General features: G+C 63.9%; 68 protein-coding genes, 3 tRNA genes and 1 riboswitch (1 of these 72 running past the window's edge). Of the genes, 23 read left to right on the top strand and 48 right to left on the bottom strand.

Features of this window, described 5'->3' with window-relative positions; translation table 11 throughout:
- Window positions 1–202, top strand: the 3' end of a protein-coding gene (locus AC0L2L_RS19960) for a hypothetical protein (RefSeq protein WP_473580474.1). It extends 725 nt beyond the left edge of the window; only the last 202 of its 927 coding nucleotides appear in the window; its start codon lies beyond the left edge, outside the window; it ends in the stop codon at window positions 200–202.
- Here the strand turns inward: AC0L2L_RS19960 and AC0L2L_RS19955 are convergent.
- The 7 genes from AC0L2L_RS19955 to AC0L2L_RS19925 all read right to left on the bottom strand — a co-directional run bounded on the left by AC0L2L_RS19955 (window position 160) and on the right by AC0L2L_RS19925 (window position 2511).
- Window positions 160–408 carry an NAD(P)H-binding protein gene (locus tag AC0L2L_RS19955; RefSeq protein WP_473580473.1) on the bottom strand — a complete coding sequence of 83 codons (249 nt, stop codon included), beginning with the start codon at window positions 406–408 and terminating at the stop codon, window positions 160–162. The two genes, AC0L2L_RS19960 and AC0L2L_RS19955, sit on opposite strands and share 43 nt — an antisense overlap.
- Before the next feature lie 193 nt (window positions 409–601).
- Window positions 602–1069, bottom strand: coding sequence for a DUF995 domain-containing protein (locus tag AC0L2L_RS19950; RefSeq protein WP_473580471.1), 468 nt, complete (start codon window positions 1067–1069; stop codon window positions 602–604).
- A gap of 199 nt (window positions 1070–1268) precedes the next feature.
- Window positions 1269–1339, bottom strand: a tRNA-OTHER gene (locus tag AC0L2L_RS19945).
- Window positions 1340–1351: 12 nt separating this feature from the next.
- Entirely contained in the window at window positions 1352–1660 is a 309-nt protein-coding gene (locus AC0L2L_RS19940; protein ID WP_473580470.1) for a HigA family addiction module antitoxin, read from the bottom strand.
- 28 nt (window positions 1661–1688) lie between these two features.
- Window positions 1689–1967, bottom strand: a complete 279-nt coding sequence (locus AC0L2L_RS19935; RefSeq protein ID WP_473580468.1) for a type II toxin-antitoxin system RelE/ParE family toxin — start codon at window positions 1965–1967, stop codon at window positions 1689–1691.
- Window positions 1968–2076: 109 nt separating this feature from the next.
- Window positions 2077–2153, bottom strand: a tRNA-Arg gene (locus AC0L2L_RS19930).
- A 52-nt stretch (window positions 2154–2205) separates the two neighbouring features.
- Window positions 2206–2511, bottom strand: a complete 306-nt coding sequence (locus tag AC0L2L_RS19925; RefSeq protein WP_473580466.1) for an ETC complex I subunit — start codon at window positions 2509–2511, stop codon at window positions 2206–2208.
- A 250-nt stretch (window positions 2512–2761) separates the two neighbouring features.
- Between AC0L2L_RS19925 and AC0L2L_RS19920 the strand changes: the two genes are divergently transcribed.
- The 3 genes from AC0L2L_RS19920 (at window position 2762) to AC0L2L_RS19910 (ending at window position 5190) form a co-directional block, all read left to right on the top strand.
- A complete protein-coding gene (locus AC0L2L_RS19920; RefSeq protein ID WP_473580464.1) occupies window positions 2762–3730 on the top strand; it encodes an NAD(P)H-dependent oxidoreductase in 969 nt (322 codons plus the stop codon).
- Window positions 3731–3864: 134 nt separating this feature from the next.
- Complete coding sequence (locus AC0L2L_RS19915) at window positions 3865–5040, top strand: flavin-containing monooxygenase (protein ID WP_473580724.1); 1176 nt, start codon at window positions 3865–3867, stop codon at window positions 5038–5040.
- Between the two features lie 73 nt (window positions 5041–5113).
- Window positions 5114–5190, top strand: a tRNA-Pro gene (locus AC0L2L_RS19910).
- Window positions 5191–5672: 482 nt separating this feature from the next.
- On the opposite strand, the gene AC0L2L_RS19905 is transcribed toward AC0L2L_RS19910, so the two are convergent.
- From AC0L2L_RS19905 to AC0L2L_RS19890, 4 genes are read right to left on the bottom strand one after another with little or no spacing between them, the layout of a single operon-like run.
- A complete protein-coding gene (locus tag AC0L2L_RS19905; RefSeq protein ID WP_473580462.1) occupies window positions 5673–5852 on the bottom strand; it encodes a PIN domain-containing protein in 180 nt (59 codons plus the stop codon).
- Window position 5853: 1 nt separating this feature from the next.
- A complete protein-coding gene (hdaA, locus tag AC0L2L_RS19900) occupies window positions 5854–6558 on the bottom strand; it encodes a DnaA regulatory inactivator HdaA (RefSeq protein ID WP_473580722.1) in 705 nt (234 codons plus the stop codon).
- A gap of 1 nt (window position 6559) precedes the next feature.
- A complete protein-coding gene (locus AC0L2L_RS19895) occupies window positions 6560–7810 on the bottom strand; it encodes an AI-2E family transporter (protein WP_473580461.1) in 1251 nt (416 codons plus the stop codon).
- Window positions 7722–8339: a CDP-alcohol phosphatidyltransferase family protein gene (locus AC0L2L_RS19890; RefSeq protein ID WP_473580459.1), complete on the bottom strand. Its 618-nt coding sequence runs from the start codon at window positions 8337–8339 to the stop codon at window positions 7722–7724. The genes AC0L2L_RS19895 and AC0L2L_RS19890 overlap by 89 nt, the downstream gene beginning before the upstream one ends.
- A gap of 444 nt (window positions 8340–8783) precedes the next feature.
- On the opposite strand from AC0L2L_RS19890, the gene purM reads away from it, so the two are divergent.
- Genes purM through AC0L2L_RS19875 form a run of 3 tightly spaced genes read left to right on the top strand, consistent with a single transcriptional unit; the run spans window position 8784 to window position 11112 of the window.
- Entirely contained in the window at window positions 8784–9863 is a 1080-nt protein-coding gene (gene purM, locus AC0L2L_RS19885) for a phosphoribosylformylglycinamidine cyclo-ligase (protein WP_473580457.1), read from the top strand.
- On the top strand, window positions 9860–10567 hold the full coding sequence (gene purN, locus AC0L2L_RS19880; RefSeq protein WP_473580455.1) for a phosphoribosylglycinamide formyltransferase: 708 nt from the start codon (window positions 9860–9862) through the stop codon (window positions 10565–10567). The genes purM and purN overlap by 4 nt, the downstream gene beginning before the upstream one ends.
- A gap of 8 nt (window positions 10568–10575) precedes the next feature.
- Window positions 10576–11112: a SixA phosphatase family protein gene (locus tag AC0L2L_RS19875; RefSeq protein ID WP_473580453.1), complete on the top strand. Its 537-nt coding sequence runs from the start codon at window positions 10576–10578 to the stop codon at window positions 11110–11112.
- Window positions 11113–11190: 78 nt separating this feature from the next.
- On the opposite strand, the gene AC0L2L_RS19870 is transcribed toward AC0L2L_RS19875, so the two are convergent.
- The 5 genes from AC0L2L_RS19870 to AC0L2L_RS19850 form a co-directional block, all read right to left on the bottom strand.
- Complete coding sequence (locus AC0L2L_RS19870) at window positions 11191–11439, bottom strand: DUF680 domain-containing protein (RefSeq protein ID WP_473580451.1); 249 nt, start codon at window positions 11437–11439, stop codon at window positions 11191–11193.
- Between the two features lie 267 nt (window positions 11440–11706).
- On the bottom strand, window positions 11707–11913 hold the full coding sequence (locus AC0L2L_RS19865) for a DUF680 domain-containing protein (protein WP_027165619.1): 207 nt from the start codon (window positions 11911–11913) through the stop codon (window positions 11707–11709).
- A 316-nt stretch (window positions 11914–12229) separates the two neighbouring features.
- Window positions 12230–12436 (bottom strand): DUF680 domain-containing protein, encoded by a 207-nt coding sequence (locus AC0L2L_RS19860; RefSeq protein ID WP_473580449.1) that lies wholly within the window; start codon window positions 12434–12436, stop codon window positions 12230–12232.
- Window positions 12437–12490: 54 nt separating this feature from the next.
- The gene (locus AC0L2L_RS19855; protein WP_473580447.1) at window positions 12491–12697 is read right to left on the bottom strand and encodes a DUF680 domain-containing protein; all 207 of its coding nucleotides are present in this window, start codon (window positions 12695–12697) and stop codon (window positions 12491–12493) included.
- 53 nt (window positions 12698–12750) lie between these two features.
- On the bottom strand, window positions 12751–12990 hold the full coding sequence (locus AC0L2L_RS19850) for a DUF680 domain-containing protein (RefSeq protein ID WP_473580445.1): 240 nt from the start codon (window positions 12988–12990) through the stop codon (window positions 12751–12753).
- Between the two features lie 471 nt (window positions 12991–13461).
- On the opposite strand from AC0L2L_RS19850, the gene AC0L2L_RS19845 reads away from it, so the two are divergent.
- Complete coding sequence (locus AC0L2L_RS19845; RefSeq protein ID WP_473580443.1) at window positions 13462–14139, top strand: response regulator; 678 nt, start codon at window positions 13462–13464, stop codon at window positions 14137–14139.
- The gene (locus tag AC0L2L_RS19840) at window positions 14136–15503 is read left to right on the top strand and encodes a sensor histidine kinase (protein WP_473580441.1); all 1368 of its coding nucleotides are present in this window, start codon (window positions 14136–14138) and stop codon (window positions 15501–15503) included. Before AC0L2L_RS19845 ends, AC0L2L_RS19840 begins: the two co-directional genes overlap by 4 nt.
- A gap of 14 nt (window positions 15504–15517) precedes the next feature.
- Here the strand turns inward: AC0L2L_RS19840 and AC0L2L_RS19835 are convergent, their stop codons facing one another.
- The 9 genes from AC0L2L_RS19835 to AC0L2L_RS19795 form a co-directional block, all read right to left on the bottom strand.
- Entirely contained in the window at window positions 15518–15829 is a 312-nt protein-coding gene (locus AC0L2L_RS19835; protein ID WP_473580439.1) for a type II toxin-antitoxin system RelE/ParE family toxin, read from the bottom strand.
- Window positions 15826–16116, bottom strand: coding sequence for a type II toxin-antitoxin system ParD family antitoxin (locus tag AC0L2L_RS19830; RefSeq protein WP_473580437.1), 291 nt, complete (start codon window positions 16114–16116; stop codon window positions 15826–15828). The genes AC0L2L_RS19835 and AC0L2L_RS19830 overlap by 4 nt, the downstream gene beginning before the upstream one ends.
- A gap of 102 nt (window positions 16117–16218) precedes the next feature.
- The gene (locus AC0L2L_RS19825; RefSeq protein WP_473580436.1) at window positions 16219–17094 is read right to left on the bottom strand and encodes an ABC transporter permease; all 876 of its coding nucleotides are present in this window, start codon (window positions 17092–17094) and stop codon (window positions 16219–16221) included.
- Between the two features lie 14 nt (window positions 17095–17108).
- Window positions 17109–17963, bottom strand: coding sequence for an ABC transporter ATP-binding protein (locus AC0L2L_RS19820; protein WP_473580434.1), 855 nt, complete (start codon window positions 17961–17963; stop codon window positions 17109–17111).
- A 282-nt stretch (window positions 17964–18245) separates the two neighbouring features.
- Window positions 18246–19259 carry an ABC transporter substrate-binding protein gene (locus AC0L2L_RS19815; protein ID WP_473580432.1) on the bottom strand — a complete coding sequence of 338 codons (1014 nt, stop codon included), beginning with the start codon at window positions 19257–19259 and terminating at the stop codon, window positions 18246–18248.
- A gap of 136 nt (window positions 19260–19395) precedes the next feature.
- Window positions 19396–20172: a 4-hydroxy-tetrahydrodipicolinate reductase gene (gene dapB / locus AC0L2L_RS19810; protein WP_473580430.1), complete on the bottom strand. Its 777-nt coding sequence runs from the start codon at window positions 20170–20172 to the stop codon at window positions 19396–19398.
- A gap of 61 nt (window positions 20173–20233) precedes the next feature.
- Window positions 20234–21043, bottom strand: coding sequence for an agmatinase (gene speB / locus AC0L2L_RS19805; RefSeq protein WP_473580428.1), 810 nt, complete (start codon window positions 21041–21043; stop codon window positions 20234–20236).
- Between the two features lie 87 nt (window positions 21044–21130).
- A complete protein-coding gene (locus tag AC0L2L_RS19800) occupies window positions 21131–23251 on the bottom strand; it encodes a molybdopterin oxidoreductase family protein (RefSeq protein WP_473580426.1) in 2121 nt (706 codons plus the stop codon).
- Between the two features lie 234 nt (window positions 23252–23485).
- Window positions 23486–25363 (bottom strand): ABC-F family ATP-binding cassette domain-containing protein, encoded by a 1878-nt coding sequence (locus tag AC0L2L_RS19795; RefSeq protein ID WP_473580425.1) that lies wholly within the window; start codon window positions 25361–25363, stop codon window positions 23486–23488.
- A 104-nt stretch (window positions 25364–25467) separates the two neighbouring features.
- Here AC0L2L_RS19795 and AC0L2L_RS19790 point away from each other — a divergent pair, with 104 nt between their 5' ends.
- From AC0L2L_RS19790 to AC0L2L_RS19780, 3 genes are all read left to right on the top strand, one after another.
- Window positions 25468–25755: a hypothetical protein gene (locus AC0L2L_RS19790; protein WP_473580423.1), complete on the top strand. Its 288-nt coding sequence runs from the start codon at window positions 25468–25470 to the stop codon at window positions 25753–25755.
- A gap of 358 nt (window positions 25756–26113) precedes the next feature.
- Window positions 26114–26836 (top strand): lysozyme inhibitor LprI family protein, encoded by a 723-nt coding sequence (locus tag AC0L2L_RS19785; RefSeq protein ID WP_473580421.1) that lies wholly within the window; start codon window positions 26114–26116, stop codon window positions 26834–26836.
- A 296-nt stretch (window positions 26837–27132) separates the two neighbouring features.
- Window positions 27133–27333 carry a hypothetical protein gene (locus AC0L2L_RS19780; RefSeq protein WP_473580419.1) on the top strand — a complete coding sequence of 67 codons (201 nt, stop codon included), beginning with the start codon at window positions 27133–27135 and terminating at the stop codon, window positions 27331–27333.
- Between the two features lie 162 nt (window positions 27334–27495).
- On the opposite strand, the gene AC0L2L_RS19775 is transcribed toward AC0L2L_RS19780, so the two are convergent.
- The 4 genes from AC0L2L_RS19775 to AC0L2L_RS19760 form a co-directional block, all read right to left on the bottom strand.
- Window positions 27496–27936: a Ros/MucR family transcriptional regulator gene (locus AC0L2L_RS19775; protein ID WP_473580417.1), complete on the bottom strand. Its 441-nt coding sequence runs from the start codon at window positions 27934–27936 to the stop codon at window positions 27496–27498.
- A 355-nt stretch (window positions 27937–28291) separates the two neighbouring features.
- A complete protein-coding gene (locus AC0L2L_RS19770) occupies window positions 28292–28504 on the bottom strand; it encodes a hypothetical protein (protein ID WP_473580415.1) in 213 nt (70 codons plus the stop codon).
- The gene (locus AC0L2L_RS19765; RefSeq protein ID WP_473580413.1) at window positions 28494–29591 is read right to left on the bottom strand and encodes a DMT family transporter; all 1098 of its coding nucleotides are present in this window, start codon (window positions 29589–29591) and stop codon (window positions 28494–28496) included. Before AC0L2L_RS19765 ends, AC0L2L_RS19770 begins: the two co-directional genes overlap by 11 nt.
- A complete protein-coding gene (locus AC0L2L_RS19760; protein ID WP_473580412.1) occupies window positions 29591–30424 on the bottom strand; it encodes a hypothetical protein in 834 nt (277 codons plus the stop codon). The genes AC0L2L_RS19765 and AC0L2L_RS19760 overlap by 1 nt, the downstream gene beginning before the upstream one ends.
- A 113-nt stretch (window positions 30425–30537) precedes the next feature.
- Between AC0L2L_RS19760 and AC0L2L_RS19755 the strand changes: the two genes are divergently transcribed.
- Window positions 30538–31506, top strand: a complete 969-nt coding sequence (locus tag AC0L2L_RS19755; protein WP_473580410.1) for a LysR substrate-binding domain-containing protein — start codon at window positions 30538–30540, stop codon at window positions 31504–31506.
- 35 nt (window positions 31507–31541) lie between these two features.
- On the opposite strand, the gene AC0L2L_RS19750 is transcribed toward AC0L2L_RS19755, so the two are convergent.
- A complete protein-coding gene (locus AC0L2L_RS19750; RefSeq protein WP_473580408.1) occupies window positions 31542–31664 on the bottom strand; it encodes a hypothetical protein in 123 nt (40 codons plus the stop codon).
- Window positions 31665–31925: 261 nt separating this feature from the next.
- Complete coding sequence (locus AC0L2L_RS19745; protein WP_473580406.1) at window positions 31926–32102, bottom strand: hypothetical protein; 177 nt, start codon at window positions 32100–32102, stop codon at window positions 31926–31928.
- Window positions 32103–32245: 143 nt separating this feature from the next.
- Between AC0L2L_RS19745 and AC0L2L_RS19740 the strand changes: the two genes are divergently transcribed.
- The 4 genes from AC0L2L_RS19740 to AC0L2L_RS19725 all read left to right on the top strand — a co-directional run bounded on the left by AC0L2L_RS19740 (window position 32246) and on the right by AC0L2L_RS19725 (window position 35521).
- Complete coding sequence (locus AC0L2L_RS19740; protein WP_473580404.1) at window positions 32246–32413, top strand: hypothetical protein; 168 nt, start codon at window positions 32246–32248, stop codon at window positions 32411–32413.
- Window positions 32414–32504: 91 nt separating this feature from the next.
- Window positions 32505–34586 (top strand): ATP-dependent helicase, encoded by a 2082-nt coding sequence (locus AC0L2L_RS19735; RefSeq protein WP_473580402.1) that lies wholly within the window; start codon window positions 32505–32507, stop codon window positions 34584–34586.
- 137 nt (window positions 34587–34723) lie between these two features.
- Window positions 34724–35056 carry a hypothetical protein gene (locus AC0L2L_RS19730; protein WP_473580400.1) on the top strand — a complete coding sequence of 111 codons (333 nt, stop codon included), beginning with the start codon at window positions 34724–34726 and terminating at the stop codon, window positions 35054–35056.
- A gap of 162 nt (window positions 35057–35218) precedes the next feature.
- Entirely contained in the window at window positions 35219–35521 is a 303-nt protein-coding gene (locus AC0L2L_RS19725; protein WP_473580399.1) for a DUF982 domain-containing protein, read from the top strand.
- Between the two features lie 66 nt (window positions 35522–35587).
- Here the strand turns inward: AC0L2L_RS19725 and AC0L2L_RS19720 are convergent, their stop codons facing one another.
- The gene (locus AC0L2L_RS19720) at window positions 35588–36490 is read right to left on the bottom strand and encodes a LysR family transcriptional regulator (protein ID WP_473580397.1); all 903 of its coding nucleotides are present in this window, start codon (window positions 36488–36490) and stop codon (window positions 35588–35590) included.
- A gap of 98 nt (window positions 36491–36588) precedes the next feature.
- Between AC0L2L_RS19720 and AC0L2L_RS19715 the strand changes: the two genes are divergently transcribed.
- Window positions 36589–37437 (top strand): oxidoreductase, encoded by an 849-nt coding sequence (locus tag AC0L2L_RS19715; protein ID WP_473580395.1) that lies wholly within the window; start codon window positions 36589–36591, stop codon window positions 37435–37437.
- Window positions 37438–37708: 271 nt separating this feature from the next.
- Here the strand turns inward: AC0L2L_RS19715 and AC0L2L_RS19710 are convergent, their stop codons facing one another.
- The 4 genes from AC0L2L_RS19710 to AC0L2L_RS19695 all read right to left on the bottom strand — a co-directional run bounded on the left by AC0L2L_RS19710 (window position 37709) and on the right by AC0L2L_RS19695 (window position 40455).
- Window positions 37709–38494, bottom strand: a complete 786-nt coding sequence (locus AC0L2L_RS19710) for a GGDEF domain-containing protein (RefSeq protein WP_473580393.1) — start codon at window positions 38492–38494, stop codon at window positions 37709–37711.
- Between the two features lie 341 nt (window positions 38495–38835).
- Window positions 38836–39672: a hypothetical protein gene (locus AC0L2L_RS19705; protein ID WP_473580392.1), complete on the bottom strand. Its 837-nt coding sequence runs from the start codon at window positions 39670–39672 to the stop codon at window positions 38836–38838.
- Between the two features lie 106 nt (window positions 39673–39778).
- Window positions 39779–39913, bottom strand: a complete 135-nt coding sequence (locus AC0L2L_RS19700) for a hypothetical protein (protein ID WP_473580390.1) — start codon at window positions 39911–39913, stop codon at window positions 39779–39781.
- A 29-nt stretch (window positions 39914–39942) separates the two neighbouring features.
- Window positions 39943–40455 (bottom strand): DinB family protein, encoded by a 513-nt coding sequence (locus AC0L2L_RS19695; protein WP_473580389.1) that lies wholly within the window; start codon window positions 40453–40455, stop codon window positions 39943–39945.
- 61 nt (window positions 40456–40516) lie between these two features.
- On the opposite strand from AC0L2L_RS19695, the gene AC0L2L_RS19690 reads away from it, so the two are divergent.
- Window positions 40517–41209, top strand: a complete 693-nt coding sequence (locus AC0L2L_RS19690) for a glutathione S-transferase family protein (protein WP_473580387.1) — start codon at window positions 40517–40519, stop codon at window positions 41207–41209.
- A gap of 16 nt (window positions 41210–41225) precedes the next feature.
- Window positions 41226–41522 (top strand): DUF1905 domain-containing protein, encoded by a 297-nt coding sequence (locus tag AC0L2L_RS19685; RefSeq protein ID WP_473580385.1) that lies wholly within the window; start codon window positions 41226–41228, stop codon window positions 41520–41522.
- On the opposite strand, the gene AC0L2L_RS19680 is transcribed toward AC0L2L_RS19685, so the two are convergent.
- A complete protein-coding gene (locus AC0L2L_RS19680; RefSeq protein WP_473580383.1) occupies window positions 41519–41863 on the bottom strand; it encodes a hypothetical protein in 345 nt (114 codons plus the stop codon). The genes AC0L2L_RS19685 and AC0L2L_RS19680 overlap by 4 nt on opposite strands.
- A gap of 33 nt (window positions 41864–41896) precedes the next feature.
- Between AC0L2L_RS19680 and ndk the strand changes: the two genes are divergently transcribed.
- Window positions 41897–42319, top strand: a complete 423-nt coding sequence (gene ndk, locus AC0L2L_RS19675) for a nucleoside-diphosphate kinase (RefSeq protein ID WP_473580381.1) — start codon at window positions 41897–41899, stop codon at window positions 42317–42319.
- 161 nt (window positions 42320–42480) lie between these two features.
- On the top strand, window positions 42481–42711 hold the full coding sequence (locus AC0L2L_RS19670; protein WP_473580379.1) for a hypothetical protein: 231 nt from the start codon (window positions 42481–42483) through the stop codon (window positions 42709–42711).
- On the opposite strand, the gene AC0L2L_RS19665 is transcribed toward AC0L2L_RS19670, so the two are convergent.
- The 10 genes from AC0L2L_RS19665 to AC0L2L_RS19620 all read right to left on the bottom strand — a co-directional run bounded on the left by AC0L2L_RS19665 (window position 42686) and on the right by AC0L2L_RS19620 (window position 49863).
- Window positions 42686–43030, bottom strand: a complete 345-nt coding sequence (locus AC0L2L_RS19665) for a DUF190 domain-containing protein (RefSeq protein WP_027165589.1) — start codon at window positions 43028–43030, stop codon at window positions 42686–42688. The genes AC0L2L_RS19670 and AC0L2L_RS19665 overlap by 26 nt on opposite strands.
- Before the next feature lie 28 nt (window positions 43031–43058).
- Window positions 43059–43481: a fluoride efflux transporter CrcB gene (gene crcB / locus AC0L2L_RS19660; RefSeq protein WP_473580377.1), complete on the bottom strand. Its 423-nt coding sequence runs from the start codon at window positions 43479–43481 to the stop codon at window positions 43059–43061.
- An 18-nt stretch (window positions 43482–43499) separates the two neighbouring features.
- Complete coding sequence (gene crcB, locus AC0L2L_RS19655; RefSeq protein WP_473580375.1) at window positions 43500–43913, bottom strand: fluoride efflux transporter CrcB; 414 nt, start codon at window positions 43911–43913, stop codon at window positions 43500–43502.
- 97 nt (window positions 43914–44010) lie between these two features.
- Window positions 44011–44073: riboswitch (Fluoride riboswitch) on the bottom strand.
- Between the two features lie 270 nt (window positions 44074–44343).
- Window positions 44344–44613, bottom strand: a complete 270-nt coding sequence (locus AC0L2L_RS19650; RefSeq protein ID WP_473580373.1) for a hypothetical protein — start codon at window positions 44611–44613, stop codon at window positions 44344–44346.
- A gap of 289 nt (window positions 44614–44902) precedes the next feature.
- Window positions 44903–45316 (bottom strand): YbaY family lipoprotein, encoded by a 414-nt coding sequence (locus AC0L2L_RS19645; RefSeq protein ID WP_473580371.1) that lies wholly within the window; start codon window positions 45314–45316, stop codon window positions 44903–44905.
- Between the two features lie 79 nt (window positions 45317–45395).
- Window positions 45396–45875, bottom strand: coding sequence for a molybdenum cofactor biosynthesis protein MoaE (locus AC0L2L_RS19640; RefSeq protein WP_473580369.1), 480 nt, complete (start codon window positions 45873–45875; stop codon window positions 45396–45398).
- Between the two features lies 1 nt (window position 45876).
- Entirely contained in the window at window positions 45877–46134 is a 258-nt protein-coding gene (moaD, locus tag AC0L2L_RS19635) for a molybdopterin converting factor subunit 1 (RefSeq protein ID WP_473580367.1), read from the bottom strand.
- 1 nt (window position 46135) lies between these two features.
- Window positions 46136–46732 (bottom strand): CDP-diacylglycerol--glycerol-3-phosphate 3-phosphatidyltransferase, encoded by a 597-nt coding sequence (pgsA, locus tag AC0L2L_RS19630; protein ID WP_027165584.1) that lies wholly within the window; start codon window positions 46730–46732, stop codon window positions 46136–46138.
- A gap of 276 nt (window positions 46733–47008) precedes the next feature.
- Entirely contained in the window at window positions 47009–49102 is a 2094-nt protein-coding gene (gene uvrC, locus AC0L2L_RS19625; RefSeq protein WP_473580365.1) for an excinuclease ABC subunit UvrC, read from the bottom strand.
- Entirely contained in the window at window positions 49099–49863 is a 765-nt protein-coding gene (locus AC0L2L_RS19620) for an SDR family oxidoreductase (protein WP_473580363.1), read from the bottom strand. Before AC0L2L_RS19620 ends, uvrC begins: the two co-directional genes overlap by 4 nt.
- Before the next feature lie 410 nt (window positions 49864–50273).
- On the opposite strand from AC0L2L_RS19620, the gene AC0L2L_RS19615 reads away from it, so the two are divergent.
- Window positions 50274–50921 (top strand): outer membrane protein, encoded by a 648-nt coding sequence (locus AC0L2L_RS19615; RefSeq protein WP_473580361.1) that lies wholly within the window; start codon window positions 50274–50276, stop codon window positions 50919–50921.
- Window positions 50922–50993: 72 nt separating this feature from the next.
- Here the strand turns inward: AC0L2L_RS19615 and AC0L2L_RS19610 are convergent, their stop codons facing one another.
- On the bottom strand, window positions 50994–51359 hold the full coding sequence (locus tag AC0L2L_RS19610; RefSeq protein WP_473580360.1) for a TfoX/Sxy family protein: 366 nt from the start codon (window positions 51357–51359) through the stop codon (window positions 50994–50996).
- Window positions 51360–51503: the final 144 nt, after the last annotated feature.

The raw sequence follows: 51503 nt of genomic DNA, 5'->3' as shown, positions 1-51503 counted from the left end.
GGAACAGCGGCCAATGGCGATGGCAGGCGCGGTAGGTCACCACGAGTTCATCGAAGGCGCCTTCTTTCACCTCGCCGGCGTGTCATATCCTGAAAGGCCGGGCTATCACCACCGGACGGCGAAGCATCGGGAAATGCTTCGCGACTATGTGTGGAACACTTATCTGGGCGGTCCGGCCGGACAGGCCGTGAGTGATTTCTGACCAGACCTGCGGTCGTCTGCCTGGCCTGAAAGTGCGGCGGCAAGCGGCCCGGGATCGCCGAGGTCGGTGACGGCGACGTCGCAGCTCCTTTCGAGCCACGGCGTGCCTTTGGCTTCGTCGCGAACGACGGCGCGAACCTTGTGGCCGGAAGCCAGCAACGTCTTGGCAAGGCCGCCGCCAAAGCGGCCGATCGCGTCTCTGTCCAATAGAAGCGTTCGGCAGCTAAGGATCAGCAGAAATCGCCGCGCTGATAGCGGCCGACGAGGCGTTTCTCGCGGCGCATCCGACCACAAAACAGCCAAAGCGCCGGAGGGCTGTCCGATCGCCGCACTGATCGCGGCGGAAAACTTTTCCATGCGTGGCCCGCACGGTGGCGGGCTTATTCCTTGCGTACTCCTGTCACTCACCGCCCGCAGCAGCGTATTTTTTCGATACTAAATCGCCGCTCTTAAATTTTTTCGGCGTGTCGATAGCATATCCATCCTTCAGATTCGGTTTTGAACCGTCATAGTGGATAGACCAAAGATCATAAAGCTTTTTCCCGGAACGCCAATATTTGTTGCAATCAGTGTAGAGTTTCGGGTCACCCTTTGCCTTGCTCTTGGCGCACATCTCATTACCTTCTACGCTCCAAGTGCCCCTGAAGGTTGCTTTTATCTTAGGTTTTCCGAAAATGCCTTTCGTTGTGCCGTCAGGCGCATAATAGACAGTCGAAGTGTCATAAACGCCGGATTTCCCTGAATATATCGCCCTGACCTCGTCTGCGGTTAATTCGACTGCATCCTTCGGCAGTTTGGCCGCCCATGCGGATCCACAAACAAAAATGGTCAGAACGGCCCCTGACAGAAAGATCGGAAATGCACGCATAAAGCCCTCCCTCAATCGTTTATTCTGCATTGCTAAAATAGCAGTTTCTTTACGGGGAATCGAGAGACGCTGCTCATCGCGCAGCCATGGTGGGGGGCGTTTTATTTTTCAATCTGCTGACACCGTGATGACACGGACAAATTGCCCCAGTTCCTGAAATAATTTCAGGCGTTAAATCGCAATGAAATCAGATAGTCATTGGCGATCCCGGCAGGATTCGAGCCTGCGACCATCGGCTTAGAGGCCGGTGCTCTATCCAGCTACAGGACCGCTGGCAACACATTACGCCGCGTGCAGGGTCGGGATGGTGCTTACGTCCACGTCCCGTTCCGCGTGCCAGGCATCATAGGCGGCCTGCATGCGAAGCCAGATGCCGGGGCCATTTCCAACCAGCTTGCCGATCCGGGCGGCGGTGTTCGGACTGACGGGCTTCTTCTCGGAAAGGATGTCGTAAAGCTGCTGCCGGGAGATCCCGAGCAAACGCGCAATCTCCGCCTTGGGCTTGCCAAGGGAGGGAAGAATATCGTCCAGAACAGCTCCAGGATGAGTGGGGCATCGATCGGGAGAGCGCTTGGCTTCGTACTCAACCATGAAACGGACCTCTCAAGCCTCCGCCTTTTCAGTGATATTGCTCGAAGTCGACACGGAAGGCGTCCCTGCCGTCGAATTCGAATGTGATGCACCACGGTCCATTGACGTGGACCGTATAGCGGGTCGGGTTGAACCCATGCAGGGCATGGAAATCGTAGCCCGGTATCTTGAGGTCATCCAGACCGACCGCGTCATTCAACGTATCAAGCCGAGCAAGGATGCGCTTGTGCATCTTGACGTCGATCTTGCCGGTTTTCCCGGTCTCAAAGAGGTCCGCCAGCGCCTTGTTCCTAAATGTCTTGATCACGGCTTATGTAAGCAAATAATGTACACATGTCAAGCTTTTGTAAGCAAATAGCGTACAGGGCCACGCAGTTCGCTGATGCTACGCGGCCGCTTCCAGGCAAGTTGTGAAATGGCGATCCCGGCAGGATTCGAACCTGCGACCATCGGCTTAGAAGGCCGGTGCTCTATCCAGCTGAGCTACGGGACCGTCGGCCGGCCGGGCCGGCTGAGCGCTACGCCAGGCGACGCAAGACCGGAAGTCAGTGTGTCCAGGGCGTCCTGCGGTCATAGCGGAAATTGTCCGAATAGGAAATCTGCCGGCGCTTGGCTTCCTTCGGCTCTTCGACGCGATAGGCGATCTTTTCCTTTTCGGCATAAGCCATCGCCTCTTCCTTCGTGTCGAAGGTGAGCTTCACCTGGCTCAGCATGTCGCCCGAAGTGGTGTAGCCCATCAGCGGATCGATCTTCTTGCGCTGGGCGGGATCGAACTCCAGCACCCAATATCCGGTCTTGGCCTTGCCGGACTGCATCGCGGTTTTGGCTGGACTGAAAATGCGCGCGGACATGACCACCTCGTTGCCGCCCGACAATCCGGGCACCCTGGTTCGGCGCCATCTCCGAGCATCCTATCGGGAGCCTGAAAATCTCGCGCCAACCCGTCATTACTGTGCAATGGCCGCGGCGGCAAGGCCGCAGGCAACCCGTGCCGCCACGGCGCAGGGAACCTCGCCGCGCCGACGACATTATCGAGACGTCGGACGGCCGGCCCGAGCCGGCCTTGCCTGTGAGCCATCCATCAAAACCGGACGCTTCGCCATGACCAATGCAACCGAACACGCCGTCCTGCAGCTCGCCGTGCTTGTCGGCAGCCTGCGCGCCCAATCCTTCAGCCGCAAGATCGCCAAAGCGCTCGCCGCCCGCGCGCCGGATTCGATGCGCTGCCGCTTCATCGAGATCGGCGAGCTCCCGCTTTACAACGAGGATCTGGACGGCGACCGGCCGCCGTCGGCGTGGTCGGCCTTCCGCGCGGCGATCCGCGAATGCGACGCGGCGCTGTTCGTCACCCCGGAATACAACCGCTCGATCCCGGGCTGCCTGAAGAACGCGCTCGATGTCGGCTCGCGTCCGCCGGGCAAGAGCGTGTTCAAAGGCCTGCCCGCCGGGGTGGTCAGCGTCAGCCCGAGCAAGATCGGCGCCTTCGGCTCCAACCATGCGCTCAGGCAGACTTTCGTCTTTATCGACATGCCGGTGATGCAGCAGCCGGAGGCCTATATCGGCAATGTCGCGGAACTGCTGGACGACAAAGGGGCCGTGATCAACAGCGACACCGCCGCCTTCCTCGAAAATTTCATGGCCGGCCTGGAGACGTGGATCAGGACGGTGCATCCCGGCGGCTCGTCCTTCGACGCCTTCATGAAGCAGCGCGAGAAGATCGCCGAGGACTATGTCAATGGCGATGCGACCTCGCTGAAGGCAATCGTCACCCATGCCGGGCCGGCGACGTTCTTTTCGCCGCGCGGCGACCATCTCGAAGGCGCCGAGGCGGTCGCCGGCCGCTACGAACGCGACGCGGCGAGCTTCCACAAAGGCGGCAGCACCGATCTCGAGGTGCTGCAGGCATCGGCAAGCGGCGATCTGGCCTTCTGGACCGGGCTGCAGCACGCCAAGGCGCGCATGGGCAAGAACGGCGAGGCAGCCGAAATGACCTTGCGGGTGACCGAGGTGTTTCGTCTGGAAGATGGCGCGTTCAAGCTGGTGCACCGCCATGCCGACCCGGTTCATTAGCCGACCCTCTATAATCCGCGACACAATGCCGGAGGTCTTTGCAACGCCTACCTATTCCTTTTGGCCCGTGAGCGGCATATGTCAGATACACGGTCGTGCCATTTGAAGGCATGATGACGACGATAAAGACAAGAATGGACGCGGAAGCGAAAGTCTTGCCGTCGGGGGTCGGCGAGCCAGCGATACTGGACGGCGCGATTGTCATCGGCGCGGGCGCCGCGGGGCTTGCTGTCGCGCATGCGCTGGCCAAGGCCGGCGTGACGACGCAAATCCTGGAACGCGAGCAGCGGCTGGCCGAGCCCTGGCACCGCCGCCACGACAATCTGCACCTCAACACGCATCGCGACCTTTCTTCCTTGCCGGGCGTATCCTTTCCGGCAGGAACGCCGGCCTTTCCGCACCGCAGCACCGTCATCCGCCATCTCAACGACTTCGCCGAGACGCACCGGCTGCCGATCACCTTGGGTATCGAGGTCGAGGAGATCGAATTGCGCGGCGACCACTGGCTGCTGCGGACGAGCGAGGGCTTGAAGGCGGCGCGATATGTGGTGATCGCCACCGGGCGCGACCGCCAGCCCTTCATCCCGGCCTGGAAGGGCATGGCGGATTTTTCAGGCAAGATCATCCATTCGGCCGATTTCGGCAGGGCGAACGACTATGCCGGCAAGAAGGTGCTGGTGGTCGGCGCCGGCAATTCCGGCTTCGACGCGCTCAACCATCTTTCGCGCGCCGAGACGGGCCAGATGTGGCTTTCGGCGCGCAACGGACCTTCGCTGCTGCCCAAGCGCATCGGCCAGATCGCGGTGCATCGCTTCTCTCCGGTCATGGCCAACCTGCCGACAAGGCTGGCGGATGCTGTGATGGCGGCAACACAACGCCTGGTGTTCGGGGATCTCACGACATACGGCCTGCCCCCTGCCCCATCGGGCGGCGCCAGCCGGCTCGGCGCCGACTATACGGCGATCGCCGCCGACGACGGCGCGGTCGAGGCCATCAAGGCCGGGCGCATCATCGTCGTGCCGCAGCTGCGCGAATTCAAGCGCGACGGTGTCGTGCTCGACAATGGCCAGGCGATCGCGCCCGACATCGTCATCGCCGCCACCGGCTACCGCACCGGACTGGAGACGATGCTGGGCCGGCTCGGCGTGCTCGACGCCAAGGGCGTGCCGCTGTTCAACGGCGCCGCCAACGACCCGAAGCTGCCCGGGCTGTGGTTCACCGGCATGCGGCCGAGCATTCGCGGCTGCTTTGCCAATGCCAGAATCCAGGGCGCGGCGATCGCCAGGAAGATCGCCGGCCAAAAGCGCTAGGGCGAAAGGTCATTTCCGACGTCGGTTTTTGTGTTGCCTTCCGGGCGTCCGCCCCCTATACGCCGCGGGACGTCGGAGTGTAGCGCAGCCTGGTAGCGCACCTGATTTGGGATCAGGGGGTCGCAGGTTCGAGTCCTGCCACTCCGACCATCACTTCCTTCCCAAAGGACCAGGCCGGTCTCGCGGCCGGGATCCCGGCCAGAGGGGCGCGTATCTTGGCAGCCGGACAATTGGGACGCCAACACCGACTTCATCGTCGTTGCGGATGTTTCCAGGCGGCGATTGACCTGGGTGCCGCGACGTGTGGTCTCCCCTGATAAGCGACCGGGTCAACGCGGCCTTCGCCATCGGCAGCGGCAGGCTGCTTGGAGCAACGGTAAACCCGCCGGGCGAGAACCCCAACGCCTCGAGCCCGGCGAGCCTACAACCCGATCTGGAACGCAACCGGGACCGGGGTTAGCCGGCGTGGTCGGCGTTGCAAGAAAGATGCCTGAAAGACTGTTCCGAAATGGGACGGCTAAGCCGCATGGTCCCACGGATTGATCACGGCAACGCCTGCCGCCTGAAATGGCGCCACATCAGGCGACGCGACCTGAAAACCCTTCGCGGCGGCCACAGCCGCAATGTACCCGTCAGGCAAGGGAAACCCCTTTCCGGCGGCTCTGGCCCTTACGGCGAGACCGGCATAGCGGCGCCGCCTCGGCATCGAAAACCAGGATACGCTGATCGAAGATTGCACATATCCCGGCAAAGGTTTCGGCCAGCACATTTTTGCGGCGGCCTGCTGGCATCGCCTCGATGCCGAACAGCACTTCAGATATCGAACTCGCCCTGCCCTTCGTCCATGGCGCTGACGGTTTCGGCGGCGAGCGCGCGGGTGATCGGCGTCTTGCGCTCCAGCGCCGCGCGGTCGAGGCGTCCGACGACGCGCATGGCGGTGCCGAGCGAACGCTCGATGCGCCGCACCAGATATTGCACCACATGCGGCTCGACCTCGATCTGGCGGTCGGCGAAGAGTTTCGTGATGACGCCAGCAAGCAAGAGGTCGTCGGGCTCGTGGATCTCGACGGTCGCCGCCGCCTTCAGCCGCGAGACGAGATCCGGCAGCGCGACGCGCCAGGCCGAGGGGAAACGCCGCGCCGTCAAAAGCAGCGTCGAGCCCGCGCCGCGCACGGCGTTGATCAGATGGAACAGGCACTGCTCGTCGATCGCCGCCTTGTCGATGTCGTCGATCAGCGCCGGCCTGATGCCGAGCCCAGCAATGTGCTCGCCGATACGGCCGGGCTCGATGGCGATGGCGTGCGCCCGATCCTGCCAGATCTGGGCGAGATGCGTCTTGCCGGAGCCGGGCGGCCCGGCCAGCACCACCACCGGCGACGGCCAGTCCGGCCAACGGTCGATCAGCGATGCCGCTTGCGCGTTGGTGCCCGAGACGACGAGCTCGTCGCGCGAATAGCCGGTGCCGTGGCCGAGATCGAGCGGCAATTGGCGCGGCGTGTCGGTTCGCTCACCGGCCACTTCAGCCACGCGATTTCGAGCGATGGCCGCCGCCGCGATCGGCCGGCAACGGCGGCACGGGCTCGGTGGCGTGGCCCTTGTAAAGCGGCGATTGCAGGTAGCGGCCGATGGCAAAGCGCACCAGCACGGCGATCGCCGCCGAGGCCGGCACGGCAATCAAAAGGCCGACGAAGCCGAATAGCGCGCCGAAGGCAAACAGCGCGAACATCAGCCAGACCGGATGCAGGCCAACGCTCTTTCCGACCAGCCGCGGCTGCAGGATGTTGCCCTCGATGAACTGACCGACGAAGAACACGCAGGCCACCGCAACCACCATGGTCCAGTCCGGCCAGAACTGGACGAAGGCGACGCCGACGGCGAGCACCAGCCCGGTCAAGGAGCCGACATAGGGGATGAAGGAGATCAGCCCGGCGAAGAAGCCGATCAGGATGGCGAAGTTCAAGCCGGTCAGCGAGAGCCCGGTGGCGTACATGGCGCCGAGCACCAGGCAGAGCGTGCCCTGCCCGCGCACGAAGCCGGCGGTGGCGGTGTTGATGTCGCGGGCGAGCGCGCGCACCGTCTCGACATAGTCGCGCGGCACCCAGCCGTCGACCTTGGCGACCATGCGGTCCCAGTCGAGTAACATGTAGAAGGCGACCACCGGGGTGACGACGAACAGGCTCACCACCGAGACCAGCGCCACGCCGGAACTCCAGATCGAAGTGAAGACGGTGGTGAGCAGGCTGAAGCCGGAGGTGAGCAGGGAATTCAGCCCGTCGCGCAGGCCGGCGGCGTTGACGCCAAAACGCTGCTCCAGCCATTGCGGGTCGAAGCTGGTGATCAGTGATTGCAGGCGGGTCAAATATTCCGGCAGCTTGCGCGCGAAATCGGCCATCTGGGTGGCCAGCACCGGCACCAGGATGACGAAGGCCAGCACCACGACGACGATGAAGGCAATGAGGATCACCACCGTCGCCATCAGGCGCGACAGGCCGAGCCGCTGCAGCCGGTCGGCGACCGGATCGAGGAAATAGGCGAGCACCATGCCCGCGACGAACGGCAGGAGGATGCCCGAGAAGATGTAGAGGAACAGCGCCAGCAGGACGGCCGTTGCCAGCCAGAAGAAGACCTGGCGGCGGAGCGCGCCCGAGCCGTCGTCGGCCGCGATCGCCGCGGCATCATTGTCAGACGCCCGTGCTGGAGCCGCCCGACTTGACGTTGCCCGACTTGGTGTCGCCGGTCTGGGAGTTGCTCGTCTGGGAGCCTTCGCCATAGCCGCTCATATGCCTTAGCCAAGCCACGAGATAGGCCGCGGCCGAAGCCACGGTCAAGACCCCGGTCAGCAATATGAGCGCGGTCCGCAACGGGCCCAGATGCAGGGCGAAGGCCAGTTCGCCCAGCACAAGCGCGGCCAGCACGATCTGCGCGGCGGTGTTGGCCTTCGACACGAAGAGCGGCTTCACCTCGACCGGATGGCTCATCACGCTCGACAAAAGCACGGCGCAGACGATCAGCCCGTCACGCGAGACCATCGTCACCACCAGCCAGAGCGGCAGTTCGCCGGCAAAGCCCATGACGACGAAGACCGAGACCAGCAACAGCTTGTCGGCGATCGGATCGAGATAGGCGCCAAGGCGGGACGACTGGTTCCAGCGGCGCGCGATGAAGCCGTCGACGCCATCGGAGATGCCGGCGACGAGGAACCCGGCGAAGGCCCAGTCCCAACGCGATTGCAGCATGGCCAGCACCACAGCGGGCACCAAAAGCAAGCGCAGGATGGTGATCAGGTTGGGGATGTTCACGTGATGTGCCGTCGTCGGTTGGTCGGGAGATAGATGATGGAGATGGCAGGGGCGCGCAAGGACCACGTGCCTATTCTCCGACGTCGACGATTGGCGAAAGCGCCTATGACGGCCAATCTCCCCCTTGCGGGTCCCTCAAGGGGGAGATGCCTGGCAAGCAAAGCAGAGGGGGCTGTCCCGCCAGCCTCGGGGCATTGCTCAACGGGCATCAAGCTGACCACTCGAAGGTCGCGATCCTTCACACCCCTCTCTGTCCTGCCCGTCCTTCGCAGCAGCTGCGCTGCCGCTACGGAGGGACCGGACATCTCCTCCGCAAGGAGGGAGACTGGCAGCTTCGCCGCCTCGTTCACTTTCCACGGTTTTGTCCGTCGCAACCACCGTCATCCTTGCTCCCCGAAACCATTCATGCGAATAGCCCGCAATGGAAACAGGGACGAGCCGGAGATGAGCAAGGGCGACAAGGCCAAGCGCAAGAACGGGCTCACCTATGCCGAGGCTGGCGTCGATATCGATGCCGGCAATTTGATGGTCGAGAAGATCAAGCCGCTGGTGCGCGCGACGCGCCGGCCGGGCGCCGATGGCGAGATCGGCGGTTTCGGCGGCCTGTTCGACCTGAAGGCCGCCGGCTTCACCGATCCGGTGCTGGTCGCGGCCAATGACGGCGTCGGCACCAAGCTCAAGATCGCCATCGATTCCGGCAAGCATGACACGATCGGCATCGATCTCGTCGCCATGTGCGTCAACGACATCGTCGTCCAGGGCGCCGAGCCGCTGTTCTTCCTCGATTATTTCGCCACCGGCAAGCTCGACCCGGACCAGGGCGCCTCGATCGTCGGCGGCATCGCGCAAGGCTGCCGCCAGGCCGGCTGCGCGCTGATCGGCGGCGAGACCGCCGAGATGCCCGGCATGTATCACGACAAGGATTACGACCTTGCCGGCTTCGCCGTGGGCGCCGCCGAGCGCGGCCAGCTCTTGCCGACCGACGACATCGTCGAGGGCGACGTGCTGCTTGGCCTTGCCTCCTCCGGCCTGCACTCCAACGGCTTTTCTTTGGTGCGCCGCATCGTCGCCACGAGCGGGCTTGGCTGGAGCGATCCGGCGCCGTTCAACGACGAGCTGAGCCTCGCCGAAGCGCTGCTCGAGCCGACGCGCATCTATGTGAAGTCGATCCTCAAAGCCATCCGCAACACGCATGGCATCAAGGCGCTCGCCCACATCACCGGCGGCGGTTTCCCGGAAAACATCCCGCGCGTGCTGCCCAAGGATTTTTCTGCCGAGCTCGACCTCGAGGCGATCGACGTGCCGCCGGTGTTCTCCTGGCTCGCCAAGACCGGCGGCGTCGCGCCGGAGGAAATGATGCGCACCTTCAACTGCGGCATCGGCATGATCCTGGCCGTCGCTTCCGGCCAGGCGGCGCAGGTCGCGGCGGTGCTGCAGGAAGCCGGCGAGACGGTGACGCCGATCGGCCGCATCGTGCCGCGCCGCGACGCCGGCGTCATCTATCGGGGCTCGATCGGCCTATGAGCAGGAAACGCACGGTCGTCCTGATCTCGGGGCGCGGCTCCAACATGACGGCGCTGATCGCGGCGGCCAGCGACCCGACCTATCCTGCCGAGATCGTCGGCGTCATCTCCGATCGCGCCAACGCCGCCGGCCTCGGCATCGCGCAGTCGCGCGGCATCGCAACCAAGGTCATCCAGCGCGCCGACCATCCGAGCAAGGATGCCTATGACGCAGCGATCGATGCCGCGCTCACCGGCTTCGGCACCGACATCGTCGCCTTGGCCGGCTACATGCGCATCCTCGGCCGTGGCCTCGTCGAAAAATGGCAGGGGCGCATGATCAACATTCACCCTGCCCTGTTGCCGGCATTCAAGGGGCTGGATACGCATGCTCGCGCGATCCGCGCCGGCGTGCGCATCCATGGCTGCTCGGTGCATTTCGTCACGCCAGAGATGGATGACGGACCGATCATCGCGCAGGCCGCCGTGCCGGTGATGGTCGGCGACAATGAGGACACGCTGGCCGCGCGAGTGCTGAAGGTGGAGCACCGACTCTACCCGCTGGCGCTGGGCCTCGTCGCCGAAGGCAAGGCGCGCATGGAAAAGGGCCACACCGTGTTTGCCCATTTCGCCGACGATGCCGACAACGCAACCTCGGTCGTGATGGCGCCGGACCCGCTGCGCGAGGAGAGAGACCTCGAACAGCTGGCGCGGATCACGCCTTAGAGGCTGTAATGCCCCTGAAACAACTGCTCATCTTGCGCCACGCCAAGTCGAGCTGGGACGATTCCGCGCTTGCCGATTTCGACCGGCCGCTGGCCCCGCGCGGCTTGAAGACGGCGCCGCTGATGGGGCGCGAGATTGCGCTGCGCGGCTGGCTGCCGGACCTGGCGCTGGTGTCGCCGGCACTGCGCACCCGCGACACCTGGCGGCTGGTCGCGGCGGAACTGCCCGGGCCTACGCGGGCGCAATTCGCCGAGGAGCTCTACGAGGCCGTCCCTGCCGCCATCCTGGCGCGGGTGCGGCAAGCCAAGGCGACATGCCTGCTGGTGATCGGCCACAATCCCGGCCTGCAGCACTTCGCGCTACGGCTGGCCGGACCCGGATCGGATGAGAGCATGTTCAAGCAGATCGAAGCGAAGTTTCCGACGGCGGCGCTTGCCCGGTTCACGCTGGGCGAGGATTGGCCAAATCTCGATTTCGGCGGCGCGCGGCTGACGCATTGCGTGAGGCCGAAGGATTTGGGCGTGAGACCGAAGGATTTGGGGTAGCGCCCGAAGCTTACCCGGTCTCGACAAGGCAAGGCGGCGAGCTTGCCCGCCGCCTTCAGCATCTTCAAAAGACGCTGATCAATTGCCCCAATTGTCCGCGGGCGGCCCCGGCCAGTTCGCAGCGCCGGTTGCTCCAGTCTTCATCCCGGTATCGACCTTGGAGGCCGGCTGGGCGACCTTGTGCTTGCCGACAGAGGCCGTGTAGGCGCTGTCGACGCCGACGGCCGGCTGGTTGTTGGTGTTGACGTCGCCGTAGTGGTCGCTGCCGGCAAAGGCGGAGCCCATCGCGAGAAGCATTGCGGCAGTGGTGAGAGCGATCCTGGTCATTTCAATCTTCCTTGTTCCGTGTCGTTTCATCGGCGGCAGCCTTGGGAGGATGGCCCCGCTGCCGAGAAGACCCGCGGCGGCCGAAATTTATTCCCCAGGTGTTCGATTTTCAGCGACCACCACAATGTTGGCTTCAGCTTCGCTCGGAAAAAGGCAAACGATTACAAGTGTTTATGATACAAATAGTTGTGAATTAATTTCATATTGCCGGCTTCAGAAACGCAGAGCGGCGGGTCAAGCCCGCCGCCTGGTATTTCCTGTACTGGATCAGTGGTTACCGAACAGATTGTGATCTGTGCCCTGCACGACCGGCGTGCCGACATCCGTGTTCGACTTCGTGGTCGAGGCCGTCGCGGTCCGGTCGATGGTGACGGTCGGTTGGTTGGCGTTGGCCCGGCCGTAGTTGTCGGAGCTGGCGAAAGCGGCGCCAGTGGCGACAAGGAGGGCGGCGACGGTAAGAGCGATCTTGGTCATTTCAAATACTCCTGGTTTCGGGTTGCGCTGTTTGATCAGGCGCGATTGACGATCCGATGACCCGATGGATCGGCACAGCTTAGGGTATCGCCCGGGTGCTGCCCGCTCGCTCCACTCACTTGAATTTCTGGCATCGGCCCCGTCTATCGGCCCTTGCTCCCACTTCGACGGCACCAGGGGCATCGTTACAGGCATCACCGCTTCGTGATGAATGCTTGATCAACCACACGGAAAAGCCGGTGAGAATAGCCGGCTGCACAAGAGCAAAACGGCGGGCAAGGCCCGCCGCTTTGAGGTCTGTCAAGGACAGAACCGTTTAGTGGTTGCCGAACAGGTCGTGGTTTGCGCCCTGGGTCACGGGCTTCTGGCCATCTACGTCTGACTTCTTGATCGAAGCGGTGAACGAGGTGTCGGCCGAAGCGGCCGGCTGGTTGGCGTTGGCCGAACCATAGTTGTCAGAGCCCGCGAAAGCGGCACCGGTGGCAACGAGAAGGGCGGCGGCGGTAAGAGCGATCTTGGTCATTTGAGTTACTCCAGATTCAATGTTGTTGATCGAAGGTTTCGCCTGGCGAACCGACTAGCGGTTGCCGAACAGGTTGTGGTCAGCGCCCGTGACGACCGGCTTCTGAGCATTCGCGTCCGACGTCTTGATCGAAGCGGTGGTCGAGCTGTCGGTCGAAGCGACCGACTGGTTGGCTTCGTTGGGGTTATAGTGGTCGGACCCAGCAAAAGCGGCGCCGGTGGCGACGAGGAGGGCGGCAGCGGTAAGAGCGATCTTGGTCATTTGAGTTACTCCAGTTTCAAGGTTGTTGGTGAAGCGGGTCAGGAAGAGGCTGGTTAGCGGCCCCAGATGCCCTGGCCCGACTGAGGCTGGTTCTGATCAGGCTTGATGTGGAGGTCGCGCTGTTCGAATTTGTTGAACTTGCGGATCGAGCCTGTGACAGTGTTGTCGACATTGCCTGCGGGAGCGGTCACGGCCGACTGGCTGGCATTGTTGGGGTTGTAGTGGTCGCTGCCGGCGAAAGCGCTGCCCGTGGCAATGAGGAGAGCAGCGGCGGCAAAAGCAATCTTGTTCATTTTAGATACTCCAGATTTCAAAAGTCGTGTCCGTCTAGTGGCGTGCCGTAATGGAAGTTCGCGTCGCTCGGACCACCCCGAAATGGGTCGGCCTTGTTGCCATTTCCAATCACGAAAATGTGTGAACCGAACCGTTCGGTTCGATCTTGAAATCACGTGAACGTCGCAGTGGCCACATTCTTTCTGTTTAATATCAATCGCTTATAGATACCGCACCGCAACATGGTGCTCCCTATCGGCTTACCAGCGTTCACCCTCGCTATACGAACCGTCAACATAAATTGAACCGAACGGTTCGGTTTCATCGGTTGCCAGGGGGATTAGGTGGCTCAACAGCCGCCCTGCCCGTCCCAGCACCGGTGTTTGCCTTGCGGGCGGATCGATACTATCGGTTGCCTCAGGGACCAATCCGGACGCTGCCTGCCGCCTTTGGCGAAGGCCGAGGCCGTTGGGAGGAAACAGCGACAGACGATGCGGCTGCTGCTTGTCGAGGACAATCGCGAACTGGCCGATTGGCTGGGCAAGACGCTGCGCCAGGCGAGCTATGTCGTCGACGTCGTCCATGACGGCGAGGACGTCGAGCATGCTTTAGCCGCCGGCGATCATGCTTTGATCATCCTCGACCTTGCCCTGCCCCGCATGGGCGGCATGGAGGTGCTGAAAAGGCTGCGGGCGCGCGGCAACCCGGTGCCGGTTATCGTGCTCACCGCCAATGCCAGCCTCGACGGCCGGGTCAAGGGCCTCAACGAAGGCGCCGACGACTATCTGGCGAAACCCTTCCAGATCGAGGAGCTGGAAGCGCGCATCCGCGTGCAACTGCGCCGCGCCAACGACCGCACCGCGCCGGTCATTTGCTGCGGCGATCTCGTCTTCGACACCAACACCCGCCTGTTCTCGCTTGCCGGCGCGACGCTGTCGCTGACGCCGCGCGAGCACGCGGTGCTGGAACAGCTTGTCGTCAAGGCCGGGCGAACGGTGAGCAAGGCGGCGCTCTCGGGGGCGATCTACTCTTTCGAGACCGACGCCGACCCCAGCGCCATCGAGATCTATGTACACCGCCTGCGCAAGAAGCTCGAGGGATCGCGCGTCCAGATCGCCACCTTGCGCGGCCTGGGCTACCTCTTGCGCCACGACGATCCGGCGCCATGAGAATCGGCAGGTTTCGGATCAGCAGCCTCCGCCTGCAATTGCTGGCCTGGGTGGTGCTGCCGCTGGCCGGGCTCGCCGCGATCAATCTATGGACCAGCCAGCGCAACGCGCTGGCAACCGCGGATCTGGTCACCGATCGCATGCTGGTCGGCTCGGCGCGCGCCATCGCGGAGCGGGTGGCGATGGCCGACGGCGCGCTCGACGCCACGGTGCCGCCGGCGGCGATCGAGATGTTCGACACCGGCGACCGCGACAGCGTCTATTATCGCGTCGAGACCGCCGGCGGGCGGCTGCTGACCGGCTATCCCGACCTGCCCGCAGCGGCGGAGCGCGGCAGCGTCGAAGCCACCTATCGCGATCACCCGCTGCGTCTGGCAACGCTCAGCCATGCGGTGATCGGCGCCGGCACGGATTCACCGATCAAGGTCACTGTCGGCGTCACGCTCGCCGGCCATGACGCCATGGTCACGCGCCTGTGGCTCAGCGCCTTCGCCCAGCAGCTTGCCTTGGTGGCAATTGCCGGCGTGTTCGTGCTGCTTGGCCTGCGCCGCGGACTGGCGCCGCTGATCCGGTTGCGCGACGCCGTGCGCTCGCGAAGCCGCAGCGATCTCGATCCGGTCGAGGTGTCGGGCGCGCAGAGCGAGATCCGGCCCCTGATCGAGGCGCTCAACGCCTATATGGAGCGCGTAAGGGCGCAGATGGCGGCGCAGCGGCGCTTCATCGCCAATGCCGCGCATCAGTTGCGCACGCCGCTGGCGCTCCTGTCGACGCAGGCGAGCTATGCCTTGCGCGAAACCGCGGCCGATCAGCGTCAGGAGGCGCTGGTGGCGTTGCAGGCGAGCTCAGGCAAGCTTGCGCGGCTCGCTGAACAATTGCTCACGCTCTCGCGCGCCGAGCCCGGCAGCAGGCGGCCGCGCGCCGATCGCATCGACCTCACCGAGGCCGCCCGCCATGTGCTGGAAACGCAGGCGCCGGCGGCGATCGAGCGCGACATCGACCTCGGCCTCGAGGAGAGCGGACCGGTGCCGGTGATCGGCGACGGCACGATGCTGCGCGAGATGATCGTCAACCTGGTCGACAACGCGCTGCGCTATTCCAAACCGGGCGGCAGCGTCACGGTGAAGCTGGCGGCGGCGGACGGCGCGGCCGAGCTCACAGTCAGCGATGCCGGCCCCGGCATCCCGGCGGAAGAGCGAGAGCATGTCTTCGAGCGCTTCTACCGCCTCGCCGGCTCGGCCGAGGACGGCAGCGGGCTTGGCCTGGCCATCGTGCGCGAGGTGGTCGAAAATGCCGGCGGCAGCGTCACGCTGGGCGACGCCGCCGCGGGCGGGCTCAAGGTCGAAGTGCGGCTGCCGCTGGCTTAAGGCCGCTGGTCGCGTCAATGTTCCGATTCTTCGTCCGGCAGTTCGAGCGTACGACCCGCGTAAAGAATCCGTAGGATGACCACTTTGTCACCCACGACTTCGAATGCGATCGTCGCGCGTCGGCGCCAGCCTACTGTGCGCAAACCCGGAGCGATTTCGTCATGACGCATGCCGCGCTCCGGAAAAGTCTCGAAGTCTAGGCAATAGTCGACAATGCGCCCGACAAAGCGCAAGGCGGTTTCCGCGCCAGCCTTGGGCGCGAGTTCGCTCAGCAGTTCGGCAATGTCCCGCTCGGCCGCAGCGTGGAACCTGACCTGATACTTCATGCCCCGGAGCGCGGTTTGGCGGCGATCGCGTTAATGTGCTCAGAGAGATTGCGGCGCACCTGCTCGGCCGTCAATAACTTCTCAGGATGGGCACGCGCATCCTCCATCGTCGGCACGACCTCCTCGCGCAACCAGCGTTCAACCGCCGCGTCACGTGCCGCAAGGGTGCGCAAGCCATCACGGATCACTTCGCTTTCCGTGGCGTATTCGCCCGAGGCAACCTTGTCTTTCACCATCTGCGCCATCTCGAGCGGCAGCGTTATGGTCAGGGGCTGAGAGTTTCGCATGACCGTCTCCTCATTACCCGTTTAATATATAACGCTGCGCATGACTTTGTCATACACTTTGGCGAAACCTCACACGATCGAATGTGATGTGCGGGGACCCCCTCAAGCCCCCTGCTCGTTGAACGGCGCCGGACGCCATTTCACCACGTAGTTCTCGAAGCGGGTGATCAGGAATTCCACCACCAGCGCCATCACCGCCAGGATGATCATGGCGGCAAAGACGCCATTGGCGTTGAAGGCGCCTTGCGCAGTGGAGATCAAGAGACCCATGCCCTGCTTGGCGCCGAGGAACTCGCCGACCACGGCGCCGACCAGCGCGAAGCCGAAGCTGACGTGAAGGCTGGCCAGGATCCAGCTCATCGCCGAGGGTATGATGACCGAGGTGGTGATCTGCATCGGCGAGGCGCCGAGGATCTGGGCGTTGGCGATCATCGCCCTGTCGGCCTCGCGCACACCCTGGAATGCGTTGGCGAAGACGACGAAGAACACCATGACCACGGCCAATGCCACCTTGGAGGCCATGCCTAGCCCAAGCGCGATGATGAACACCGAGCCCAGCACCACGCGCGGCACCGAATTGGCGATCTTGATGTAGATGGAAAAGACATCGGCCAGGAGCTTATTGCGGCCAAGGATGATGCCCGCCACGATGCCGCCGACGGCACCTATGGCAAAGCCCAGAAAGGTTTCTTCCAGCGTCACATACATCTGCAGCCAGAGCGGCCCCTGCGAAGTGCCCTCGGTGACCCAGGACCAGATCTGCTCCCAGATTCCGGACGGGCTGGAGAAGAAGAACGGGTCGATGAAATTGTAATCGGCGCCGAGTTCCCAAAGGCCGAGGAAGACGACGAGGATCGCGAGGCGCAGGCCGATGACCAAGGCGTGGCGCTTGCGCAGCCGCGCCCTCGCCCGCGCTTCGGCGGCGACGATCGAGGTCGCGCGGGTGGCGGCCTGGTCGGTGGGAGCGATAGCAGTCATTGCGGAACCTCCTCTCAATGGCCGGTCTGGAGGCCACGGCTCTGGCCGAGCTGCACTTCCTCGCGCAGATCGTTCCAGATCACCTTGGCGATCTCGATGAATTTCGGATCGTAGCGGATGTCGGCCATCACGCGCGGGCGCGGCAGGTCGATGCGGTAGACGCTCTTCACCGTGCCCGGGCCGGCGGTGAGCACATAGACCTTGTCGGCCAGCGCCACCGCTTCCTCGAGGTCATGGGTGACGAAGACGACGGAGGATTTGAGGCCCGACCAGAGGCCGAGTAGTTCGTCCTGCATGGCGGTGCGGGTCTGCATGTCGAGCGCGCTGAACGGCTCGTCCATCAGCAGGATCTTGGGCTGGTTGATGAAGGTCTGGGCAAGCGCCACGCGCTTGCGCATGCCGCCCGAGAGCTGGTGCGGATAGTGCTTCTCGAACCGCGAAAGGCCGACGCGGCCGATCCAGTCGTGCGCCTTCTCGTAGGCTTCTCTCTTCGGCGTGCCACGGAAGAGCGGGCCGGCGGCGACATTGTCGACGACGCTGCGCCAGGGAAACAGCGCATCGGCCTGGAAGACGAAGCCGATGTCGCGGCTGATGTCGGTGACCGGACTGCCCATGACGCGGACATTGCCGGTGGTGGGCCGCAGCAGTCCGGTGACGAGGTTGAGCGTGGTCGACTTGCCGCAGCCGGTTGGCCCGACAACACAGGCGAACTCGCCGCGCGCTACCGTCATGGTGAAATCGCGGATCGCCGTCATCATGTGGCCATCGGGCGTGACGAAGCGCAGCGTCACATCGTCGATGGCGATCGCGGCATCGGCCGGCGGCGCGGCGGGAGACAATTTCTCGGCCGCCATGGTCTGCGATTGCATGACACACTCCTGTCGTGGTGGCGCGTTGATGCCGGGGTGCAAGCCCGTGGGCCTGCCGTGCGTCGGCATCCGGAAAGGCGCCGCTGCCGAATTGATTCAGGCAGCCGGCGCAAGTCGTTGTTCTCTAGAGCGGTTCGCCGTTTCACGCCGAACCGCTCTATCTCTTCGATTTACGCAATTCCGGAGGGAAGGTTACGGCGAAGACGCCGAACTTAACCGTTTCACACTTGCCTGGAATTGCTCCGAGGGCGGACCGATCGGCGCGCCCTCGCCTGCCGGCGCTTATTTCGCCGCGTCGACAAATTCGGTCGTGTAGGTCTTCGACAGGTCGATCTGCTTGCCTTGCAGACTCTTGGAGAAGGTCGAGAGAACCTTCAGCACCGTTTCCGGGCCATCGGCGGGCATGCGGCCGTCAGGCGTGAACATCGCCTTGCCGCCGGCGAGGCCCTGCACATAGAGGTCCTTATTGCCGGCGTAATAGTCCTTCGGCATCTTGTCGGCGATCTCTTCGGCCGAATGGCCGGCGATGAACTTCATCGTCTTGACGAAGGCGTTGGCGAGCTTCTGCGCCTCTTCCTTATGGCCCTCGACCCAGCTCGACTGGACGTAGAAAGAGGCCGCCGGGTAGTCGCCGCCCAGCGCTGCCTTGGTCTTTTCGGGCGTGCGCATGTCGACCAGCACGCTCGCCTCGCCGGTCTGGAGCAGCTTCGCGATGGTCGGCTCGGTGGTCATGCCGGCCTGGATCTGGTCCTGCTTGACGGCGGCGATGAAGGTGTTGCCGGCGCCGACCGGAAGCAGCGTGTAGTCGCCTGGCTTCAGGCCGCCGCGAACGGCGAGATACTGGGTCAGGAAATCGGTCGAGGAACCGAGGCCGGTGACGCCGAGCGTGGCGCCCTTGAAGTCGGCCGGCGACTTGATCTCCGGGTGCTTGGCCGAAACCAGCTCGACCTCGCCCGGCGCCTGGCTGAACTGCACGATCGACTGGATGTATTTGCCCTTCGACTGCAGGTCGACGGTGTGGTCGTAGAAGCCGACGACGCCCTGCACGGCGCCGGCCAGCAACTCGTTCTCGGCCTCGACGCCGGCGCGGGAGTTCACCAACTCCACGTCCAGCCCCTCATCCTTGAAGTAGCCAAGCTGCTGGGTGAGCACGGCCGGCAGATAGATCTGCTTTTCCATGCCGCCGACTATGATGGTGATCTTGTCCGCCGCCGAAGCCGACGATGCGCCCGCGCCAACCACGGCAAGCGTCAGCAGCGCGGAACGCAGGGCGCGTTTAGAGATGAAACCGGTCACGTAACTTCCTCCACGTGGGCGACGCGCCGTGCAAGCTGCGCCGCATTCCTCCTTGTCGGCCCCTCCTGGACCGGTCACGGCAAACGCCGCGACGCTGTCATGGCATGCCCAAGCTTTCAGCTGGCTTTCAGCCTTTTTAGCGATCGCCAAATCCCAGCACATCGCGCATGTCGTATTCGCCCGGCGGGCGTCCGGCGACCCAGAGTGCGGCCGCGATGGCGCCGCGCGCGAACATCGAGCGGTCGCCGGCGGCGTGCGAGAGCGTGAGTGTCTCGCCTTCGGTGAGGAAGCTGACGCTGTGCTCGCCGACGACGCTGCCGCCGCGCAGCACCGCGAAACCGATCTCGCCTGCATTGCGCGTACCGATGAGACCATCGCGGGTGCGCTTGGCCACATCGTCCAGCCTGACTCCGCGCCCATGCGCCGCCGCTTCGCCGAGCATCAGCGCCGTGCCCGACGGCGCGTCGACCTTCATGCGATGATGCGCTTCGAAAACTTCGACGTCGCAATCGTCAGGGCCAAGCGCCCTCGCCGCCTGCTCCACCAGGCCGGTCAGCATAATGAGCCCCAGCGAGTAGCTGCCGGAGCGCACGATGGCGATTTTCTTGGCGGCGTCGGCGACCGCGGCCAGCTCCGGCTCGCTGAAGCCGGTCGAACCGACCACCAGCGCGGGGCCACCGCGGGCCGCGCAGGCTTTCGCCAGCTCGACTGACGCGGCCGGCGTAGTGAAATCGATGACCACATCGGCAAGCGCCAGAGCCTCGTTACGCTCGACCAGCCCCTCGCCCGCGCTGCCCGGCCGGTGGAAGCGGGCAATGAGCTCCAGCCGCGGATCGGCAAGTATTGTCTCCGCCATCTGCCGGCCCATGCGGCCGAGCGCGCCGGCTATGGCGATCTTGAGCGGTTGGGGCATGGTGATCCTGTGGAAAGCCGAGTCGGAACAATCGTCTAGCACGCCGCCTTGGCAAATTGATTCAACTGGCGGGCGCGCCGTTGGTCTTCAGCATCATGCCAGCAATCTCCTTGACCAGCTTGGCCGCGACCAGCGCCGTCACGTTGGAGAGGTCCTGGCGCGGATTGTATTCGACGACGTCGGCGGCGACTATTGGCTGGTCTATTCCCTGGATCAGCCCGATTACCTGTCGGGTGGTGAAGCCGCCCGGTTCACGGTGGGAGATGCCGGGAGCGAAGGCCGGATCGAGGGCGTCGATATCCATCGAGATATAGACCGGCGTCTCGAGGTCGAGTTGCAAGCCTTCCCTGAAATGCCGCATCTCCACGACCTCGACCCCGAAGCGCTTGAACTGGTCGCGATGGTGATCGTTGACGGTGCGAAGCCCGATCTGGATCAGCCGGTCGGCCAGCGTCTCCTCCATGATGCGGGCAAAGGGCGATGTGTGCGAGCGCGGGTTGTCGTCATAGGAGTGGTAGATGTCCGGATGCGCGTCGATATGGACGATCGTCAAGCTCGGATGGCGGCGGCGCACCGCGCGCAGCACCGGCCAGGAGATCGCATGGTCGCCGCCGACCGAGATCAGCGGGTGGCCGGCATCGAGCGCGCGGTCGACCTCGTTCTCGATCCGCTGCCACGGATCGCCGGCTTGCGCGAAATCGATGTCGCCGTGATCGACGAAGCGATCCGTCAGGTCGAAGCCGGTCTCGGTCCAGGAACTGTAGGCGTCGCTCGCGAGTTCGCGCCGGATCAGCGGCGGCGCCTCGGCCGGCCCGCGCAGATAGGACGAGTTCTCGTCATGCGGAATGCCCAGAAGCGAGACCTTGGCCACGACATCCTCCCATATCACTGGAAACCGGTGCATCTGTAGACGCGGGAGCTGGCCGGCGCGACCTGAGGCGCTTGGGCCAGGTGACAACTATGCGTTCAGCTCTTGTACCTTGCGCAGCCACACCTTGTTGTCGTGGACGGCGGCGCCGCCATAGGGCGCGGGCGCATCGGCGCCGGTCAGCACGTTGATGCCTTCGCCGCGCTCATGCGCGCTGTTCGGCCAGATGCCTTCCGCTATCACCACGCCGCGCTTCACGCCGTCGAAGAACCTGGCGTGCAGCACCACGTCGCCGCGCCGGTTGCCGACCTCGACGCGGCCGCCATCCTTTATGCCGAGCGCCGCCGCATCTTGCGGATGGAGCAGCAACTCCGGCCTGCCTTCCTTGGCCTTCGACACCGGCGTCTCGGCAAAGCTGGAATTGAGGAAGTTGCGCGCCGGCGAGGTCGCCAGCCGGAACGGATGCTCCTCGTCCGCGACCTCGATCAGCTCGACATGGTCGGGGAATTCCGGCAGCCGCTCGACCGGGCCGAACAGGCCCATGCTCTTCGGCGGCCGGTTGGGCGCCGACTGCCCGGTCCAGTTGGGCCGGAAGTGGAATTTCTTGTCGGCATGGCCGAAGCCGTTGATGAAATGCGCGTCGTCGAAGTCGGGCTGCAGGTCGACCCACTTCTGTTCCTTCAGGCTGTCGAAGCTGCCAAGCCCGCGCTTGCCGAGGATGATGTCGATATGCTCCTTCTCGGTCAGGCCGAAGCCTGGACGGTCGCCGACGCCGAGCCGCTTGCCGAGCTCCTCATTGACGTAATGGTTGGTGCGCGGTCCTTCCGGCGGCTCGATCAGCTTGGGGCCAAGCGTGATGTGTTGGTTGCCGCCGCCCTTGTAGATGTCGTCATGCTCCAAAAACATCGTCGCCGGCAGCACGACATCGGCGAGCTTGGCCGTATCGGTCATGAACTGCTCGTGCACGCAGGTGAACAGGTCCTCGCGCAGAAAACCCTGCTTCACCAGCCGCTGCTCCGGCGCGACATTCGCCGGATTGGTGTTCTGGATCAGCATCGCCGTCACCGGCGGACCGCCGTAGAGCGCGTCCGCAGCACCTGTCAGCACCGGGCCGATGCGCGAATGGTCGAGATAGCGCACCTTCGGGTCGCGCATCGCGGTGCCTTCGAGCACGTCCTGGTTCAGCTTGAAGATGCCCGAATTGGAATGAAAGGCGCCGCCGCCCTCATACTGCCAGGCGCCGATGACGGCGGCGATGCAGGAAGCGGCGTGCATGTTGACCGAGCCGTTGCGCTGGCGGGCGAAGCCATAGCCAAGGCGGAAATAGGTTTTCTTGGTCGTGCCGACGAGCCAGGCGAAAGCTTCGATCTCGGCGACGGTCAGTCCAGTGATGGCGGACGCCCATTGCGGCGTGCGCGTTTTCAGATGTTCTTCCAAACCGCGCGGATCGTCGGTGTATTTTTCGAGATAGGCGCGATCGGCCATGCCGTCGCGGAACAGCACATGCATGACCGCGCAGGCGAGCGCGCCGTCGGTGCCGGGTTTCAGCACCAGGCCGAGATCGGCCTGCTTCATCGTGGCGTTGTCGTAGATGTCGACCACCACGATCTTCGCGCCACGTTCCTTCCGCGCCCTCATCGCGTGGGTCATCACATTGACCTGGGTGACCACGGCATTGGTGCCCCAGATCACCACGCAATCGGATTTCGCCATCTCGCGCGGATCGGGGCCGCGCAAGGCGCCCGCCCCCATCATCCAGCCGGTCCAGGCGAGATTGGTGCAGATCGAGCCAAAGAAGCCTGAATATTTCTTCGCGTGGCGCAGCCGTTCGATGCCGTCACGCTGCACCAGCCCCATCGTGCCGGCATAGAAATAGGGCCAGACTGTCTCGGAACCGTATCTTTCCTCCGCGGCGATGAACTTCTCCGCCACGAGGTCGAGCGCGGCTTCCCAGCTCGCTTCCTTCCAGGCGCCCTCCCCCTTGGCCCCGGCACGCACCAGCGGCTTCAGCAGCCGGTCGGGATGGTGGACGCGATCGGCATAGCGCGCGACCTTGGCGCAGACGACACCGGCCGTATAGCTGTTCGCCTTGGCGCCATGCACGCGGCCGATGCGATTTGCATCGAGCAGCTCGACCTCGAGCGCGCAGGTGGATGGGCAGTCATGCGGACAGGCCGAATGGCCGATCCGGAGCTTGGCGTGCTGGTTCATGCGGGGTGTTTAGCGGGTTTTGGCGGAGAGGTGTAGGGCCAGAGACAATTAGCCAATCTCCCCCCTTGTGGGGGAGATGGCCGGCAGGCCAGAGGGGGGCGCGACGCAACGCGGCCTTGGAGATGCCTACTCTGGCCAACGGCAGTTGATCGCGTAACAAGCTGACAGGCTGGCGGGACAGCGCCCCCCTCTGCCCTGCCGGGCATCTCCCCCACAAGGGGGGAGATCAGCTAATCACTCCGCGATCCCTTCCTCGTACTCAGCCGACATGGTCAGCCACTTGTCCTCGTTCTGCGCCAGCGTGTGCGCCAGCTGCGAGCGCTCCTTGGCGAGCCGCGTCGCGGTCGAGGGGTCCTTCTCGTAGATGGCCGGGTTGGCGAGCTCGTCCTCGATCAGGTCCATGCGCTTGCGGATGCGGTCCATCAGCGCCTCGGTGGCGCGGATTTCCTTGGCCAAAGGTTCGAGCGCGGCCCGGCGCTGGGCGGCCTCGCGGCGGCGGTCGGCCTTGGACGCCTTGTCCGCGTCCTTCTGCTCGCGGCGGTTGGACGAAACGCCGGTGACCAGCGTCTTATAGTCCTCCAGGTCCCCGTCATAGGGATTGACCGCGCCGTCCTTGACCAGCCACAGCCGGTCGGCGGTGGCTTCGAGCAGATGCCGGTCGTGCGAGATCAGGATCACCGCGCCCGGGAAATCGTTCAGTGCATGGATCAGCGATTCACGGCTGTCGATGTCGAGGTGGTTGGTCGGCTCGTCGAGGATGAAGAGGTTCGGGCCCTCGAAGGCGGACAGGCCCATCAGCAGCCTCGCCTTCTCGCCGCCGGAGAGATCCCTTGCGGCGGTGTTCATCTTCTCGGTCGTCAGCCCGAACTGGGCGACGCGGGCGCGCACCTTGGCTTCCGGCGCATCCGGCATCAGCCGGCGTACATGCTCATAGGCATTCTCCTCGGGACGAAGGTCATCGAGCTGGTGCTGGGCGAAGATCGCCACCTTCAGCCCCGGCGCGACGGTCATCGAGCCGGTCTCGGCCTTCAGCCGGCCGGCGAGCAGCTTGGCAAAGGTCGACTTGCCGTTGCCGTTGGCGCCGAGCAGCGCGATGCGATCGTCGGCATCTATGCGCAGCGTCATCTTCTTCAGGATCGGGCTGCCCTCGGCGTAGCCGACATTGACGCCGTTCAGCGCCACGATCGGCGAGGCCACCGTCTTCACCGGCTCGGGGAAGGAGAACGGCCGCACCGTGTCGTTCACCACAGCGGCGATCGGCTTCAATTTCTCCAGCGCCTTCAGGCGCGACTGCGCCTGCCTGGCCTTGGAAGCCTTGGCGCGAAAACGCTCGACGAAGGACTCCATATGCTTGCGCTGCGTTTCCTGCTTGGCGCGGCTCTTCTCCTGCAGCTCGCGCTGCTCGGTGAGCTGGCGCTCGAACTGGTCGTAGCCGCCGCGCCAGAAGGTCAGCCTCTTCTGGTCGAGATGGACAATCGAATTGACGGCGCGGTTGAGCAGGTCGCGGTCGTGCGAGATCAAGAGCACCGTGTGCGGATATTTGGAGACGTAGTTCTCCAGCCAGAGCGTGCCTTCGAGGTCGAGATAATTGGTCGGCTCGTCGAGCAGCAGAAGGTCGGGCTCGGAGAAGAGCACGGCCGCCAGCGCGACGCGCATGCGCCAGCCGCCGGAGAAGGACGAGGCCGGCCGCCTCTGCGCGGCATCGTCGAAGCCGAGGCCGGCAAGGATGGTAGCAGCGCGCGATTCGGCGGAATGCGCATCGATGTCAGCCAGCCGCGTGTGTATCTCGGCGATGCGGTGCGGATCGGTCGCGGTCTTCTCTTCTTCAAACAAAGCCTGGCGCTCGACATCGGCTTTCAGCACGATCTCGATCAACGGCTCCTCGGTACCCGGCGCTTCCTGCGCCACCTGGCCGATGCGCGTGCTTTTCGGCAGGCTGATCGAGCCGGTCTCCGATGGGAAATCGCCTGTGATCGCCTTGAACAGCGTCGTCTTGCCGGTGCCGTTGCGGCCGACGAGACCGGCCTTGGTACCGGCCGGCAGGGTCAGCGAGGCATGATCGAGAAGCAGCCGCCCCGCCATGCGCAGCGTAAGATCGTTGATGATAAGCATAAGCGGGCTTTTGCACGGGACGTCGGCGCTTCGCAAGAGCCATGGCACGGATACCGGCAGAGCCGACGAGGGAACCAGTTGCCGGCCGGAGCGTTGTGTAGCCCGTGATCCGCTATCTCGCCCTCGCCTTCATCTTCTTCCAGGTCGCCACGACAACCGCGTTGGCGACGCAGGTGGTTTTGTTCGAGAGCGACACGGCTCAAATTGCTCTTCCAGTCGAATCCATGGGCGGGGCGCCGACACAGCCAATCTCCCTCCTTGCGGGGGAGATGGCCGGTCAACCCTCCGAAGCTGCAGCGCAGCTGCCGCGAAGGACGGGCAGGCCAGAGGGGGGCGCGACGCAGCACCTGCTGATCCAAATCGACAGCAACCCGGCCGTCGTCCATGAATGACTGGGAGGCTGGCGGGACCGCGCCCCCTCTGTCCCCTTGAGGCAGGGCGATCGCATATGAGTTTTACGAAGAGGACCCCACCCTAACCCTCCTGTACAGACCGGGGACATCGCGAACAGGTGTGCGAGGACATCGCGAACAGTTTGCGCGGTTTGCGCGAGGGAGTTCGGGATGCCATTGGAGGCCAGAAGCGTGATGAGCCGGAAAGTAGAGTTCGTGAGGTTGTTCGCTCGTCCGCTTTCGCCAATCACCGGTCATACTTTGCTTGCCACGTCGCCGGTTTGGCGTTGATCGCCGCTATTGTCTCAACCTATGCTGGCGTGCGCGGCGGGGTCGATTCAAACAGAGGGCAGATCAGATGCCGGGCAAGACCTCGCTCCTTTCGGCCTCGCTGGTTGTCGCGATTTTCGCAGGCGCCGCCGGGCTAGCTATGCTTCTCACCACACCCACGGCCCGCGCGGCGGCCATCGACTGCGCGGCGGCGAAGACGCAAGCCGACCTTGCCACCTGCACGGCCAACGATGCGGCCTCGGCCGACACGGCGCTCAATGCAGTCTACAAGGCGCTGGCGGGGCGTCTCGCTCCCGCCGACCTCGAGCGCCTGCGGGCGGCGCAGCGCGCCTGGATCCCGTTCCGCGACAAGGAATGCGCCTTCCGTACCCAGCCCTATGCCGATGGCTCGATCTATTCGAGCCTGGTCGGGGTTTGCAAGGCGGAGCTGACCAAGACGAGGCTGGCGCAGTTGCAGCACCAGTTGCAGTGTCCGGAAGGCGACCTCTCCTGCGTGCCGCAAACCGGCGGCGCCTCGCCTGCGAAGATTGCGCCTGCGACGGCTGGCGCCGCGCCTGCGAAACCTGCCGCTGCACAGGCAAGCCAGAACGACACGCGGCCGTGCCTACAATCGGCGGGCAAGGCGAAATCGGACCAGTATGTCTCGCAATGCATCCAGGTGTCGCCGGCGACGCACCCGCCTTGCAATGGGCAGAACGCCTGCAGCATGATGATCGATGAGATCAAGCGCGGCTGCGCCATGATCGGCAACGACAACCCGCCCGCCTTCTGCTCCGCCTACAAGGACTGAGCGGCCCCGACCGCTCGCCGCCGTGGCGATCAACATTCCGTCGCGCAAGATCAACTCATCGTGTCAAGACCACCGCAAGTTCGCCTTTCGTCCAATATTAGTGCAACCAGACACGATACCACCAGAAAAGGGCGGCAAAATCTTCCAGACCAAGCTTTGATGCTTTTCAAAAATCGATTTCAGTTTTATCGCAAACCTGCAACCTTGTGGCTGCGCCGTGAGTCGTGAGTGGGCGCCAAAGATAAACTTGGCACAAACAGCTTGGCCCAATAACTTGGCCACATCAGGAGCTCACGATGGACGGAGCGGCCAACGATCTGCGAACGCTGAGATATGTCGCGGAGATCACGCGCAAGCTGGCCAAAATGCTCTCGCGCACCCGCTACCAGATGCTTGTCTATCTTCTTGAAATGACAGCGGTTGAAGCGGAGAACCTTGCGAGCGGACAGGATCCCAAACGCGCCCGGCCGGTCGAGCCACCTCGGGCCTGCGGCTAGAGCGTTTCACGGTTTCACGGAAACGGTGAAACGCTCCATCTCCTTGTTTTGACGCAATTGCGGACGGAAAGGGTGCGGCCACGTCCACAGAGGACTGGGCGGCTACCCCAGACAGTCGCGCCATGGCCATGGCGCGACTTCATTCGTTGCGGGAAGCATGCCTCAGGCCTTGACCTTGCGCTTGCCCTTGCTCGTGTCGCCGGCCGGCTTGCGGCCGAGGCCGGACGATTTGGCCAGCGCCGAGCGGGTAGCCGAATAGCTCGGCGCCACCATCGGATAGTCGGCGGGCAGACCCCATTTAGCGCGGTATTCGTCCGGCGTCAGGCCGTGATCGGTCGCAAGATGGCGCTTCAACGACTTGAACTTCTTTCCGTCCTCCAGGCAGACGATGTGGTCGGGAAAAACCGAGCGCTTCGGGTTGACGGCGGGCGTCAGCGCCACTGCCTCCTTGACGACGCTGCCGGTGGCGAGCTTGCGCACCGAGGCGCTGACGCTGGCGATCAGATCAGGCAGGCCGGAGGCCGGGAGCGGATTGTTGCCGACATAGGCCGAAACAATGTCGGCGGTCAGTTCGATTGCAGTTTTATCGTCGATGTTGGACAATTTTTTCACCTTCTGCTGGCTCTCAAGTGACCAGCTGTTTTAAGACTTTGGTCTTGGTATCGTATCGGACTAGTCCCCCAACGGACCGTCCAGAGTCAGTAAACGCACGAGACTCGATACGGGGGTGATGTTTCTATGCGGACTGCAAACGCGCAAGTTAGGAATTCTAATAGCTATAGCAATCGTTTTATAGCACAAGCGCTCGGCCTGGATGCGTAAAAGGCGCTATAGCACTTCGATTTTCCATGGAAGTTGCTGAAAAGTCGAAGTTCAGCCCAAGTTCCAGCACGGCAACGACAATCCGCCGGGCCGGACGATCGACCATGCGCGATTCGGCGGTCCCGTGGCAAATCGCTCACGTCGCGGAAGCGCTACGCCTGATATCCGCCGGCTGCTGGTCCGCCAGGATTTCCAGCACGCGCTTCCAGCGGGCGCAGCGGCCGAAGTCCTTCTGCTCGATAGCCTTTTCCGCCTTTATGGCCGCATAGAGCGGCGCCTCCGCGCCGAACTCCCTGATCAGCCAGTGCGCCTCCTGCCTGGCGCGGCGTTCGTCCTCGTCAACGACCATTTTGGGTCTCATCCCGGGTCTCCGTAGCTTCGAAGCCGACCGCAAGGCAACTGCCAATGACGAGGACGGTGCCGGCAACCGCCGTCGTCGACAGGCTTTCACCCGACAGGGTCAGCAGAAACGTGGAAGCGATCGGCGTCAGATAGGCGACGACAGCTATCCTGCCGCTGTGATCGAGCTTTGCAGCGCGTGACCAGAAATAGTAGCCGAGCCCCATCGGTCCAGCGCCGAGATAAAGGCCGAGCAGGAGATGCACGCCGGTTGGGCGCACAACGCCATCGTGCAGGCACCAGGCAAAGGTCAGCCCGACGCCGATCAGCGCCGAGGGCAAAAGCAGGCGCTCCGGCGCCACGGCAAGGCGGCCGACGGTGAGCGAGTAAAACGCCATGCAGAGCGCCGAGCCGAAAGCGGCGAAGTAGCCGACGAGGCTGCCGCCTTCGAACCAGGTCTGCGTGCGGCCGCCGGAAATCACCAGGGCGACGCCGACGAAGCCGAGTACCGCGGCGAGCCCGAGCAGCAGCGGACGGCGCGGCCGGCCAAGCAGGATGACCGCCGTGGCGGTCATAAGCGGCCAAGTATAGGCGACGAGGTTTGCCTCGATAACCGGCATCGAGGCGAAGCCGATATATTGCAGCACCATGGTGCCGACAAGGCCGATGAAGCCGACGGCATAGGCGGCAAGGATAGACCTACCCTTCTCCCCTTGTGGGAGAAGGTGGCCTCGCGAAGCGAGGTCGGATGAGGGGTGTTCCAGCGGAGTGAGAGGTTGGCGTTCCCTGGAACACCCCTCATCCGTCTCGACGCTGCGCGCCGATCCACCTTCTCCCCCTGGGGGAGAAGGGAGGAACTGGATCAGCGCAAACACCAGGGCCGCGCCGCAAAATTGCAGGAACTGCACTTGCGACACCGGATAGAGGGCAAGCAGCGCCCTGCCGACCAAGGCGTTGGTCGCCCACAGCGCCACGGCGGCGAGAGCGAAGGCCAGCGCCGCCCCGAGGGCGACGCCGGAACGGCTTCGGCTTTCCGGCACGACCGGACCGAGGCTCAGCGACACTGAAGGCTGGCGCTCGACCGGATCGTTGGTCATTACCAAGACTCCCTTGCCCCGCCGGGGACCGTCTCCGACGCCGGCTGCGGCACGGGATGCTCCTCGGCATGGCGGCGATAGGCGGGCAGTTGGTTGGTCCAGACATCCTCGGCCAGCTCGTTCACCCATGCACGGTCATGGTCGTTGTCGGCGGCGAGGTAGAACATTCGGTTGTCGTCGACATAGGGTTTGGTCGCCGAGCGCTGGTTGAGCACCAGCGTGACGCGCTCGCCAAGCTGGATCGGCGCGGTACGGTGGAGCACGCCCAGGAACTGGCCAAGCGTGGCATAGTTCGTCTTGTGGTCGATGCGCATGATCTTGTTGCGCGGCAGCTCGCGGCCGGATTCCAGGATCGAGCGGCCGGTCTCGGAATCGTCGCAATAGATTTCGAGATGACCGCCGATGAGTGGGTCGCTGATCGACAGTGGAATGAGCTCAGTCACCGGAACGCCATCGCAATGCCAATCGACCGCGCCGTCCTTTGGGTTCATGAAGGTGACGGTCGAGCCGACGATCGACAGTGGATACGGCTCGAGCTTGGTTGCCGTCATGTCGGACAGCCTTTCCAGGCGCAGCTTGTCGTGCAAAAGCTCCTTGATTTCCGGGATATAGCGGTCGGCGCCGGTGATAAAGGTGAGGTCGAGATGCTTGTGAACGGCATGGCTGGCCTTCAGCTTCAGGGCGGCTTCCTCGATGGCGGCAAGCAGAGCGGGGTCGTAACCATGACGATATTGGGCGACGCCGAAAGTCGACACTTTCCAGGAGGTTTCATGACCAATGATGGCCTCGCGGCTCATTGCACAGCGCAGATCGGGAATTGTATGGGCGTTCATTCTACTTTCTCCAAGGTGGGGGCAACACTTGGTAAACAGTCGATTAATTCAGCTCCCCCTGTAAATTTAGGAATGCTGGTGCTAGCGTAAGCCCAGCTTAAGGTCGAAACCCCGTGCGTCTGCTTAGTCAGGTCAACCTCAATTCGCTGAAAATCGTGGAGAGCGCCGCGAGGCACAGGAATTTCACGCGTGCGGGCGAAGAGCAGTTTATCACCGCTTCCGCCGTCAGCCAGAGGGTGAAGAGCCTGGAGGATCAGCTGCGCTTCAAGATCTTCGAACGCGGCGGCAATGCGGTGTCGCTGACGCCGGAGGGCGAGACCTATGTGGCGCGCGTGCGCGAGGCGCTGGAGCGCATCGTGGCGGCCAGCATGGAGGCAACCGGCCAGTCGCAGGCGCATGTGCTTCGCATCTGCGTGCTGCCGACTTTCGCGGCGCGCTGGCTGTTTCCGCGGATGTCGTCCTTCCAGCGGCAATATCCCGACATCGAGATGCGGGTGTCGACATCCTACGCCACGCATGAGTTCTCGACCTCGGAATACGATCTCGAGATCCGCTATGGCGACGGCAATTTCCCCGGCCTCACCGCGGAACTGCTGTTCAAGGAGGATTTGACGCCGGTGTGCAGCCGCAAGCTGTTTTACGAGGTGCTGGGCGACAAGCCGCTGTCGAAGGTGACGCCGGAAGACCTGCGCTATTTCACGCTGCTGCACTCCGACACCTGCACCCAGAACTGGCAGTCGTGGCTGGGCTTTGCCGGCGCGAGCTTCGTGCTTGGGCAGACCAGGAGCGTTTATTTCGATTCCTGCATGATGTCCTACGAAGCGGCCAATGCCGGCATGGGTTTTGCCGTCGCCAACCGCGCTTACATGGCAAGCGACATCCGCGCAGAACGGCTGGTGGCGCCCTTCGCGGTCCACCACCCCAACACGGCCGGCTGGTATTTCGTCAGCCCGATCAAGGCGCTCGGCGCGCGCAAGGTGGAACTGTTCAAACAGTGGATCGTGGCCGAGGCGGCGCTGACGCAGCGCCAGCTAGACATCGAGATCGCCGGCGGACAGCAGGCGATCGCGGCTGTGGCGTGAGGGTTGTCGCGACTGGCTGCCGAGACCCTCGTATGTCAGCCACCGTCGGCCGCCGCGATCAAGAGGAGTTCACGGTCGCTGGGGCGTTGCCGATGGTTGTACGCGGCCGTCCAGATGACCGGCCCGACGACGAAGGCGTTTGTCGCAACGGTTTTCATGGCTACCTCCGACGGCTCTCCAGCCAAGGCGGCATTGGGGCCTCGCGATGGTGGAGCCCTGCAGAATTTCAAGATTTTTCGGTGGTTTCTCCCGGACTGTAACCGGCTACCGCGATCGCACCATGACGTGGCGGAAAGACTCAGCTATCTTGGACTGTGCGGCGGGCCTGATTTCCCGCTTGGCCGGCGCTATCCAGCTTCCTCCCAAGCAGCGCCGGCCTTCTTCGTTTAAAGCCCGACGATGACTCGACCTGCCCTGCCTTACTGCTTCGGCGGGGTGCCTGGCTGATCGCCGCCGGTGGTCGATTTCGGCACCGGGTTCTTGTCGACCTGCGGGCTCTGGTCGACGGCGGGCGCCTTAGTCGGGGGGATGCTGTTGTCGCAGGCGGCGAGCACGAGCCCTGCCGCGGCAGCCAACAGCACAGGAAGCTTCTTCATGACGACCTCCTCTCGTTCGCCCCTTTTTATGCAGGGCAAACGAGGCGGCGGCGGTTTGGTTGCGTGGCGCGGTTTGGTTCGTTGGGGGAACCAACAGGCCCGCATCCGGTTGAGAGCCAATCGAACTGCATGAGGAGCTGGTCATGATCCGCCTGCTGATTACCGGGCTGTTGGCCTACACCGCCTATCGCGTCGCCGTTAGGATCATCGACGAGGTGCCCGGCGATGTCGCGCCACTGGACATGCCGGGCGATGAAAGGCGCACGCTGCGGCGCCAGTCGGCGAAGATGGGGGTCGAGCCGAAGCGGTAGTTCAGCTGTCTCGCCGGCTTTCGCCAACCACAAGCGCCAAGGGCGAGATCAGCTGTATTGCGAACAAAGCGGAAACGATGCTTGATGGGCGATGAACATCGCCGCTCGTGATTCGTCCTTCGAGGCGCCCGCCTATCTTGCCCGGCTGAACGACGAGCAGCGGCTGGCGGTTGTGCATGGCGACGGCAAGGTGGCGACGCCCCTGCTGGTGATCGCCGGAGCAGGCTCCGGCAAGACCAACACGCTGGCGCATCGCGTCGCCCATCTCATCGTCAAGGGCGCCGATCCGCGCCGTATCCTGTTGATGACGTTTTCGCGCCGCGCCGCCGCCGAGATGGCCAAGCGCGTCGAGCGCATCGCCGGCGAGGTGCTGGGACGCGACGCGGCGATCATCGCCGACGCGCTGGCCTGGGCCGGCACGTTCCACGGCATCGGCGCGAGGCTGTTGCGCGACTATGCCGAGCAGATCGGGCTCGATCCCGCCTTCACCATCCACGACCGCGAGGATTCGGCCGACCTGATGAACCTTGCCCGGCACGAGCTGGGGTTCTCGAAGACCGGAAGCCGTTTTCCGACCAAAAGCACCTGCCTGCAGATCTATTCGCGGGCGGTGAACGCGCAGGCGCCGCTGGGCGAAGTGCTGGGCTCGGCCTTTCCCTGGTGCTCAGGATGGGCTGACCAGTTGAAGGAGCTGTTTGCGGCTTATGTCGAAGCCAAGCAGGCGCAGAACGTGCTCGATTACGACGACCTTCTGCTCTACTGGGCGCAGATGGCGGCAGAGCCTGAGATCGCGGCGCATCTCGGCTCCCGCTTCGACCATGTGCTGGTCGACGAATACCAGGACACCAACCGGCTGCAGGCCTCGATCCTCCTGGCGCTGAAGCCGGACGGCGCCGGCCTCACCGTGGTCGGCGACGACGCGCAGTCGATCTATTCCTTCCGCGCCGCGGAAGTGCGCAACATCCTCGATTTCCCAAAACAGTTCGCGCAAGGCGCCGAGGTCGTCATGCTGGAGCGCAACTACCGCTCGACCGAGACGATCCTTGCCGCCGCCAACAAGGTGATCGGCGAGGCCAGCGAGCGCTTCACCAAGAACCTGTGGACCGAGCGCCGGTCCTCGCACAAGCCGCAGCTGGTCAGCGTGCGCGACGAGGCCGAGCAAGCGAACTATGTCTGCCAGGCGATCCTGGCCGAACGCGAGGCCGGCACGCCGCTGAAGGCGCAGGCGGTGCTCTTCCGCGCCTCGCACCATAGCGGGCCGCTGGAGGTGGAGCTGACGCGCCGCAACATCCCGTTCGTGAAATTCGGGGGTCTGAAATTCCTCGACGCCGCGCATGTGAAGGACATGCTGGCGATGCTGCGCTTCGCCGAGAATCCGCGCGACCGCGTCGCCGGTTTCCGCGTGCTGCAATTGATGCCCGGCATCGGGCCGTCCGCCGCCTCGCAGATCGTCGACGCGATGGCGACGTCGCTCGACGAGACGCTGGGCCTTGCCCGCTTCCGGCCGCCGCAGCGCGCCGCTGGAGACTGGCCGGTCTTCCTCGACATCTATGGCGGGCTGCGGACAGGTCCGAAATGGCCGGCCGACCTCGAGCGGATCCGGCTGTGGTACGAGCCGCATCTGGAACGCATCCATGAGGACGCCATCACGCGGCGGGCCGATCTGTTGCAGCTCGAGCAGATCGCCTCGACCTACCCGTCGCGCGAACGTTTCCTGACCGAGCTGACGCTCGATCCACCCGACGCCACCAGCGACCAGGCCGGGCCGCCGCATCGCGACGAGGACTATCTCATCCTTTCGACCATCCATTCGGCCAAGGGCCAGGAGTGGAAGAACGTGCTTGTGCTCAACACCGTCGACGGCTGTATCCCCGCCGATCTCGGTGTCGGCACCAAGGAGGACATCGAGGAGGAGCGCCGGCTGCTCTATGTGGCGATGACACGAGCCAAGGACAGCCTGCATCTCATCGTGCCGCAGCGCTTTTATCCGCACAACCAGGCGGCGCGTGGCGACCGCCACGTCTATGCCTCGCGCACCCGCTTCATCCCTGCATCGATGCTTGCGGCCTTCGAGCAGTCCTCCTGGGCGAGTGCCGCGCTCAAGGACGACCCGCGCCAGCGGCCGGGCGTCAAGGTCGACCTCGGCGCCCGCATGCGCGGCATGTGGAAATAGGCCACATCCGCGCTCGCGGCCGGCGACCGGAAATCGACGGTGGGGCAGGTCCATCGGGCTTCGCCTGAGCGGCCAGCGGGAACTTTCTACCGCGAAACGGGTTTTCTTTAGAAAATCCTCATGAAAAGGAGGCGGAGATGAGAAACTTGATCCTCGCCGCTATGCTTGGCGTGTCCACTCTGGCACCGATGGCGGTCCCGGCGCAGGCGGTAAGCCTGACGATCACCACCGACAACGGCCGGTACGACGACGATTACTACTGGCGCCGCCACCGGTATGACGATGACTACTCATGGCGCCGCCATCACCACTGGCGCCATTACGGCATGGGCGACTATTACGGTGACCATCGGCGTTATTGGCGTCATCACAATCGCGACCGCTGCTATGTCAGGGTACACAGACGCTGGCATCATCACCACTGGGTGGTCAAGAGAGTCTGGAGCTGCGGCTGGCATAGAGGCTGGTGAGGCGGGCTGACGGCCGGCTCCGGCCCGGAACAGCAGTCAGACACAAAGAGGCTCCCGAACATGGAACCTCGAACCGCAAGGCGCGTTGTGAGGAGCTCTGGCTCCATCCCAGGACCGAAGGATTGCTGCCCGCCGTCCTCCGCCACAATTCGAGAGGTTCGAATGCACGACAGGATGTTCTTCACCCCGGTCGCCCTCAGCGTCGGCGCCGGCCACAAGCGCATGATCGCCTCGCTGTTCCAAATGCATGACTTCCTGACCGAGTTCCCGCCGTCGCGCCGTCGCCTCAGCTATGGCGCCGCTGTGAAGGCCTGCGAGGCGGCGCGCAGCGGAGAGATCCCGACCGAAGCCGCGCGCGATGCGCTGATCACCTTCGCGGTGACGGCCGGCGTGCTGTGGCCTTCGGAGCAGCCGGTCATCTCGGTCAAGCCCGTGGCGCGCGGCTATGGCGGCTTTGCCGCCTGAACAGATTCAGCCTTCCAGATCTGCCCGCTGCCTGCACGCCCTACCGAAATGGGCCGTCGGGGTTTGTCACTTGCGCCGGATATGACCACGCACCGCCTCGATGAACGCTGCCAACACCGGCCGCATCTGCTGTCGCGACGAATAATAGAGATGGAAGCCCGGGAATGACGGTGTCCACTCGGATAGCAGCCGGACAAGCCGGCCGTTCTCCAGGTAAGGCGCGACTTCGTGGCTGAGGAGATAGCCTATGCCCACCCCGTCCAGCACGGCTTCGAGCATCAGCTCGGGCTCATTGAATGTGAGCGGGCCGGACACCCGTACGTCCAAAGCCTGTCCGTCGCGCTCGAATTCCCAGGCGTAGATCGTCCCGGCCGCGACCATCCGGTAGTTTATACACTGGTGCCGGGTCAGGTCGCTCGGGTGGGTAATGGGAGTCGAGCGGGCTAGGTGATCGGGCGTTGCGACCACCGCCATGCTGAGGTCGGGCCCGACCTTGAGCGCGATCATGTCCCGCTCCAGTTTTTCGCCCAGGCGTATGCCCGCGTCGAACCGGTCGGCAACGATGTTGCGATAGGCGTAGTCGATCAGGACCTCGACCGTCGCGTGCGGATGCGCGGCGGTGAAAGCGGGCAGTACGGGCCGGATCACCGCCTCATAGGCCTGCCGCGTCGTTGTCAGGCGCAGCGTTCCGGAGACGGCGTTGCGTCCGAGGTCTAACGCATCCAGCGCGCCGCCGATGCTTTCCAGCGCCGGCTCCAGCGTCCCCAGCAGCGTCTCGCCTGCTTCGGTCACCGACACGCTTCGACTGTTGCGCTGGAGAAGGCGATAACCGAGCCGTGCCTCGAGCCGGCGGATTATATGGCTGAGATTCGATGTGGATGTCGCCAGCGCCGCGGCGGCGCGCGTGAAACTTTGCGCGCGAGCGACGGCGGCGAAGGCGGCAAGGTCGTCCAGGCTGGCGCGCGTCATCGTGCAATCCTGTTCAACAGCCCTTCCAATCAGTTCAGTCTAATCGAACGTTCTGCTGACCGCCATATAGCTGGTGTCAAAGGATGATGGAGATAGACATGCCAACGAAAAACGCCGTCTGGCTTATCACGGGCTGCTCGAAGGGTCTCGGCCGCGCGCTGGCGGAACAGGCTTTAGCTGACGGTTATCGCGTCGTCGTCACGGCGCGGCGCATCGCCGACATCGCCGACCTCGTCGCCGCCCACGGCAACGCGGCGCTCGCGGTCGAGCTCGACGTCACCGCTGCCGACCAGATCGCTGCCGCTGTCGCAGCAGCCGAGGATCGCTTCGGTGGCATCGACGTGCTGGTCAATAATGCCGGCTACGGCTACCTCGCGGCGATAGAGGAAGGTGACGACGAAGATGTCCGCGCACTGTTCGAGACCAACCTGTTCGGCCCGGTCAACCTGGTGAAGGCCGTGCTGCCGGGGATGCGCGCACGCCGGCGCGGACATATCGTCAACATCAGTTCCATCGGCGGCCTGCTCACCTACCCGGGCGTCGGCTACTATCACATGGTGAAGTTCGGCATCGAGGCGATGTCGGACACGTTGGCCAAGGAATTGGCGCCGCTGGGTATCGGGGTCACTGTGGTCGCGCCGGGCGCCTTCCGCACCGACTTCCGCGGCCCTGCCTCGATCAAACAGTCGGCAACGCGCATCGACGACTATGCCGACACCGCAGGCAAGTCGCGTGACGGAACGCTGACCGGCCACCGCAAACAGGCAGGCGACCCCGCGCGCGGCGCTCGCGCCATCATCACCGCTGTCGAGGCGCAGCATCCTCCCACGCATCTTCTGATCGGGGGCGATGCGCTGGATCAATTCCGTGGCAGGCTCGACGCGCTGCGGCAGGAAACCGACGCATGGGAGACGGTGGCTCGCAGCACTGATTTCGTTCCCGCCTAGTGCATGTCGCCCAGAAGTGTGCAGCGGTTCTGGGACAACGACATGCATAAAAACAAAAACTTAAAGCGTGTCGCCTGAATCCGTTTCAGCGCGACACGCTTTAGACAGGTTCAATCCGGCTTGGCGGCGGGTGAGGCTTCGGCGATCGGCGCAGCCGGTCCGGCCGCTGCGACGAAGGGGGTGACGAGCTGCTCCAAAGGATGAACTGACCGTTGATGGTGCCCTAAAGCGCCTCGCGCTGAAACGGTTTCAGGCGACGCGAAACAGGGCTTTAGTGGACCGTGCCGATAGAGTCGCCGCCCAGTGTCGCGCGCTGGCTCTCGAAGCTCACCCGGTCGCGGCCGTTGGACTTGGCCTTGTAAAGATGGCGGTCGGCGACCTGGAACATGTCGTGGTAGGTTGTCGGGCCGCTGAAGGCGATCCCGCCGATGCTCACCGAAAGCGGCCAGGGCCGCCCGCCCGGGGCAAACTCGGCCTCGCGGATGCTGCGTCTGATGGATTCGGCGACCACGAAGGAGCGCGCGGCGTCGGCGCCGGGCAGGAAGACCGCGAATTCCTCGCCGCCGATGCGTCCGACAATGTCGGCGCCGTGCAGTTGCCCCTTGATCGTCGCGGCGATCAACCTCAGCGCCTGGTCGCCGCAATCATGACCGAGGCGGTCATTGATCGACTTGAAATGGTCGGCATCGACGATCAGCAGCGCGCCCGCATCGGCGACCGCCTGGCCGCGCGCCTGCTCGAGATAGGCCTCGACCAGCATCGAGAAGGCGCCGCGGTTGAAGACCGCGGTCAGGCTGTCGGTCGCGGCAATGACGCCGAGTTCCTTCTGCGTGATCGCCAGCTGGCGCATCTTCCACATCAGGAAGAACAGGAAGGAGCCGCCAAGGGCAAGCGGCAGGAACAGGTCCGTGAGCTGCGCCCAAAGCAGCGCCTGCGGCGACAGCGAGGGGAAATTGAAGGAATCGACGAAGAAGGCGCAGGCAATGAAAAAGGCGGTGCCGGCCGCGGTGACCACCACGACCCTGCCCCAGCTTGTAGGGGACAAATCGATGCGCATTCCATTGCTCCCGTTGCAGCTGCCTTACTGTGGAGCACGAGCGCAAACGAAGTGCTAATACATTAGCTTCAATGCAAGCTTGGTTAACCGGCAGCCAAGCGCCCGAGATGTGACGCGACCGAGAAAGCCCGCCATCAGGGCGGCGGGCTTTTCTCGACTCCCGAGTCCTCTGGCTCCAAGCTCATGCCGGGGCCAGAACCGCTGCGCATTTCCGGGCGACATGATCTTTGTTTGATGCATGTCGTTGTCCCAGAACCGCTGCACACTTATGGGCGACATGCATCTTTGTTTTGATGCATGTCGTTGTCCCAGAACCGCTGCGCACTTCTGGGCGACATGCATTAGCGGCTGCCAGCGGAACCGCCCAAGGTGCCGCCACCACTGAGGCCTCCGGTCCCACCGAACGCACCGGAACCAGAGGTCGTGCCCATCGAGGTGCCGGTGGTTGTGCCCGCGGCGCCGCCGATCGAGCCAGCCGTGCCGGTGTTGAGGCCGCCAGAACCGCTTACGGTGCCAGTGCCGCCGACGCCGCCCGTTGCACCGAACGAGGTGCCGGTGGTTGTGCCCGTGGTGCCGATCGCGCCAGCCGTGCCGGCGTTGAGGCCGCCAGAACCGCTTACGCTGCCAGTGCCGCCGACGCCACCCGTTGCACCGAACGAGGCGCCGGTGCCGGTGGTCGTGCCCGAGGCGCCGCCAATCGACCCACCCGTGCCGGTGTTCAAGCCGCCGGAGCCGCCGACGGTGCCGGTGCCGCTGACGCCACCCGTTGCACCGAACGAGGTGCCGGTGGTTGTGCCCGTGATGTCGCCGATCGTGCTGCCCGTGCCGGTGTTGAGGCCGCCGGAGCCGCCTACGGTGGCAGTGCCACCGACGCCCGTTGCACCGAACAAGGTGTCTGTGCCGGTGGCGCCGCCGATCGAGGTCCCTGCTCCAGCGTTCAAGTCGCCCGTGCTACCCACGCCGACGCCGCCGATATTGCTGCCAAAGCCCGTGCCGAGACCGGTTGAACCACTGAGCGAACTCCCCGCGCCGATATTCAAGCCGCCCGAGCTGCCCACACCGGCGCCGCTATTATCGATGCCAAAGCCAATGTCGAGACCATCTGCATTCGCCGGCCCGGCGAGAATGGCGATGCCACCGACCAATACGCCGGCGATTTTCTCTACGATACCATTCATGGCATTCTCCTTCGTTGCCACATTTTGCCCACACCGCATCGCCGGAGAATCTTATCCGTGCGTATGCCTGTGCCAGAGGGAACGAGGGGAATACGAATGGGTCCGATCAGGGTTCCATTTTTTCAGGGAAAAATTCGTTGTTCCGAAACGATGTACGAGTTTTCCTTAATGTCTGAGCTTGATCAACGATCACCTGCCTGCGGCCGGGCAAGGCGCGGCAGAGGATCACCTTGATGTTCATGGAAAAATCCTGCCGGGGAACCAACCCGCTCAGGCGTAGGCGCGGCCTTCTTCGGAGCGCTGGAACAGCGCCAGGTCGAGCGGTACCGAGGGTCGGCCGAGCACGGTGAGCGCCATGTGCGCCTGGCCGCGATGATGGGTCTGGTGGTTGAAGAAATGGCTGAGCGCCGGCGAAAGCCGCTGCGAGACGGTGCGCATGTCGGAGAGCGTCATGTAGGAGAAGCGGCCGACGAGCGCCTTCTCGCTCATGCCACCGACCCAGTCGATGATCCGCTTGTCCTCCGCCTCGCGCGCGCTGTGCAAAGGTGGCAACGCTTTGCAAAGAATGGCGTCAAGGGACGACGGTGCGTGTCCCTCACCCGTGAAACGCTTCATCCAGATACGATCGGCGGTCAGGATATGGTTGAGCGTTCCCATCATCGAGCCGAAGAAAGCGCCGGTGTCGCGGTTGAATTCCTCGTCGGTGAGGTCGGCGGCGGCATCGTAGAGGCGGCTATTGGCCCATTGATTGTAGGCCGCAAACATCATGAAATGCTGTTTCATAGTTCCCACCCGGCTCATTGCGAATCCGGGCTCTACGTAACCCGCAGCAACGGACCCGCCAATGACCATTCTGCTCTACGACCTCGTCGGCCATGACGCCGCACGCCCGTTCAGCCCGCACTGCTGGAAGACCAAGATGGCTTTGGCGCATAAGGGGCTCGCCGCCACCGAGGTGCCAACGCGCTTCCTCGAGGTGCTGAAAGTCGAGGGCGGCGTGTCGAAGACGGTGCCGGTGATCCGCGACGGCGAGCGCGTGGTGGCCGATTCCTTCGCCATCGCGCTCTATCTGGACGAAGCCTATCCGGAACGGCCGACGCTGTTCGGCGGCGAAGGCGGCAAGGCTATGGCGCGCTTCGTCGAGCGCTGGTCGCAGCTCACCATCCACCCCTATATCGCGACGGTGGCGCTGACCGACCTGCACGCAATGCAGGACGAGCCGAATGCCGCCTACTTCCGCGAGGATCGCGAGCGGCGCTACGGCAAGCGGCTGGAAGATGTCGTGGCCAACCGCGACGCAGGGCTCTCGACCTTCCGCGCCGCGCTGGAGCCGCTGCGTTCGACGCTCAGCTACCAGCCCTTCATCGGCGGCGAGACGCCCTTGTTTGCCGATTACATCGTTTTCGGGGCCCTGCAATGGGGCCGCATCGCCTCGCCTTTCCAATTGCTCGATGACGCCGACGTCATCGCCCACTGGTTCGAGCGCTGCCTCGACCTGCATGGCGGGATCGGCAGGCAAGTCGCGGCGGCCGCGTAACGGCCGAGGGCGTCGGATGTTGCACTATGAGATGCGGACCGAGATCTGGATCTATCCGGGCAAGGGCGGCTGGCATTTCGTGACGTTGCCGGTGGACGTCGCGGCGCGGATCAAAGCGGCGATGGCGGGACTGGCGCGCCCCTGGGGCTCGCTCGGCGTCACGGCGAGCATCGGCAAGACAAGGTGGCAGACATCGCTCTTTCCCGACAAGGCGTCCGGCAGCCTGCTCCTGCCCATCAAAGGCTCGGTGCGGCGGCGTGAGGGGCTCACGGCCGGCGACGCGCCGGCGCTGACGGTAGAAATCGAGCTTTAGTTCTGCCTGGGCGCATTCTTGTCGACCAGCCTGACGCAGATCGGATCGCCCTTTTCCATGCGCGTGCATTGCCATTCCGGGCCGAAGCCGAAATTCTGCTGTTCGCGCCCTGGAAAGAACAGCAGGACGAAGCCGATCGCGGCAAGAACTATGGCGATGAAGAGAATACCGGCGACATCGCCACGTCTGAGGTAAGGCCGGTTCATCGCCTCCACGCCTGGATGCTCCAAGGCTGCGTTCAGCGCGTTCGCAGCCGCCTGATTATCCCGCAAAGAGCCCGCCTTGGCCAGAAGCCGCCTCCCCTTGGCAAGGCGGCGGGCGGCTTGTATAGAGCCCGCCACTCCAATTTCCATTCCCAGAACAAGGACGACCCTATGGCGATCGAACGCACCTTCTCCATGATCAAGCCCGACGCGACCAAGCGCAACCTGACGGGCGCCATCACCAAGATGCTGGAAGACGCCGGCCTGCGCATCATCGCATCGCGCCGCGTGTGGATGAGCCGCCGCGAGGCGGAAGGTTTCTACGCCGTCCACAAGGATCGCCCGTTCTTCGGCGAGCTGGTGGAATTCATGTCGTCGGCCCCGACCATCGTGCAGGTGCTGGAAGGCGAGAACGCCATCGCCAAGAACCGCGAAGTGATGGGCGCCACCAACCCGGCCAATGCGGCCGAGGGCACCATCCGCAAGGTGCATGCACTGTCGATCGGCGAGAACTCAGTGCATGGCTCGGACGCGCCGGAGACGGCCGCGCAGGAGATCAAATACTGGTTCTCCGACACCGAGATCGTCGGCTGAACCGAAAAACCGGCTTTTGCAACGAAGGCGGCCCGAGGGCCGCTTTTTTGTCGCAAGGGGGTTGGCAGCCAAATTGGGTGCACTAAGTCCGGCCCGTCGGCGAAGGGATGTCGCCGGCTGAAAGCATTGTCGCGCTTGCGTCTAGTAAAAGGGAGGGAAGCATGGCCCAACTCCATGTTTCCAGGAGTGGCGCTGCGTATCCGGACGATCTCGTCCTGTTGAAGCGCCTTTACGACCAGGTCTGCGAGGAACGAGGCATTGTCCCCGGCAGCCAGGAAGCGTCGGAGCTGGCGATCGAAGCCATGAAGCTTTTTTCCGCCGGCATTTTCGACGAGGACACGATCGGCAGGTGCTTGCGCGGCGGTTTCAGTCCCCATCGCCGTAGCGGATGACCTCTACCTTCTCCCTGGTGATCAGGCAGCTCTTCGTCTTGGTCAGCGCCTTGATCTCGGGGATCAGCGCGTCGATCTTCTCCGGCGCGTCGACGATTTCGACAACGATGGGCAGATCCTGCGACAGGCGCAGGATCTTGGCGGTATGCAGCACGCTCGAGCGGCCGAAGCCGAGCGGACCTCGCAGCACCGTGGCGCCGGCCATGCCGGTCTCGCGCGCCTTGATGACGATCGCCTCGTGCAGCGGCTTGCCGTCGGCTGCCCTGTCGTCCTCGCCGAAGAAGATCCTGAGCAGCGCGCATTGCGCGGGAAGTTCCATGTTCTCCTCCTGTTACCTGTTGCCCCGATCACCTATCGACCGGCAGGCGGTTGAGCCTGGACGCCATGAGATAGCCGAGCCACGCGGCGGCGAGCGACAGGGCGACCACACTGATGAAATAGGTCGCGGCCAGCGGCAAGTCGCCTTCGAGCAGCAGGATGAAGGTGTCGAGGCTCATCGCCGAGAAGGTGGTGAGCCCGCCGCAGAAGCCGGCCATGATGAAATTGCGGCTGGCGGGACCGACCATCAGGCGGCCGTCCGGCCCGGTCAACGTGGCGAAGGCCATGATGATCCACGAGCCGACGACATTGACGAAAGCGGTCGAATAAAGCGCGTTGAGACCCAGCAGCGAGACGATGACATAGCCCGACAGGAAGCGGGCCAGCGAGCCGACCGCCGCGCCGCAGCCGACCGCCAGGTAAAGCCGCACCGCCGTCTGCCTGTCCGCCACCGCCCGGCTCGCCATAACTCAGCCCGCCACCCAGGTGGTTGAACCAACCACCCAGGCGACCGCCCAGAAGCCGAGGGCGACGAACAATACACACAGCACCGAGGAAGCGACGACATTGAAGGCGGCGAGCCGCCCCTCGCCGTCGAGCGCAAGGTTGAGCGTCTGCAGGCAGAAGGACGACACCGTGGTGTAGCCGCCGAACAGGCCGACGACGATCAGGTCGCGGACGAGATCGCTGGCGAAGACGCCGCCGACCGCCCGCGCCGCGCCGGCGAAGGCGCCGATGGCAAGGGCGCCGGAAACGTTGACCAGAAGCGTGCCCCAGGGAAAGGTCTCGCCGATGCCCCGGCCGACCACGCCGGAGAGGAAAAAGCGGGAAATGCCGCCCAAGAAACCACCGATCAGGACCAGGGCGCAAGCCGCAAGGGTCATCGCTTCAATGCCTTTCCAAACGCGATTCCGCACCGGAATCACTTCACGAAATCAGGCATGATACGAGCGGGAAAACAAATCCTGCCGCGCAAGAGCACGCCTGGCAGGAGTCATCAGCCCATAAGGGCGGTTTCGGGGGAACCCCATCCCCATTTTCGTGAGGGAAGCTATGCGGTTGCCTCGGCGCGGTCAATCAGGGCGCCCTGCGGAAATAATCAGGACCGCGTTCCTTCGCGCCCCCCTCTGTCCTGCCGGACATCTCCCCCACTTTGGGGGGAGATCAGACGTCACGCCGACTTTCGCCAATCCCCAACGTCGCAGGAGATGAGCCGGCATCGAAGCTGCCAATCTCCTCCCTCGTGGGGAGATGTCCGGCAGGACAGAGGGGGGCGCTGTCCCGCCGGCGTCACAAGGTGCTACTCGGCCAAACTTACTTCGCCTGGCGCTCCTTCACATTCGCATGATCGTTTGCCGCCGCGGTGTCGGTGGCGGGCGTCTTGGTCTCCTCACCGGAAAACGGACTGCCCTGCCCAGGCGCGAGGTCGCCGCTATGGCCGGCCTTGTTGGTCTGGAAGGGCTGGCTGTCGGAGCTGAGCCCATGCTGCTGAGCGTTGAACAGATGGTCGTCCGCCTTGGCAAGACCGGTGAAGCCGATCAAAGATAAGCCTGTGGCAGCAAGGATGAGCGCGTGCATTCTCATATCTGGAACTCCTTTCGAGTGGCCAGATCGACCCGCGCATTCGGTCTGGCGGTTTCAACGAAGGGACATGATCCCTTTGCCTGCCCGCCATCTGGATAGGTCAACGCGCGACGCAGCCGGTTTATTCCAGCGAACACGGTTTTCCAGGCCGAAAAAGTCGCACCCCTCGCGCCAGCCTTCCCAGCTTCGCTGACTTGGAATGTTGCCTGCGGCCCGGCGATGACTCCGATGCTGTTGATGTCGATGAGCCAGTTCTGGTCTCATCGCGGAACCGGCCCGGCGCGCGCAGTCAGCGCGCCATTTTCACCAACACCGTCTGGGGCTTGCCGGCCAGCGGATCGACCTGATGGCTCGTGCCGGTGACGAACATCAGCCGCTCGCCGACGGTGATGCGCGCCTGCAGCGCATAAGTGCGGCCCTTCTGGATCGCCTTGGGATCGAAGCCGATCTCGAAGCTGATCGGCATCTGGCCGGCCGGCGCTACCCTGCGCCTGGCGATGACGGTTGCCGGCGCATCGGCCAACGAGACGTCGGCGAGCTCGACCACCAGCACGGCATCGGGCGGCAGGGCGATGCGCTCGCGATAGGTCACCTCGCCCGCAATCGTCTTTTCGCCGGCCTTGGTCACTTCCGGCACGGCAAGCACGCCGACGACCAGCGGCGCCAGCCCGAAGATGAAGAATTCCGCGATCCTGTCCAGCATGAGATTGCTCCGCCAAGCAAATCAAACCGATTGGCAGGCTTGGGAAGGATTGCGGTCGTTCGATGGCCGAACGGGATTTTTATTCGTGCGGTTTGGTCCAGCGGTCCGCCGCGTGATCGTCGGCCTCCTTGGCCTCGACCCAACCGCCCTGGGAACCGTCGGCCAGATGCTCCTTCTTCCAGAAGGGCGCGCGCGACTTCAGGTAATCCATCAGGAAATTCGCCGCCTCGAAGGCCGCCTGGCGATGCGACGAGGCCGCCACCACCAGCACGATGTTTTCGCCCGGCGCTATCTTTCCGTGGCGATGGATGACGGTCAGCCCCTGCAGCGGCCAGCGCTCGACGGCCTGCGCGGCGATACGGCCGATCTCGGCCTCCGCCATGCCGGGATAGTGTTCGAGCTCGAGCGCCGACAGCGCGCCCTGCTCATCACGGCAAAGGCCGGAAAAAGTGACCACCGCGCCGATATCGGCGCGGCCCCTGGTCAGGCCGGCGATCTCGGCGGCGACGTCGAAATCCTCGCGCTGGATGCGGATGGCGGGCACGACCGCGCCGGCCATCTCAGCCTCCGGTCATCGGCGGAAACAGCGCGATCTCGCGCGCGCCCGCTATCTTCTCGCGGTGGCCGACATGTTCCTGATTGATGGCGACGCGGATGACGTCCGGGTACTGCAGCGCGTTCTCATATTCCTCGCCGCGCGACTTCAGCCAGCGCAGCAAATCGGCAACCGTCTCGATGCCGGAAGGCAACTCGACTTCCTCCTCCGGCTTGCCGATCCGCTCGCGTACCCAGGCGAAATAGATGAGCTTTGTTGACATCTCACTCGTCCATGATGTGCTTGAGGCCGGCGCGGAAATAATCGTAGCCGGTATAGAGCGTGACGAGTGCCGCGACCCACAGCAGCACCAGGCCGATCTGGGTGGTCAGCGGAAAGATCTTGTCGCCGGCCGGGCCGACCAGCAGGAAGGCGATGGCGACCATCTGGATGGTGGTCTTCCATTTGGCGAGTTGGGTCACCGGCACCGAGACTTTCAAGGCAGCCAGATATTCGCGCAGACCCGAAACCAGGATCTCGCGGCACAGGATGATGATCGCCGCCCACAGCGACCAGCCGGCGATGCCGGCGTGGCGGTCGGTATCGGCGGCAAGCAACAGCAGGCAGGTGGCGACCAAAAGCTTGTCGGCGATCGGATCCAGCATCTTGCCGATGTTTGAGGTCTGCTGCCAGGCGCGCGCGAAATAGCCGTCAAAGTAATCGGTGATCGAGGCGAGCAGGAAAATGACGAGCGCCGACCAGCGGGCGAAGTCGGAAGACTTCAGATGCCCCTCGAGAAAGAAGCACAGAACGACCAGCGGCACCGCGACGATGCGGGCATAGGTGAGGATGTTCGGCAGGTTGAACGCGCGCTGTGCCATATCGTCTCGGGAAACTCCTCCGCCAGACGTACTCAAATCAGAAGCCAATGTAGGGGGTCAACAGGCGAGATTCGATTGACCAGGGAAAAATGGGGCGAAGGCCGGGGTGGATGATACCGATATTACCCGAAGTCCTACACAACAAGCGTTCAATTTGTCGAGCGCGCCATCGCGGGCATTGGAGATTGGCCGAGGCCTTCGCGCCGTGTGCCGCGGCCAAGCTCCAGAGTACAGCTGGCCAGCGCAAGTCTCGTCAACCTTCCTTGCGACCGACCCTCAGCTCTCATGAAAATGATTGTAGACCAGTTTCGCGACGTGCTCGGAAATGCCGTCGACCTTGACCAGGTCCTCGACCGCGGCGCGGCTGACCGCCTTGGCAGTGCCGAATGCATGAAGCAGCGCGCGCTTGCGGCCGGGACCGATGCCGGCGATCTCGTCGAGCGGACTTTTCACCATTTCCTTCTTACGACGGGCGCGGTGCGAGCCGATGGCGAAGCGGTGCACCTCGTCGCGCAGGCGCTGGACGAAATAGAGCACCGGATCGCGCATCGGCAGCATGAAGGAGTCCCTGCCCTTGACGAAGAAGCGCTCGCGGCCGGCGTCACGGTCCGGGCCCTTGGCGATGCCTATTGCCGTGACCCGATCCTCGATGCCGAGGTCGGCAAGGATCTGGCGCACCGCCGTCATCTGGCCCTGGCCGCCGTCGATCAGGATGACGTCGGGCCAGGCAGGAAAGCCGCCATTGCCGGCGACCAGATCTTCCTCGCCGGCGTCTTCCTCAGCGGCCGGGCTTTCCAACACCGACGACTTCTGCTCGTCGCCATGCTCCTTGAGCAGCCGCGAAAAACGCCGCTGCATCACCTCGCGCATCATGCCGAAATCGTCGCCGGGCGTGATCTCGGTCGAGCGGATGTTGAATTTCCGATACTGGTTCTTCACGAAGCCTTCCGGCCCGGCAACGACCATGGCGCCGACCGCATTTGTGCCCATGATGTGCGAGTTGTCGTAGACCTCGATGCGCACCGGCGGTTTTTTCAGGCCGAAGGTCTCGGCAAAGCCCGTGAGCAGCCGCGCCTGGGTCGAGGTTTCCGCCAGCCTGCGGCCGAGCGCCTCGCGCGCATTCTGAAGGGCGTTGTCGGTCAAGTCCTTCTTCTCGCCGCGCTGCGGCACTGAAATCGCCATCTTGCGGCCGGCGCGGGTGGAGAGCGCCTCGGCCAGCAGTTCCTGGTCCTCAACGCCATGCGAAAGAAGAATGGCGCGCGGCGTCGGCTTGTCGTCATAGAACTGCGCCAGGAACGAGCCCAGCACCTCGGCCGGCTCCAGCGCCGGATCGGCCTTCGGGAAATAGGCGCGGTTGCCCCAGTTCTGGCCGGTGCGGAAGAAGAACACCTGGATGCAGGTCTGACCGCCTTCCTGGTGGATGGCGAAGACATCGGCCTCGTCGACGGTCGCGGGGTTGATGCCCTGATGGCTCTGCACATGCGACAGGGCCGCCAGCCGGTCGCGATAGATGGCGGCGCGTTCGAAATCGAGATCCTGCGAGGCCTGCTGCATGGCGGCCGAAATCTCGGTCTTCACCTTCTGGCTGCGGCCGGAGAGGAAATCCTTCGCCTCGGCGACCAAATGGGCATAGTCCTGGTGCGAGATCTCGCCAGTGCAGGGACCGGCGCAGCGCTTGATCTGATAGAGCAGGCACGGCCTTGTGCGGTTCTCGTAGAAGGAGTTGGTGCAACTCCGAAGCAGAAAGGCGCGCTGCAGCGAATTGATGGTGCGGCCGACTGCGCCGGCGGAAGCGAAGGGCCCGAAATAGTCGCCCTTGCGCGAGCGCGCGCCGCGATGCTTGTAGATGCCGGGCGAGACATGGTCGCCGGTCAAAAGGATGTAGGGAAACGACTTGTCGTCCCGCATCAGGACGTTGAAGCGGGGCCTGAGCCGCTTGATGAGGTTAGCCTCGAGCAGCAGCGCCTCGATCTCGGTGCGGGTGACGACGAACTCCATCGTCGACGTCTCGCGCACCATGCGGCCGATGCGGGCGGTGTGGAAACGGCCCTGCGCGTAATTGGTGACGCGTTTCTTCAGGCTGCGCGCCTTGCCGACATAGAGCACGTCGCCGGCGGCGTTCATCATGCGGTAGACGCCGGGCTGGTTCGGCAGCCGCTTGACCAGGGTCTGGATCACCTCGGCGCCGATCATGCCGTCGGCATCGCCGGCATGCGGCGTCCAATCGATGGCCGTGAAGGCGACATCGGGTCCGGCTGCGGCAACCGGCTCGACGATCTCCTCCGCCGCTTCGTCCTCGAGGTCGGTATCGGGGGGCAGGTCGTCGGCGGCTATGCCGTTTCGCCTATGCTTGTGGTCTACGGGACTCATTCCACCATGCCTGTCACATCGGGTGTCTGCCACGCAAGATGCTGGCCGCCATCGAGCGCGATCATCTGGCCGGTCACCGAGCGCGCCTGCCAGAGATAGCGGATTGTGGCGCCGAATTCGGGCAATTGCGGGCCGCGCTTCAGAATCAGGCCCTCGACCTGGCTTTCGAAATCATCGTCGTCCTGGCGCTTGTTCTTCAGCGTCGGGCCTGGGCCTATGGCGTTGACGCGGATGCGCGGCCCCAGCGCCTGCGCCAGCATCTGCGTTTGCGTCCACAGGGCCGATTTCGACAGCGCATAGGAGAAGTAGCGCGGCGTCGGGCGCCAGACGCGCTGGTCGATGATGTTGACGATCAGTCCCTCCTGGCCTTGTGGCAAGGCGCGGGCAAAGTCCTGCGCCAGCAGCGCCGGCGTCTTCACATGGATGGCGAAATGGCGGTCCCAGACCTGCCAGTCGAAATCCTCCACCCGGTCGTCGACGAACAGGGAAGCGTTGTTGACCAGCAGCGTGACAGGTCCGAGCGCCGCTTGCGCACGGCCAACGAGGTCGCCCACGGCATCCATATCGGTGAGGTCGGCGGCGACCACGGCGGCACGGCCGCCCTCGCCCGCGATCTTCTTTGCCAGCGTCTCGGCTTCGTCGCCGGAGCGGTTGGCGTGGATGGCGACGGCATAGCCATTGGCGGCCAGATCCTCGACGATCGCCTTGCCGATCCGCCTTGCTCCACCCGTCACCAGCGCGACGGCCGTGGCTTGTTTCATGGTGTCAATCCTCACTCGGCTTCACGATTCCGGGAAGCCGGCACAATATGACGGGCCAAGCGTTAAATGCCATTTCCACCTGGGGCAGGAATGTGGCGAAGCGGCCCGGACGCTCGTCCGCCCCACCGGATTCGGGGCGCCGTTGACGCCAATATATGTCGCGGAACCCCTTGAACCAAGCGGTGTGCAGCGCAACATAATTAGCCTGCTGACATTCGCTGTTGCGAAGATGCAACATCAACTTTCGGCCTTATTCGCGCCGGGGAATGACCCAAGTTCAGGTTCGCTTCAGCCGCATTTCAGCACGACATTTGGAACCGTTAAGCGCCAGGCCCGTTTATCCCCCCGGACGGGCCGGGGCGTTTCATGAACAAACAAGCCTAAGTGTCTTGTGGCTTAAGGAGTATATAATGAAGACCAATCTCAAATTCGCGCCGCTCGCCGCTGCGCTCGGGCTGTTCGCCCTTGGTGGTACCGCCTTTGCGGCCGACGTCGTTTCCGAAGAGCCGCCGGCTCCCGCCCCGGTTGCCGAGCTTCCGGTTGCTTCCTGGGCCGGCCCCTATGCCGGTATCAATCTCGGATACGGCTTCGGCGGCCATGTGAAAGCCCCCGGCGTCGACGCCAAGACCAAGGGCTTCATCGGCGGCGTTTTCGGCGGCTACAACTGGCAGCAGGATAACTTCGTCTACGGTGCTGAAGCCGACCTCGGCTACAACGGCACCAAGGGTTCGGACAACGGCCTTTCCGCCAAGTCCGGCATCGAAGGTTCGCTGCGCGCGCGCCTCGGCTATGCCGTGACCCCGGAAATCCTGCTCTACGGCACGGGCGGTCTCGCCGCCAAGAACCAGAAGATCGACGACAGCGTCACCGGCGTGAACGACAGCAAGGCCATGCTCGGCTGGACCGCCGGCGCAGGCACCGACATCAAGATCACGGACAACGTGTTCGGCCGCGTCGAATATCGCTACACCGACTACGGCAGCAAGAACTTCGGCGACACAGGCAAGGTCAAGTCTTCGGACAACCGCGTCACCTTCGGCGTCGGTATGAAGTTCTAAGTCGTTAGAAGCCACGACACGGAAAAGCCGGGCCTTGCGCCCGGCTTTTTTTGTGGCTGCGTTCGCCTCGGCTCAGGCGCTCTTCTTTGCGGGTTTGACCTTCGGCGGCAAAGTTTCGACGAAGGCCAGGGCTCGGTCGAGCCAGGCTGCGAGGTCGGCTTCACTCGCAGTGCCCTCCGGCGCGACGTGGACATAGCCTTCCATCGCGCGCCCACCCATCTCCATCGGCCGAGCATGGGGCCGTGCGGCAGCGGCCGCATGCGCGGCCTTGCCGACACGCACCAGCAAGCCTCGCTTCGAGGTGCCTATCAGCATGTTGCCATTGATCATGAAGCAGGTGCCGCCGAACATCTTCTGCTCGGTGAAGGCGCGCCGGCCGAGGGCGGCGCGCAGGCGCTCGACCATCGGGTCGGGCGTGCTGGTTTTGGGCTTTGCCATGCTCACCACTCCCATTTGGGTGATGTCAGGCAAGCATGGAAGAGAATGGGGTTCAAGGTGGGCGCGCTCCCCTTCTCCCCTCACATGAGGACCATGGGGTCAAGAGGTTGATCGGGCTGGCTGCTGGTTTGGTTCGTGGGCAGC

It is taken from the genome of Mesorhizobium sp. WSM4832 (assembly GCF_055811115.1).
This window is presented reverse-complemented; position numbering and strand designations above follow the sequence as displayed.

Excerpts from the sequence above, each read along its gene's own strand:
- AC0L2L_RS19950 (WP_473580471.1), bottom strand. The coding sequence starts at position 1,069 with ATGCGTGCATTTCCGATCTTTCTGTCAGGGGCCGTTCTGACCATTTTT.
- AC0L2L_RS19940 (WP_473580470.1), bottom strand. The coding sequence starts at position 1,660 with ATGGTTGAGTACGAAGCCAAGCGCTCTCCCGATCGATGCCCCACTCAT.
- AC0L2L_RS19925 (WP_473580466.1), bottom strand. The coding sequence starts at position 2,511 with ATGTCCGCGCGCATTTTCAGTCCAGCCAAAACCGCGATGCAGTCCGGC.
- AC0L2L_RS19920 (WP_473580464.1), top strand. The coding sequence starts at position 2,762 with ATGACCAATGCAACCGAACACGCCGTCCTGCAGCTCGCCGTGCTTGTC.
- AC0L2L_RS19915 (WP_473580724.1), top strand. The coding sequence starts at position 3,865 with ATGGACGCGGAAGCGAAAGTCTTGCCGTCGGGGGTCGGCGAGCCAGCG.
- AC0L2L_RS19895 (WP_473580461.1), bottom strand. The coding sequence starts at position 7,810 with ATGGCGAAGGCTCCCAGACGAGCAACTCCCAGACCGGCGACACCAAGT.
- purM (WP_473580457.1), top strand. The coding sequence starts at position 8,784 with ATGAGCAAGGGCGACAAGGCCAAGCGCAAGAACGGGCTCACCTATGCC.
- purN (WP_473580455.1), top strand. The coding sequence starts at position 9,860 with ATGAGCAGGAAACGCACGGTCGTCCTGATCTCGGGGCGCGGCTCCAAC.
- AC0L2L_RS19875 (WP_473580453.1), top strand. The coding sequence starts at position 10,576 with ATGCCCCTGAAACAACTGCTCATCTTGCGCCACGCCAAGTCGAGCTGG.
- AC0L2L_RS19870 (WP_473580451.1), bottom strand. The coding sequence starts at position 11,439 with ATGACCAGGATCGCTCTCACCACTGCCGCAATGCTTCTCGCGATGGGC.
- AC0L2L_RS19865 (WP_027165619.1), bottom strand. The coding sequence starts at position 11,913 with ATGACCAAGATCGCTCTTACCGTCGCCGCCCTCCTTGTCGCCACTGGC.
- AC0L2L_RS19860 (WP_473580449.1), bottom strand. The coding sequence starts at position 12,436 with ATGACCAAGATCGCTCTTACCGCCGCCGCCCTTCTCGTTGCCACCGGT.
- AC0L2L_RS19855 (WP_473580447.1), bottom strand. The coding sequence starts at position 12,697 with ATGACCAAGATCGCTCTTACCGCTGCCGCCCTCCTCGTCGCCACCGGC.
- AC0L2L_RS19850 (WP_473580445.1), bottom strand. The coding sequence starts at position 12,990 with ATGAACAAGATTGCTTTTGCCGCCGCTGCTCTCCTCATTGCCACGGGC.
- AC0L2L_RS19845 (WP_473580443.1), top strand. The coding sequence starts at position 13,462 with ATGCGGCTGCTGCTTGTCGAGGACAATCGCGAACTGGCCGATTGGCTG.
- AC0L2L_RS19840 (WP_473580441.1), top strand. The coding sequence starts at position 14,136 with ATGAGAATCGGCAGGTTTCGGATCAGCAGCCTCCGCCTGCAATTGCTG.
- AC0L2L_RS19835 (WP_473580439.1), bottom strand. The coding sequence starts at position 15,829 with ATGAAGTATCAGGTCAGGTTCCACGCTGCGGCCGAGCGGGACATTGCC.
- AC0L2L_RS19830 (WP_473580437.1), bottom strand. The coding sequence starts at position 16,116 with ATGCGAAACTCTCAGCCCCTGACCATAACGCTGCCGCTCGAGATGGCG.
- AC0L2L_RS19825 (WP_473580436.1), bottom strand. The coding sequence starts at position 17,094 with ATGACTGCTATCGCTCCCACCGACCAGGCCGCCACCCGCGCGACCTCG.
- AC0L2L_RS19820 (WP_473580434.1), bottom strand. The coding sequence starts at position 17,963 with ATGCAATCGCAGACCATGGCGGCCGAGAAATTGTCTCCCGCCGCGCCG.
- dapB (WP_473580430.1), bottom strand. The coding sequence starts at position 20,172 with ATGCCCCAACCGCTCAAGATCGCCATAGCCGGCGCGCTCGGCCGCATG.
- AC0L2L_RS19800 (WP_473580426.1), bottom strand. The coding sequence starts at position 23,251 with ATGAACCAGCACGCCAAGCTCCGGATCGGCCATTCGGCCTGTCCGCAT.
- AC0L2L_RS19795 (WP_473580425.1), bottom strand. The coding sequence starts at position 25,363 with ATGCTTATCATCAACGATCTTACGCTGCGCATGGCGGGGCGGCTGCTT.
- AC0L2L_RS19785 (WP_473580421.1), top strand. The coding sequence starts at position 26,114 with ATGCCGGGCAAGACCTCGCTCCTTTCGGCCTCGCTGGTTGTCGCGATT.
- AC0L2L_RS19780 (WP_473580419.1), top strand. The coding sequence starts at position 27,133 with ATGGACGGAGCGGCCAACGATCTGCGAACGCTGAGATATGTCGCGGAG.
- AC0L2L_RS19770 (WP_473580415.1), bottom strand. The coding sequence starts at position 28,504 with ATGGTCGTTGACGAGGACGAACGCCGCGCCAGGCAGGAGGCGCACTGG.
- AC0L2L_RS19765 (WP_473580413.1), bottom strand. The coding sequence starts at position 29,591 with ATGACCAACGATCCGGTCGAGCGCCAGCCTTCAGTGTCGCTGAGCCTC.
- AC0L2L_RS19760 (WP_473580412.1), bottom strand. The coding sequence starts at position 30,424 with ATGAACGCCCATACAATTCCCGATCTGCGCTGTGCAATGAGCCGCGAG.
- AC0L2L_RS19750 (WP_473580408.1), bottom strand. The coding sequence starts at position 31,664 with ATGAAAACCGTTGCGACAAACGCCTTCGTCGTCGGGCCGGTCATCTGG.
- AC0L2L_RS19745 (WP_473580406.1), bottom strand. The coding sequence starts at position 32,102 with ATGAAGAAGCTTCCTGTGCTGTTGGCTGCCGCGGCAGGGCTCGTGCTC.
- AC0L2L_RS19740 (WP_473580404.1), top strand. The coding sequence starts at position 32,246 with ATGATCCGCCTGCTGATTACCGGGCTGTTGGCCTACACCGCCTATCGC.
- AC0L2L_RS19735 (WP_473580402.1), top strand. The coding sequence starts at position 32,505 with ATGAACATCGCCGCTCGTGATTCGTCCTTCGAGGCGCCCGCCTATCTT.
- AC0L2L_RS19730 (WP_473580400.1), top strand. The coding sequence starts at position 34,724 with ATGAGAAACTTGATCCTCGCCGCTATGCTTGGCGTGTCCACTCTGGCA.
- AC0L2L_RS19725 (WP_473580399.1), top strand. The coding sequence starts at position 35,219 with ATGCACGACAGGATGTTCTTCACCCCGGTCGCCCTCAGCGTCGGCGCC.
- AC0L2L_RS19720 (WP_473580397.1), bottom strand. The coding sequence starts at position 36,490 with ATGACGCGCGCCAGCCTGGACGACCTTGCCGCCTTCGCCGCCGTCGCT.
- AC0L2L_RS19715 (WP_473580395.1), top strand. The coding sequence starts at position 36,589 with ATGCCAACGAAAAACGCCGTCTGGCTTATCACGGGCTGCTCGAAGGGT.
- AC0L2L_RS19710 (WP_473580393.1), bottom strand. The coding sequence starts at position 38,494 with ATGCGCATCGATTTGTCCCCTACAAGCTGGGGCAGGGTCGTGGTGGTC.
- AC0L2L_RS19705 (WP_473580392.1), bottom strand. The coding sequence starts at position 39,672 with ATGAATGGTATCGTAGAGAAAATCGCCGGCGTATTGGTCGGTGGCATC.
- AC0L2L_RS19700 (WP_473580390.1), bottom strand. The coding sequence starts at position 39,913 with ATGAACATCAAGGTGATCCTCTGCCGCGCCTTGCCCGGCCGCAGGCAG.
- AC0L2L_RS19695 (WP_473580389.1), bottom strand. The coding sequence starts at position 40,455 with ATGAAACAGCATTTCATGATGTTTGCGGCCTACAATCAATGGGCCAAT.
- AC0L2L_RS19690 (WP_473580387.1), top strand. The coding sequence starts at position 40,517 with ATGACCATTCTGCTCTACGACCTCGTCGGCCATGACGCCGCACGCCCG.
- AC0L2L_RS19685 (WP_473580385.1), top strand. The coding sequence starts at position 41,226 with ATGTTGCACTATGAGATGCGGACCGAGATCTGGATCTATCCGGGCAAG.
- ndk (WP_473580381.1), top strand. The coding sequence starts at position 41,897 with ATGGCGATCGAACGCACCTTCTCCATGATCAAGCCCGACGCGACCAAG.
- AC0L2L_RS19670 (WP_473580379.1), top strand. The coding sequence starts at position 42,481 with ATGGCCCAACTCCATGTTTCCAGGAGTGGCGCTGCGTATCCGGACGAT.
- AC0L2L_RS19665 (WP_027165589.1), bottom strand. The coding sequence starts at position 43,030 with ATGGAACTTCCCGCGCAATGCGCGCTGCTCAGGATCTTCTTCGGCGAG.
- crcB (WP_473580375.1), bottom strand. The coding sequence starts at position 43,913 with ATGACCCTTGCGGCTTGCGCCCTGGTCCTGATCGGTGGTTTCTTGGGC.
- AC0L2L_RS19650 (WP_473580373.1), bottom strand. The coding sequence starts at position 44,613 with ATGAGAATGCACGCGCTCATCCTTGCTGCCACAGGCTTATCTTTGATC.
- AC0L2L_RS19645 (WP_473580371.1), bottom strand. The coding sequence starts at position 45,316 with ATGCTGGACAGGATCGCGGAATTCTTCATCTTCGGGCTGGCGCCGCTG.
- AC0L2L_RS19640 (WP_473580369.1), bottom strand. The coding sequence starts at position 45,875 with ATGGCCGGCGCGGTCGTGCCCGCCATCCGCATCCAGCGCGAGGATTTC.
- moaD (WP_473580367.1), bottom strand. The coding sequence starts at position 46,134 with ATGTCAACAAAGCTCATCTATTTCGCCTGGGTACGCGAGCGGATCGGC.
- pgsA (WP_027165584.1), bottom strand. The coding sequence starts at position 46,732 with ATGGCACAGCGCGCGTTCAACCTGCCGAACATCCTCACCTATGCCCGC.
- uvrC (WP_473580365.1), bottom strand. The coding sequence starts at position 49,102 with ATGAGTCCCGTAGACCACAAGCATAGGCGAAACGGCATAGCCGCCGAC.
- AC0L2L_RS19620 (WP_473580363.1), bottom strand. The coding sequence starts at position 49,863 with ATGAAACAAGCCACGGCCGTCGCGCTGGTGACGGGTGGAGCAAGGCGG.
- AC0L2L_RS19615 (WP_473580361.1), top strand. The coding sequence starts at position 50,274 with ATGAAGACCAATCTCAAATTCGCGCCGCTCGCCGCTGCGCTCGGGCTG.
- AC0L2L_RS19610 (WP_473580360.1), bottom strand. The coding sequence starts at position 51,359 with ATGGCAAAGCCCAAAACCAGCACGCCCGACCCGATGGTCGAGCGCCTG.